44 protein-coding genes (2 of these 44 cut by a window edge) are annotated in these 57,671 nt (G+C 36.9%); 19 read left to right on the forward strand and 25 right to left on the reverse strand.

Annotated features, from left to right (window positions below; genetic code table 11):
- Positions 1-694 carry the 5' portion of an amidohydrolase gene (locus OLM61_RS06280; RefSeq protein ID WP_264525550.1) on the reverse strand. Its footprint begins 74 nt before the window's first position, so the window shows 694 of its 768 coding nt (coding positions 1-694); its start codon is at positions 692-694; the stop codon falls past the left edge of the window.
- A 527-nt stretch (positions 695-1,221) separates the two neighbouring features.
- Here OLM61_RS06280 and OLM61_RS06285 point away from each other — a divergent pair.
- The 10 genes from OLM61_RS06285 (at position 1,222) to OLM61_RS06330 (ending at position 17,193) form a co-directional block, all read left to right on the forward strand.
- Positions 1,222-4,458 (forward strand): SusC/RagA family TonB-linked outer membrane protein, encoded by a 3,237-nt coding sequence (locus OLM61_RS06285; RefSeq protein WP_264525551.1) that lies wholly within the window; start codon positions 1,222-1,224, stop codon positions 4,456-4,458.
- Between the two features lie 18 nt (positions 4,459-4,476).
- Positions 4,477-5,976, forward strand: a complete 1,500-nt coding sequence (locus OLM61_RS06290) for a SusD/RagB family nutrient-binding outer membrane lipoprotein (protein WP_264525552.1) — start codon at positions 4,477-4,479, stop codon at positions 5,974-5,976.
- A gap of 363 nt (positions 5,977-6,339) precedes the next feature.
- Entirely contained in the window at positions 6,340-9,498 is a 3,159-nt protein-coding gene (locus tag OLM61_RS06295; RefSeq protein WP_264525553.1) for a SusC/RagA family TonB-linked outer membrane protein, read from the forward strand.
- Positions 9,499-9,509: 11 nt separating this feature from the next.
- Positions 9,510-11,039, forward strand: coding sequence for a SusD/RagB family nutrient-binding outer membrane lipoprotein (locus tag OLM61_RS06300; RefSeq protein ID WP_264525554.1), 1,530 nt, complete (start codon positions 9,510-9,512; stop codon positions 11,037-11,039).
- 155 nt (positions 11,040-11,194) lie between these two features.
- Positions 11,195-12,514 (forward strand): GntP family permease, encoded by a 1,320-nt coding sequence (locus tag OLM61_RS06305; protein WP_264525555.1) that lies wholly within the window; start codon positions 11,195-11,197, stop codon positions 12,512-12,514.
- A 4-nt stretch (positions 12,515-12,518) separates the two neighbouring features.
- Positions 12,519-12,986: a RidA family protein gene (locus OLM61_RS06310; RefSeq protein WP_173966313.1), complete on the forward strand. Its 468-nt coding sequence runs from the start codon at positions 12,519-12,521 to the stop codon at positions 12,984-12,986.
- Between the two features lie 182 nt (positions 12,987-13,168).
- Positions 13,169-14,200: a sugar kinase gene (locus OLM61_RS06315; RefSeq protein ID WP_264525556.1), complete on the forward strand. Its 1,032-nt coding sequence runs from the start codon at positions 13,169-13,171 to the stop codon at positions 14,198-14,200.
- Between the two features lie 9 nt (positions 14,201-14,209).
- Complete coding sequence (locus OLM61_RS06320) at positions 14,210-14,857, forward strand: bifunctional 4-hydroxy-2-oxoglutarate aldolase/2-dehydro-3-deoxy-phosphogluconate aldolase (RefSeq protein WP_264525557.1); 648 nt, start codon at positions 14,210-14,212, stop codon at positions 14,855-14,857.
- Between the two features lie 3 nt (positions 14,858-14,860).
- Entirely contained in the window at positions 14,861-15,976 is a 1,116-nt protein-coding gene (locus OLM61_RS06325) for a D-TA family PLP-dependent enzyme (protein WP_264525558.1), read from the forward strand.
- A gap of 146 nt (positions 15,977-16,122) precedes the next feature.
- Entirely contained in the window at positions 16,123-17,193 is a 1,071-nt protein-coding gene (locus OLM61_RS06330) for a dipeptidase (protein ID WP_264525559.1), read from the forward strand.
- Here OLM61_RS06330 and OLM61_RS06335 read toward each other — a convergent pair.
- The gene (locus OLM61_RS06335; RefSeq protein WP_264525560.1) at positions 17,190-17,966 is read right to left on the reverse strand and encodes a DeoR/GlpR family DNA-binding transcription regulator; all 777 of its coding nucleotides are present in this window, start codon (positions 17,964-17,966) and stop codon (positions 17,190-17,192) included. The two genes, OLM61_RS06330 and OLM61_RS06335, sit on opposite strands and share 4 nt — an antisense overlap.
- A gap of 189 nt (positions 17,967-18,155) precedes the next feature.
- Between OLM61_RS06335 and OLM61_RS06340 the strand changes: the two genes are divergently transcribed.
- A complete protein-coding gene (locus OLM61_RS06340) occupies positions 18,156-20,459 on the forward strand; it encodes a family 20 glycosylhydrolase (protein ID WP_264525561.1) in 2,304 nt (767 codons plus the stop codon).
- A 287-nt stretch (positions 20,460-20,746) separates the two neighbouring features.
- On the opposite strand, the gene OLM61_RS06345 is transcribed toward OLM61_RS06340, so the two are convergent.
- The 3 genes from OLM61_RS06345 to OLM61_RS06355 all read right to left on the reverse strand — a co-directional run bounded on the left by OLM61_RS06345 (position 20,747) and on the right by OLM61_RS06355 (position 24,263).
- Positions 20,747-21,493 (reverse strand): succinate dehydrogenase/fumarate reductase iron-sulfur subunit, encoded by a 747-nt coding sequence (locus OLM61_RS06345; protein WP_173966306.1) that lies wholly within the window; start codon positions 21,491-21,493, stop codon positions 20,747-20,749.
- A gap of 92 nt (positions 21,494-21,585) precedes the next feature.
- Entirely contained in the window at positions 21,586-23,586 is a 2,001-nt protein-coding gene (locus OLM61_RS06350) for a fumarate reductase/succinate dehydrogenase flavoprotein subunit (RefSeq protein ID WP_264525562.1), read from the reverse strand.
- A gap of 11 nt (positions 23,587-23,597) precedes the next feature.
- Complete coding sequence (locus tag OLM61_RS06355) at positions 23,598-24,263, reverse strand: succinate dehydrogenase cytochrome b subunit (RefSeq protein ID WP_264525563.1); 666 nt, start codon at positions 24,261-24,263, stop codon at positions 23,598-23,600.
- A 321-nt stretch (positions 24,264-24,584) separates the two neighbouring features.
- Here OLM61_RS06355 and OLM61_RS06360 point away from each other — a divergent pair, with 321 nt between their 5' ends.
- Entirely contained in the window at positions 24,585-25,946 is a 1,362-nt protein-coding gene (locus OLM61_RS06360) for a hydroxymethylglutaryl-CoA synthase family protein (protein WP_264525564.1), read from the forward strand.
- Between the two features lie 524 nt (positions 25,947-26,470).
- Here the strand turns inward: OLM61_RS06360 and OLM61_RS06370 are convergent.
- From OLM61_RS06370 to OLM61_RS06385, 4 genes are all read right to left on the reverse strand, one after another.
- Entirely contained in the window at positions 26,471-26,842 is a 372-nt protein-coding gene (locus OLM61_RS06370; RefSeq protein WP_264525566.1) for a hypothetical protein, read from the reverse strand.
- Between the two features lie 11 nt (positions 26,843-26,853).
- Positions 26,854-27,306: a GNAT family N-acetyltransferase gene (locus OLM61_RS06375; protein ID WP_264525567.1), complete on the reverse strand. Its 453-nt coding sequence runs from the start codon at positions 27,304-27,306 to the stop codon at positions 26,854-26,856.
- A gap of 66 nt (positions 27,307-27,372) precedes the next feature.
- The gene (locus OLM61_RS06380; protein ID WP_264525568.1) at positions 27,373-27,942 is read right to left on the reverse strand and encodes a hypothetical protein; all 570 of its coding nucleotides are present in this window, start codon (positions 27,940-27,942) and stop codon (positions 27,373-27,375) included.
- A 101-nt stretch (positions 27,943-28,043) separates the two neighbouring features.
- Entirely contained in the window at positions 28,044-28,784 is a 741-nt protein-coding gene (locus OLM61_RS06385) for a LytTR family DNA-binding domain-containing protein (RefSeq protein WP_264525569.1), read from the reverse strand.
- Positions 28,785-29,080: 296 nt separating this feature from the next.
- Here OLM61_RS06385 and OLM61_RS20955 point away from each other — a divergent pair, with 296 nt between their 5' ends.
- Positions 29,081-29,263 carry a bacteriocin-like protein gene (locus OLM61_RS20955; protein WP_413614372.1) on the forward strand — a complete coding sequence of 61 codons (183 nt, stop codon included), beginning with the start codon at positions 29,081-29,083 and terminating at the stop codon, positions 29,261-29,263.
- A gap of 81 nt (positions 29,264-29,344) precedes the next feature.
- On the opposite strand, the gene OLM61_RS06390 is transcribed toward OLM61_RS20955, so the two are convergent.
- From OLM61_RS06390 to OLM61_RS06400, 3 genes are read right to left on the reverse strand one after another with little or no spacing between them, the layout of a single operon-like run.
- Positions 29,345-29,782 carry a GNAT family N-acetyltransferase gene (locus OLM61_RS06390; RefSeq protein WP_264525570.1) on the reverse strand — a complete coding sequence of 146 codons (438 nt, stop codon included), beginning with the start codon at positions 29,780-29,782 and terminating at the stop codon, positions 29,345-29,347.
- 15 nt (positions 29,783-29,797) lie between these two features.
- Positions 29,798-30,373 (reverse strand): hypothetical protein, encoded by a 576-nt coding sequence (locus OLM61_RS06395; protein ID WP_264525571.1) that lies wholly within the window; start codon positions 30,371-30,373, stop codon positions 29,798-29,800.
- Positions 30,374-30,377: 4 nt separating this feature from the next.
- Positions 30,378-31,733 carry a polymer-forming cytoskeletal protein gene (locus OLM61_RS06400; protein ID WP_264525572.1) on the reverse strand — a complete coding sequence of 452 codons (1,356 nt, stop codon included), beginning with the start codon at positions 31,731-31,733 and terminating at the stop codon, positions 30,378-30,380.
- A gap of 453 nt (positions 31,734-32,186) precedes the next feature.
- Between OLM61_RS06400 and OLM61_RS06405 the strand changes: the two genes are divergently transcribed.
- Both OLM61_RS06405 and OLM61_RS06410 read left to right on the forward strand, forming a co-directional pair.
- On the forward strand, positions 32,187-33,479 hold the full coding sequence (locus OLM61_RS06405; RefSeq protein WP_264525573.1) for an aminopeptidase P family protein: 1,293 nt from the start codon (positions 32,187-32,189) through the stop codon (positions 33,477-33,479).
- 179 nt (positions 33,480-33,658) lie between these two features.
- Positions 33,659-34,435 carry an alpha/beta fold hydrolase gene (locus OLM61_RS06410; RefSeq protein ID WP_264525574.1) on the forward strand — a complete coding sequence of 259 codons (777 nt, stop codon included), beginning with the start codon at positions 33,659-33,661 and terminating at the stop codon, positions 34,433-34,435.
- A 73-nt stretch (positions 34,436-34,508) separates the two neighbouring features.
- On the opposite strand, the gene OLM61_RS06415 is transcribed toward OLM61_RS06410, so the two are convergent.
- The 6 genes from OLM61_RS06415 to OLM61_RS06440 all read right to left on the reverse strand — a co-directional run bounded on the left by OLM61_RS06415 (position 34,509) and on the right by OLM61_RS06440 (position 44,431).
- The gene (locus OLM61_RS06415) at positions 34,509-37,274 is read right to left on the reverse strand and encodes a PD-(D/E)XK nuclease family protein (RefSeq protein ID WP_264525575.1); all 2,766 of its coding nucleotides are present in this window, start codon (positions 37,272-37,274) and stop codon (positions 34,509-34,511) included.
- A 63-nt stretch (positions 37,275-37,337) separates the two neighbouring features.
- Complete coding sequence (locus tag OLM61_RS06420; RefSeq protein WP_264525576.1) at positions 37,338-38,801, reverse strand: OmpA family protein; 1,464 nt, start codon at positions 38,799-38,801, stop codon at positions 37,338-37,340.
- Between the two features lie 113 nt (positions 38,802-38,914).
- Positions 38,915-40,108 carry a glycine C-acetyltransferase gene (kbl, locus tag OLM61_RS06425; protein ID WP_264525577.1) on the reverse strand — a complete coding sequence of 398 codons (1,194 nt, stop codon included), beginning with the start codon at positions 40,106-40,108 and terminating at the stop codon, positions 38,915-38,917.
- Positions 40,109-40,188: 80 nt separating this feature from the next.
- Positions 40,189-43,347: a UvrD-helicase domain-containing protein gene (locus OLM61_RS06430; RefSeq protein ID WP_264525578.1), complete on the reverse strand. Its 3,159-nt coding sequence runs from the start codon at positions 43,345-43,347 to the stop codon at positions 40,189-40,191.
- A gap of 144 nt (positions 43,348-43,491) precedes the next feature.
- Positions 43,492-44,091, reverse strand: a complete 600-nt coding sequence (locus tag OLM61_RS06435; RefSeq protein WP_264525579.1) for a lipoprotein signal peptidase — start codon at positions 44,089-44,091, stop codon at positions 43,492-43,494.
- Between the two features lie 124 nt (positions 44,092-44,215).
- Positions 44,216-44,431, reverse strand: a complete 216-nt coding sequence (locus OLM61_RS06440; RefSeq protein WP_264525580.1) for a hypothetical protein — start codon at positions 44,429-44,431, stop codon at positions 44,216-44,218.
- Between the two features lie 179 nt (positions 44,432-44,610).
- On the opposite strand from OLM61_RS06440, the gene OLM61_RS06445 reads away from it, so the two are divergent.
- Both OLM61_RS06445 and OLM61_RS06450 read left to right on the forward strand, forming a co-directional pair.
- Positions 44,611-44,967 carry a roadblock/LC7 domain-containing protein gene (locus OLM61_RS06445; protein WP_264525581.1) on the forward strand — a complete coding sequence of 119 codons (357 nt, stop codon included), beginning with the start codon at positions 44,611-44,613 and terminating at the stop codon, positions 44,965-44,967.
- 32 nt (positions 44,968-44,999) lie between these two features.
- Positions 45,000-45,380, forward strand: a complete 381-nt coding sequence (locus tag OLM61_RS06450) for a hypothetical protein (protein WP_017497678.1) — start codon at positions 45,000-45,002, stop codon at positions 45,378-45,380.
- Between the two features lie 265 nt (positions 45,381-45,645).
- Here OLM61_RS06450 and OLM61_RS06455 read toward each other — a convergent pair whose 3' ends face one another.
- Positions 45,646-46,026 carry a TraR/DksA family transcriptional regulator gene (locus tag OLM61_RS06455; RefSeq protein WP_026983623.1) on the reverse strand — a complete coding sequence of 127 codons (381 nt, stop codon included), beginning with the start codon at positions 46,024-46,026 and terminating at the stop codon, positions 45,646-45,648.
- 7 nt (positions 46,027-46,033) lie between these two features.
- Complete coding sequence (gene ileS, locus OLM61_RS06460; protein ID WP_264525582.1) at positions 46,034-49,435, reverse strand: isoleucine--tRNA ligase; 3,402 nt, start codon at positions 49,433-49,435, stop codon at positions 46,034-46,036.
- Positions 49,436-49,730: 295 nt separating this feature from the next.
- Here ileS and OLM61_RS06465 point away from each other — a divergent pair, with 295 nt between their 5' ends.
- Positions 49,731-50,528, forward strand: a complete 798-nt coding sequence (locus OLM61_RS06465) for a glycan-binding surface protein (protein WP_264525583.1) — start codon at positions 49,731-49,733, stop codon at positions 50,526-50,528.
- Positions 50,529-50,606: 78 nt separating this feature from the next.
- Here the strand turns inward: OLM61_RS06465 and recO are convergent, their stop codons facing one another.
- The 4 genes from recO to gdhA all read right to left on the reverse strand — a co-directional run bounded on the left by recO (position 50,607) and on the right by gdhA (position 56,116).
- The gene (gene recO, locus OLM61_RS06470; RefSeq protein ID WP_264525584.1) at positions 50,607-51,320 is read right to left on the reverse strand and encodes a DNA repair protein RecO; all 714 of its coding nucleotides are present in this window, start codon (positions 51,318-51,320) and stop codon (positions 50,607-50,609) included.
- Positions 51,314-52,348 (reverse strand): acyltransferase family protein, encoded by a 1,035-nt coding sequence (locus tag OLM61_RS06475; protein ID WP_264525585.1) that lies wholly within the window; start codon positions 52,346-52,348, stop codon positions 51,314-51,316. Before OLM61_RS06475 ends, recO begins: the two co-directional genes overlap by 7 nt.
- An 18-nt stretch (positions 52,349-52,366) precedes the next feature.
- On the reverse strand, positions 52,367-54,637 hold the full coding sequence (locus OLM61_RS06480) for a T9SS type A sorting domain-containing protein (RefSeq protein WP_264525586.1): 2,271 nt from the start codon (positions 54,635-54,637) through the stop codon (positions 52,367-52,369).
- A 135-nt stretch (positions 54,638-54,772) separates the two neighbouring features.
- Positions 54,773-56,116, reverse strand: coding sequence for an NADP-specific glutamate dehydrogenase (gdhA, locus tag OLM61_RS06485; RefSeq protein WP_173965045.1), 1,344 nt, complete (start codon positions 56,114-56,116; stop codon positions 54,773-54,775).
- A gap of 282 nt (positions 56,117-56,398) precedes the next feature.
- Here gdhA and OLM61_RS06490 point away from each other — a divergent pair, with 282 nt between their 5' ends.
- Positions 56,399-57,181 (forward strand): THC0290_0291 family protein, encoded by a 783-nt coding sequence (locus OLM61_RS06490; RefSeq protein ID WP_264525587.1) that lies wholly within the window; start codon positions 56,399-56,401, stop codon positions 57,179-57,181.
- Positions 57,182-57,425: 244 nt separating this feature from the next.
- Here OLM61_RS06490 and OLM61_RS06495 read toward each other — a convergent pair whose 3' ends face one another.
- A protein-coding gene (locus tag OLM61_RS06495; protein WP_264525588.1) for a cystathionine gamma-synthase crosses the window boundary here: on the reverse strand, positions 57,426-57,671 show its final stretch. The gene runs 897 nt beyond the window's last position; only the last 246 of its 1,143 coding nucleotides appear in the window; its start codon lies beyond the right edge, outside the window — the gene reads right to left on this strand; it ends in the stop codon at positions 57,426-57,428.

Raw genomic sequence — 57,671 nt, forward strand, 5'->3', positions numbered from 1 at the left:
TATCCAGTTCGACCACAAAAACAGCTTCGGTTTCCTGTGGCTCGAGAATGTAATTTCCTAAAAAGTCAATCGCTTGTGAGTGTCCGATATGCTCGTAATTATTGGCATCCAAACCTACGCGGTTAACTCCAACCACATAACTTAGATTTTCGATCGCACGCGCTTTAAGCAAAGCATCCCAGGCATTGGTTCTTACTTTTGGCCAGTTGGCCACATACAGCAGCAAATCATAATTCTCCACATTTCTGGCAAATACCGGAAATCTCAAGTCATAACAAACCTGCAAACAAATCTTCCAACCGAGATATTCCACAACTACTTTTTCGTTTCCGCTGGTATAGAATTGATCTTCTCCTGCAAGCGAAAACAAATGGCGCTTGTTGTAATACTGAATTTCACCTGACGGAAAAACAAATACCATCCGATTGTAATACTTCTCATTTTCAACAACAACCAGACTTCCCGCGATAGCAACATTTTTCGTTCTCGCCAGAGACTGGATCCACGAAATAGTCTCCCCCTGCATCGTTTCGGCAACTGCAGCGGCGTTCATCGTAAATCCCGTTGAAAACATTTCCGGCAACACGATCAAATGGACTTCGGAATCGATTTGATTGATTTTGGATTCAAACTGCTTTTTATTTTCTAAAGCATTTTCCCAATAAAGATCTGATTGTATAAGTGCGATTTTCATACCGTAAAAATACTTTTTTTTAAACAAAATGCCCAATTAAGATTTAGGTTTCACAAAATTTAGATTAAAGAGCCGCAAACCCAGTAAATATCGGATTTTTCAGAATAAAAAAACATTATCTAAAAAAATTATGCGAAAATATTGCATAAATTATGCAAAAATATTGCTATCAATGAATATAATTTATATATATTTGACCGCTGATTCAAAAACACAACATCCTAAAAAACACTTAATTATGAAAAAACTCCCAATTTCAAAGGGCGCACCGCCAACACTATTTCTGACAAAAGCCAACAACTTCATTGCAATAAAAAAGCAAAAAACTAAAATACCATAAACCTATCCGCCATTTTTTTAAGTGTAGTACTAAAATTACAATCAAAACTAAACCACTAGTAAAAGTACCACATTTCCGTTTGCAATAATTCGTCGTCAGGAAACGAATTAAAGCTCCTTCACTTTTCAGTGAAAGCAATAAAAAACAACCGATCATTAACCCTCAACTAACTAAAAACCACAAAAGAATGAAACAAACTATTTTATTATTTATGTTCTTTTTTACGCTGCAGGTCACACTGGCACAAGTAAAAACAATCAAAGGAACAGTTACCGACACTAACGGCATATCGATACCGGGAGCATCTGTAACCATAAAAGACGAAAGAAAAGGCACCACTACCGATTTTGACGGCAAATTCTCTATTGATGTAGAAAAAGGAAAAACCTTAGCCATTTCGTTCTTAGGGCTAGAAACACAAAATATTCTTATAGGCGACTCCAACACTGTTACTGTAAAATTAAAAGAAGCTGCTGCCACAGCCCTTTCGGGAGTTGTCGTTACCGCATTAGGCATAAAAAGAGAAAGAAAAGAACTGGGTTATTCCTTTCAGGACGTAAAAGGAAAAGATTTGGCAGACAATCCTACCCTAAGTGTCGCTCAATCTCTATACGGAAAAGTAGCAGGGGTTAACATTTCTCAAACCACAGGAGGTTTTGGGGGTAGTTCCCGTATTGTAATCAGAGGAAACCGATCGATTAGCGGTGACAACCAGCCTTTATTTGTGGTTGACGGGGTTACTTTAGGAAATACCGGACTGGCCGCAATAACCGATTCTAAATCGGGACGATATTCAGAAGGGGCCGACAATGGAGACGGACTATCGAGTTTAAACATGGATGATATCGAAAACATTTCGGTACTAAAAGGAGGAGCGGCCAGTGCGCTTTACGGCGAACGTGGTGCCAATGGAGTTATCGTTATTACCACTAAAAAGGGAAAAAGAAGCTCTTTAAAAGCCGAATATAACGGCACAACTACCTTTGACCAAATCAATACAACGTATAAAGATTTCCAAAGAGAATATGGCACAGGATCCAACGGAGTACTTCCAAATCCAAATGACATTGCAAATGGAAAAAATGCTACTACCAGCGCCTGGGGACCAAAATTCGGGTCGGCCGGCAACACTACAACACGAATCTTTGATGGCTCTTACAAACCTTATGAAAATGTAAAAGACAATATTAAAGATTTTTTCAGAACCGGAGTAAGCGTAAACAACAGCTTTAGTTTATCAGGAGGAGGGGACAACACCAGCTTTAGATTAAACTACTCCAATCTTGATGCTACTGACATCGTTCCTAAAAGCGGCCTGAAAAGAAACACTTTCACGTTAGGGGTTAACTCTCAGATACAAAAGCTAACACTGGATGCCAAATTTAGCTATGTTACAGAAAACACAGACAACAGGCCTTCCTTATCAGACGATGCCGGAAATCTCGGACTATCTGTTGCTGCAATAGCACCAAACATTGATCAGGCCTGGTTAAAAAATTATGAAGACCCAAATGGCGTATATTACCCATGGAACGCAGACGCCAACAGGTTAAATCCTTATTTTGTTATAAACGAAAATAAAAATGAAACCAAAAAGAACAGAATACTGGGTAATTTCAGTGCCACCTATGCCCTTACTAGCTGGTTAAGCGCTACCGCAAGAGCCGGAATTGACCGCTTTACATTTGAAAGCTCCGATTTTGTCAACGCCGGAAGCACCTGGCTATCCAGACAAAACGGATCTTTAATAAACAGCAACACAACCTTTCAGGAATACAATACAGAAGCGTTATTAAATGCTCAGAAATCATTTGGCGATTTTAACGTAACCTTTGGTGTTGGAGCTAATCAAAGAAATTCTCAAAGAATCGTTTCCGGAGTTGCGCTTACCGACATGATTACCAACGGAATCAACAAACAAGCCAACTTCCAGTCCAGCATTCTAAGTCCGAAAACAAACGACGAAATTTTGGTACGTTCCGTATACTCGTACTTAAGAACCAATTATAAAAATTATTTGTTTTTAGATTTCACCGGACGTAACGACTGGAATTCAACCTTAGCCTCGGCCGTGAGCTCCTCTAACAACAATAATTATTCTTACTTTTATCCTTCGGTATCTTCCAGCTTTATCTTTACGGATGGTTTCGACATTAAAAGTGATGTTTTAACTTTTGGAAAAATCAGAGCTTCCTGGGCAGGAACCGCAAAAGCACTGGAAACACCATACAGCACAGCACTTAATTACAACATACAAACGAAACCGCTTTTAGGAAACCCCATTGGTTCAGTAGCCAACAGTATCATTCCAAACAACACCTTAAAGCCAGAATTCACTACAAGCTACGAAGCAGGAGTTGACTTAGGTTTTTTTAAAAACCGTTTACAACTTGATTTTTCTTATTATTATACCAAAACAAAAAACCAGTTAATTGTATTAAATACTTCACAAACTTCAGGTTTTGTTGGCGCCAATGCCAATGCGGGTACCGTTGAAAACCAAGGTTTCGAAGCCTTAATAACCGCCGGAATTTTCAGAAACCCGGAAGGATTCAATTGGGACATTACCTTAAACTTTGCAAAAAACGAAAACAAACTACTGGAATTAACCGACAAAACCGACCTTCAAGTGATCTCGAATGCACGATGGGCCGGAGCACAAATTGTGGCCAAAGTAGGAGAAAGTTCTACGGAAATCTACGGAAGAAAATTCCAAAGATCACCTGATGGCCAAGTAATCATAGGAGCAAACGGGCTTCCACTGTTAACCGATGGCTATGAAAGTTTAGGAAAAACCGCCCCAGACTGGATTGGAGGCGTTACCAATGAGTTTTCTTATAAAGGAATTAGTCTTAGAGCCAATTTCGACATGAAATTTGGAGGCAAAGTATACTCTATGACCAATGCTTATGCAGCTTACAATGGACTATCAGACGAAACTATTGAAGGCAGAGATGGATATAATGCCTGGGTTGCCGCACAACTTGCAGCCGGAAAAACACTAAATGAAATAGGGCAATTAACTCCAACCGCCGGACTTATTGTAGAAGGTGTAACTGAAATCAAAGACGGTAGCGGTAATGTAACCGGATACCAGAACAACACACGTTATGTTAACCCTCAAACGTATTGGAGAAGTCTGTATGGAGATAATACTACACCGGAACCTTTTGTTTACGATGCTTCTTACGTTAAACTTAGAGAAGCCTCTATAGGTTACGATTTTCCTAAAAAGTGGTTAAAAGGAACCGGACTTGACCGATTTAAATTTTCGGTAATTGGTAGAAACCTGTGGAATATCTATTCTAAAGTTCCAAACATCGATCCGGAATCTACTTACACTAACGGAAATGGACAAGGCTTTGAATACGGTTCTTTGCCTTATCGAAGATCTTATGGTTTTAATCTACAATTATCCTTCTAACCCTCAAATTTGATTCAAATGAAAAAATATATAGTACAATTAACAAAATATACGCTCGGTGCCATAGTACTCCTTAGCACAACTAATTGTGCCGACGACGAACTTTTCAGGGAAACCAATACCAATCCTGAATCATTCGTAACCATAGCTCCTTCAGCACAATTAACCGGTGTTGAAGCTTCCTTCTCAGGTGCAATCTTCGAACAATGGAGAGCCAATCTTATTTACGGAGAAGGATTCATTCAGCATCTTGGAGCTGCCTGGGCAACAGCAACTTTTGGTTCTTTTTACGCAAGCAGCACCGAATACCAGGGAGCGCTTTGGAATGCAAATTATGGCGGTGGACTGATACGCAACGTTATAGACCTCAATGAAAGAACCAATGGGAAAGCAGAGTTCACCAACCTAAATGCAGTCGCAAAAACATTGAAAGTTATGGCTTTTCAACGTCTGACAGATTTATACGGAGACGTTCCTTACTCAGAAGCCGGTTTGGGGTACTACCAAAATATCTTCTATCCGAAATACGACAGTCAAAAAGATATTTACACTGACTTTTTTAAAGTTTTGGATGAAGCTTATAGTCAAATACAATCTGGAACTGATCCCATAAAAGGAGATATATTTTATGCAGGGGATGTCTCTAAATGGAAAAAAATGATCAGCTCCTTAAGACTGCGCTGCGCGATGCGAATTTCAAAAGTAGATCCTGCCCTCGCCAAAGAGCAAATTCAAAAAGCAGTTGCAAATGGTATCTTCACAAGCAACGATGACAATTGTTATATGAAACACGACGCCACTCTTCCGGAAACAGTCGGAGCGGTGAACAACGGTAACGGACTGTCTCATGCCTTAAAAGGCAACGAACTAACAGACCGTCCTACTACCACCCTATTTGATGCATTGGGAGACGATCCGAGAAAAAAAATATGGTTCTTACCTGCTCCTAACGGTAATTATGTGGCTATTAATCCGAACATGTACGGCTACAATTTCCCGGGTGGAGGCGGTAATATTTCAAGATTGCAGCCCTATTTATACGAGAACAGTGCTCCATACCTACATCTTACTTATTCAGAAACACAACTGCTTTTGGCAGAAGCTTCTTTTAGAAATCTCTATACAGGCGACACCAAAAATCTTTACAAAAAAGGAATTGAAGCCGGAATCAGACAATGGGTTATTTTTAAAGATGCCAGCATTATCGACAACAATGCCATTACCGCCTTCTTAGCGACAAAAAACCTGACTTCCGGAAAAGAGCTGGAGGAAATTGCAACCCAACAATGGCTCACTTTATTTTTAAACGGAATGGAAGCTTACAGCAATCACAGGCGAACAAACTTTCCGGTTTTGGTCAAAATAACAAATGTAGGATCAACCACAAACGGAGTTATGCCTACCAGAATGCCTTACCCTCCTGAAGAATCCACAAGTAACAAAGAGAATTATTTAGCGGCAGGTGCCAAATACAACAATAACAGCTGGCTTGCTAAAGTTTGGTGGGATGTAGATTAAACTGCTATATTGCATCAAACACAAATCCTTTCATGTTGACCATAATACCATTCGTAATTCATATTGAATTATGGATGGTATTTTTTTAGGCTTTCGCGATCCAAAACGAACTGAATTCCCCAAGCTACTTATTCTAAAAATACGAATTTTAAGATTAAAACCTGTTCCTTCCGGAAAAGCTTATTCTGCAAAAATTTCTCAAAACACCTTTAGAAACCTCATTTCTTTTGGATTATAAAAATACTTTAGAAAAAAATATTGCAAAAAAAATGCACTTTGTGCAAAAAAAATGCAAACGAATAAAAATAATATATATATTTGATCGCCAATAAAACCAAAATAAAACATGAAAACCAAAGTATTATGAAAACAAAGCTAATTTCATTAGTATTTATTGGGGGAGTAATCTTCTCAGCAAATGCAAAAGAAGCTGCAATTAAAACGCACCTTTTTGAACAAAAAAGCAGTCAGATTGAAATTTCAGGCCAGATCATTGGTCAGGATGATGGAATGCCAATTGCCGGAGCAACAATTTATGCTAAAGGCAATAACAAAATAGCAACGATAACAGATGAAACCGGAAAATTCAAACTAAATGTTCCGGAAAACGAAACTCACATTGTTGTTTCTTATATGGGTTACGCTACATTAGAATACAAACTGGATCAGGTTAAAGATTTAATCATAAGCATGAAACCTGCTGAAAATGTATTGGATCAGGTTTTAGTAACTGCACTGGGAGTTAAAAAAAGTACAAAAGCAATTTCCTATGCAGTAACCGAACTTAAAGGAACTGAATTTACAAAAGCCAAAGAAACGAATATCACCAATGCCCTGGCAGGAAAAATTGCCGGTGTAAACGTGAGCGGTACTGCAACGGGGCCAACCGGATCGACCAGAGTCGTAATTCGTGGAAATGGTTCCCTAAACGGAAACAATCAGCCTATGTATGTGGTAAACGACCTGCCAATCGACAATACACAACTGAATTTACCGGGTACCGGAAATGCACCGGGATCACCAAGAATTAACGTAGACCGAGGTGATGGAACTTCTGTTATCAATCCCGACGATATTAAAAGCATCACGGTATTAAAAGGTGGAACCGCTGCCGCACTATACGGTGCAAATGCGGCAAACGGTGTGATCTTAATTCAGACTAAAAGAGGATCTGCTCAAAAAGGAATTGGTGCAGAATACAACACTTCTTTTACTTTTGAAACTCCGGCTATTAAACCAGACTGGCAATATGAGTATGGCGCAGGAGCTTTGGGTAAAAAACCTGCCACACAAGCGGAAGCAATAGAATTTGGACGCTGGTCATGGGGAGCCAAAATGGACGGAACAGACGTGGTTCAATTTGACGGAGTAAAAAGACCTTACTCTCCTCAAAAAGACAACATTAAAAACCTCTACCAAACCGGAACTACTTTTATCAACTCTCTTGCTTTATCAGGAGGAAACGACAAAGCAGCCGGACGCCTATCGTTTATGAATATGGACAATCAGGGTATTGTACCTAATTCTTCTTTCAACCGAAAAAGTGTCAACATCGCTAGTAATGTTAACCTAACTGACTGGTTAAAATTTGACGTTGTCGCGCAATACAATATCGACAAAACAGAGAACAGAACAACCGTTTCTGATGCTGAAGCCAATCCAAACTGGGCAACTTATATGATCTCCAATACGGTCGACATCCGCAATCTTGCTCCGGGTTATAATGCAAATGGCATTGAAATTCCATGGAATCCTGTTGCAGTAGCCACCAATCCATATTTTGCCGTTAACAAGATTAAAAACAACGACACCAAAAACCGTTTTATCGGAATGCTGAATGTAAAAGTAAATTTTACTCCTGAATTATTCCTTCAGGGAAGAATCGGACAAGATTATACCAATTATGACTTTTACGGATACATTCCTAAAACGACTTTAAACAATCCGGTTGGAAACGGACAGGGTTCTAAAGTAAAATTATCGAACCTAAACTCTGAAGCCATTCTGAACTACACCAAGAAAAACATTTACAAAGATTTCTCTTTAAACGCTTTACTTGGAGTCAATTCCCGTACCAACATAAGAGACGAAGTTAGAATAGACGGATCTAATTTTATATTAGACGACTTCTACTCTTTAACCAACTTAGCCACTATAACCTACAGCTATCCTTACGGAAAAACAAAAACAAACTCGGTATACGCTGCTGCAGATTTAGACTATAAAAATATTGTTTTCTTAAACTTCACAGGGCGTCAGGATTGGTTCTCGACCCTTTCAAAAGAAAACAACACGATCTTTTATCCGTCAGTAGGTACAAGTGTTATCCTATCTGATATTGTTACAATGCCGCAATGGATTTCATTCAGCAAAGTAAGAGCTTCCTGGGCACAAGTTGGAGGAGCTACTCCCGATCCATACGCCTTAAACCAATCTTATTCTATGATTCAGGGCGGACATCTAGGTCAGCAATTACAAAGTACAACAGGTTCAAGAGTCCCAAATTCTACTTTAAGTCCGTTAACTTCAACAACTGTAGAGATCGGAACAGACATGGGCTTTTTTAACAATCGCTTAAATCTTGATTTTGCATGGTACAACCGTGAAACGACAAATGACATTGTAGAAACGACTATCTCTAATGCATCGGGAGCAAGAACCGCTTTATTGAACCTTGGAAAAATGAAAAATACCGGAGTGGAACTTTTAGTGAGCGGAAAAATCATTAACAACGATAAATTCTCATGGGAAGCCAGCATCAACGGATCTTATAACAAAAACACAGTTGAATCGCTTACAGGCCAATTGAACTCACTTACTATGGCAACTTCTGTAAACGGATATGTAACTATCAATAGCGATGTAAACCGTCCGTACAGTATCATCAAAGGTTACAAACCGCTTAAAGATGCCAATGGAAATACAGTATACAATGTAAGTAGCAGTAACGCTGCAACTGTAGCACAGGGTCCGCTTGAAGAATTGGGTCAGGGTGTTCATCCGTGGTCAGCAGGTATTAGTAATGAATTCAAATACAAATCAGTATCCTTCAGCTTTTTAATTGACGGAAAATTCGGTGGAGATTTATACTCCGGAACAGACTTATACGGAACCCGTATGGGACTAACCAAGCTTACGCTGGAAGGTCGTGAAAACGGATTGCCAATCTCAGGTGTTGATACTAAAGGAAATCCTGTAAATATGACAATCGCACCTGAAAACTTAAGAACGTACTACGATGGTTTAAGAAACATCTCTTCTTATTTCGTTTACGACGCCAGTTTTGTAAAATTAAGACAGGTAATTATTGGTTATCAGCTACCAATTGAAAAATTTGGATTTTTATCCAAACTTCAGGGAGCCTCTGTTTCTTTTATCGCAAGAAACCTGTTTATCCTTTACAAGAAAACACCTAACGTAGATCCTGAATCTGTATTTAGTGCCGGAAACGCACAAGGTATAGAACAATTTGGAGTACCTAGAACAAGAAGTTTCGGACTAAGTTTAAACGTTAAATTTTAAAGAACAAAATCATGAAAAAGAGAAGCATTTTATATATGGCAGGGATACTTTTAGGAAGTATGACCGCCTGCACCAAAGATTTTGAAGAAATCAACACCAACCCCAATTCAGTTGAAGTACCCAACGCTAACTTTATTTTTAGTCAGTCACAGCTTGATGGTGTAAACAACAACTACTTTTTTACAAATGTGCTGCAATGCGGAGGGATGATGCAACATTATGCGACCTATAAAGAAGCATCGGGTGTAGGAGACAAATACTTAAACAACGAGTCTTACTATTCGGCTTACTTCAACAGAGGTTATCCAACTGCGGTCAATGAAATCCAAACGGTAATTAACACTTTAAAAGACAATCCGGTGGAGAGCAACAAACTCAACATCGCAAGAATCTGGAAAGCCTACATCTACCACCGTATGACCGATTTATATGGAGATGTTCCGTATACCGAGGCAGCAAAAGCCTATACTAACGAACATTTTCTTCCAAAATACGACAGCCAGGAATTGATATACAAAGATTTATTAAAAGAACTGGATGAAGCAGCAGCAGCATTAGACCCTGCTAAGGTAAGTTTTGGCAAAGCCGATTTTATCTATGAAGGTAACATTGCCAAATGGAAGAAATTCTCTTACTCTTTAATGCTTCGTCTGGGTTTACGACTTTCAAAAATTGATCCTGCATTATCTAAAACCTGGGTAACTAAAGCCATTACTGGTGGAGTAATCGTAAACGGAACTGACAATGCGCTTATCAAATACACGGATGGTCCGAATGATTTCAACAGAAATCCTGCTGGTATTGACTCCAGAAGCCTTGACTTTGCGAAAGATTCTTTCGGGCAAAAAAACACAGAAGGTGGAAAACTAGCCAAAACTTTTATCGATGTTCTAAAAACTACAGCCGATCCGAGACTTAGTGTTTATTCAGGAGTTTGGCAGGGAACCGTACAAAATTCTGATCCTGCTGTACAAAAAGGTTTTCCTAACGGAACCAAAACCGCCCCGTCTCCGGCAGAACAAGGTACTTATTCTGAGCCTAACCAAAGTACTGTATTCCGATATGACGCTCCGATGATGATCCTGAGTAATGCCGAGACCAACCTTTACCTGGCCGAAGCAGCCATAAGAGGATGGTACACTGGTGAAACCGATAAAGATTTATACGAGAAAGCGGTAAAAGCCTCTTTCCTGAACATGGGAATTTACGGTGCCGCCTATGCCATTACCGACGCAACTCCTTACCTAACGTTGAACCCTTATAATGTGGCGGGAACTTTTGATCAAAAAATGAGTCAAATACACAGCCAGATCTGGATAGCGCTGTTTGTAGACGAGCAGGAAATTTATGCCAACTGGAGAAGAACCGGATACCCTGCATTAGTACCGATAAACTTCCCTGGAAATGTTACAAACGGAACCATTCCAAGACGTATCAAATACCCGGTAAGCGAATATTCAGTGAATTCAAGTAACTTAGCTGAAGCGATAAAACGTCAGGGTGCTGATGCTTTTACAACAAGAATCTGGTGGGATAAATAAAAACAATAACCGTTGATACAATTCATTTAAACACATAGAGACATCGCTCCTGCAATCCTGAAAAGGAGTTCCACTTGCAGTAACACCTAGTCACTATGTGTTTGATAAAATGTATACGAATTACTCGCAACGGAGTTAATAATACAAATAGATAAATGAGCATTTTAATTCTTACGGCATGCATTGCGTTTTTAATCATCCAGATCGCCTGGCTTAAAATCAATCCGTTTATTGCCTTTATCATTACAGCTTTATTAGCGGGCCTTTTTTTAGGCCTGCCAATAAACACTTTGTCACAAACGGTGCAAAAAGGACTTGGCGAAATGTTAGGATCTATTACGCTGATTATTGTTTTCGGAACCTGTATTGGTAAACTTACCGTTTCATCAGGCGCCGCCAATGTCATTGCCAAAACTGTTATGGGATGGACGGGTAAAAAATACGTTCGCCTTGGCTTAATGATTACCGGATTTATTGTTGGGATACCTCTATTTTATAGTGTTGGTTTTGTTTTGTTAGTACCCTTAATCTTCTCAGTAGCCCACCAATTTAAACTGTCAAAAGTATATCTCGGTATTCCAATGCTGGCGTCGCTTTCAGTAGCACACGGTTTCTTACCCCCACATCCGTCTCCAATGGCTTTGAGCAGCATTTTTAATGCCGATATCGGACTCGTTTTAGTCTACGGAATTATCATTGCGATTCCAACCATTTTTATAGCAGGTTTGTTGTTTTCGAATTTACTCAAAAACATCAAAACCGAATCAGATCATGAGATTTTAAATGTCGAAGAAATCGCAAACGAAGGCAAACTTCCCAGTTTTTCCCTTAGCCTGTTCTCCGCTTTATTTCCGGTTTTTGCTTTAACACTGACTTCGATATTGCCTATGATTTCTAAAAATGAAACCTTAGCGGATATCTGCAAAACAATTGGAGAACCCAGTATAATCATGCTGATTTCTTTACTAATCTGCACCTATACTTTAGGGATCCGAATGAACCGAAGCATCAGTTCGGTAATGGACGACTACGCCATTGCCATAAAAGATGTTGCCTTAATTGTTCTGATCGTTGGAGGAGCCGGCGGCCTGAAAGAAGTCATGATTGTAAGCGGTGTAAACGAAACTATCGTTGCTGCGCTAACACAAATAAACATTCATCCTTATTTATTGGCCTGGATGATGGCAGCGATTATTCGCGTTTGTGTAGGTTCGGCGACAGCGGCAGGACTAATGACCGCCAGTGTTTTACTCCCGTTATTACAATCAACCGGACTTGACCCTAACTTATTGGTCCTGTCTGTTGGAGCAGGAAGTTTAATGTGCTCGCATGTAAACGACCCAAGCTTCTGGATGTTCAAAGAATATTTTAACATCAGCCTGAAAGATACTTTTAAATCATGGACCGTTATGGAATCCCTAGTATCTGTTTTAGGAATCATTTTCGTTTTTATTTTAAACTCTATAATACATTAATATCATGAATTTATTACCACAAGAAAAATTTGAAACACTTGGTTTGTCTCTTCCTCCGGCGCCTCAGCCTTTGGGTATATACAAACCCTATTTGGTTGATGGTAAATATTTATACCTTTCAGGTCACGGGCCTGTTAGAGACGACAAATCCCTGATCATTGGCCGAATTGGCGATGATATGGACATCGAAGAAGGAAAATTAGCAGCAAGACAAGTCGGATTAACAATGCTTTCTACAATTGTAACCAATTTTGGAAGTCTGAACAAAGTAAAAAAAGTGATAAAAGTACTCGGAATGGTGAATTGCAATGGCGATTTCCTGAGACATCCCTATGTAATAAACGGCTGCAGTGAATTATTTGCCGAAGTCTGGGGACAGGAAAACGGAATCGGAGTAAGAAGTGCCGTAGGTATGGGATCTTTACCGGATAATATTCCGGTCGAAGTAGAAGCCGTTTTCGAATTATATTAAAAAAGTTATGCCACAGATTTAGCCGATTAAAATGATTTTTTTTCGCCACGAATTCACTAATTCACTAATTTCATCTCTACAGGAATAAATTAAAAATTCGTGAATTCCCGGCTGAAAAAATTTAACCGTAACTTTAATGAATCCTTGAAATCCATATAAGCTGTGGCAAAAAAACATTAAAAATGAATACAAATACCTCACAAACCAGAATTGCAACCTTTGGAGAATTATTACTCCGAATGAATGTTGCAGACGGAAACCGATTTACGCAGGCCAATGAAATAAAAATTTACGTTGGCGGTGCCGAAGCAAATGTTTGTGTTTTACTTTCCCAACTCGGCATACCTACCGACTACATTACCCGATTACCTCAAAACGACTTAGCCCAACTGGCCCTGAACGAGCTTCACAAATACAAAGTAAACACCTCAAAATGTGTTTACGGCGGAGAACGTTTGGGATTGTATTTTGTCGAAGCCGGCAATCAAATCAGGCAATCACAGGTAATTTACGACCGAAGCAATTCGTCTTTTTCCACCATCCAAAAAGATCAGATTAACTGGGAATTGGCTTTGGCCGATGTAAACCATTTTCACTGGTCCGGAATAAGTCCGGGAGTTTCGGAGGAAGCAGCTCAGGTTTGTAAAGAAGCTATTTTGGCTGCACATCAAAAAGGACTTCCGATTTCTTCCGATTTTAACTACCGCTCTAAATTATGGCAATACGGCAAACATCCGTCTGAGATTATGCCCGATTTGCTTCAATACAGTACCATTACCGTTGCTGATTTAGATGCGATTGAAATTTATTTCGGAATCAAAACAGACCCAAAAGAAGCTGATGCCGATCGTTTTCAAAAAACATTCGAATTGTTAAAAGCAAAAATGCCCTTTCTAAAAACACTGGCAATGAGTTTCAGAAAGTCAGACGGACCGGCGCATTTATACAAAGGATTACTGATTCACGAAGGCAACTTTTATCAGACACCTGAACACAAAATACACGTCGTAACAGACCAAATTGGTTCCGGAGATGCCTTCAACGCAGGGTTATTATACGGACTGACGCATAAATTATCCGGTCAGGAATGCATCGAATGGGCAACTGCCTGCGGTGTAATCAAACAAAGTATTCACGGAGATTTTGCCATAAGTACTCTTGATGAAGTAAGTCATTTTATTAAAAACGGCTCAAGTAATAGAATTAACAGATAAAATAAGAACATGTACAGCATATTAAAAACGCAAGGTGTACTTCCGTTAGTAACACAAATCAATATTGAAACAGCCCAAATAGTCTTGCAATCGGCGGCTGATGCTGGCATAAAAATTATCGAGTTTGCTGCTCGTGCAACGGATGCTAAAGAAGTTTTTAGCCAAATGATCGCCTTTAAAAAAGCAAATAATCTGGATGTTAAAATAGCCGTTGGATCTATTTTAAGTGTTCAAGATGCCGAAACGTTTCATCAGCTCGGAGCAGATTGTATTGTTTGCCCGCATACCGATTTAGAAATTGGAAATTATTGTTTTAAAAACAATATTTACTGGATTCCCGGAGCTGCAACCTTAAACGAAATCTTGCATGCCAATAAATTAGGAGCCGAAATTGTAAAACTTTTTCCTGCCGATAAAATTGGTGGTCCCGGATATGTAAAAGCCATTAGGGCACCTTTTCCAAATTTAAAAATAATGCCAACCGGAGGAGTAACCTTAGAAGAAAGCAATTTAAAATCATGGTTCAAATCCGGAGTCGTTTGTGTTGGAATTGGCTCTAACTTATTCACCAAAGAAATGATGCTGGATTTAAGTTATGAGCAATCGCTAAAGGCTTTTCAGAATTTAATTGAAGTTGTCAAAAAAACAAAAAACTAAGTCATGCTAAACAATTGGTGGAAAATTAATTCCGAAGTCCGTATTGACACTCCTTTTTTGGCTGTTTATGAAGATCGTATCCAGTCTAATATCGAGCGTTTGATTGAATCTGTGAATGGTGATACTCAAAAATTAAGGCCACACATCAAGACACATAAAAACGGGGACATTCTGGATTTATTCAAAACCTACAATATCAACAAAGTAAAATGCGCAACAATTGCCGAAGCGGAGCTTGCTGCCATGCACGAAATTCCGGATGTACTGCTCGCCTATCAGCCCATTGGAATCAAAAAAGAAAGATGGATTTCGTTACTTAAAAAATACCCCGCTATCGCTTTTTCCACTATCGTTGACGATTTTGAATCGGCGAAAGCACTAGATAGCATTGCGCATAAAAACAACTTAACCCTTACCGTTTATCTCGACCTGAATACGGGAATGAACAGAACCGGAATTTCTATTTCTAAAGATTGGGGAGCCCTAATTGATGAAATTGTCAAACTAAAAAACCTTCATTTTGCCGGCATCCACATTTACGACGGTCATTTAAAAGGTGATGTGGAACACCGAAATTCGATAGCCTCCAATATTTTTTTCAGCATCAATGAAGAAATTGAAACCATTCAGGAAAAACTGGGCTATGAACTAAAAATTGTTGCGGGCGGATCCAATACCTTTCCGTTTTATGCCAGTCAGAAAAAGGTAGAATGCAGCCCCGGAACCTTTGTCTTCTGGGATGCCAATTATCAAATTCATTTACCGGAGCAAAATTTTGAATCGGCCTTAGTAATTGTTGGAACTATAATCTCAAAACCAACCGATACTACTTTTTGTATTGATATTGGATACAAAGCGGTTGCTTCTGAAAATCCCATCGATAAAAGACTCGTGATTTTAAACGATGAAAACCTAATCCCCGTTTCGCATTCCGAAGAACATTTGATCATCGAAAACCAGGGAAAAAACAAATATGCCATTGGCGATACGATTTATGCGCAGCCTTACCATGTTTGTCCTACCTGCGCACTGTACGATTCTGTTCAGGTGGTCAATAGCGAACAGCAGATTTGCGATCAATGGTTCATTACAGCCCGCAGCAGAAAAATTACGATCTAGCAGCAGAAAAAAAGAATAGAAAATAGAGCGAAGAAGAAAGGAAATAGAGCAAAGAAGAAAGATTATAGACCCTTATAGAAAACCTCTGAACCTTTGTCCCTTTGCACCTCTGAACCTTTAAACCTTTGCCCCTTAAAAATAATACTATGTTTATAATAGACGCCCATTTAGACCTTAGCATGAATGCGATGGAATGGAACAGAGATCTAAGAAATAACGTTGCCACCTTACGCCATTTAGAAAAAGGAATGACAGACAAACCGGATCGCGAACGTGCAACGGTTTCTTTCCCTGATTTGCGAAAAGGAAATATCGGAATTGTGGTTGCCACTCAAATTGCACGATTTGTAAAACCCGACAGCATTATTCCGGGATGGAACTCTCCCGAGCAGGCCTGGGCACAAACACAGGGGCAGCTTGCCTGGTACAAAGCCATGGAAGAAGCCGGAGAAATAACTCCAATTACAGACAAAAAATCATTGCTGCAACAGATTGAGTTATGGAATGACGGAACACCCAATGATAAAAAACCTATTGGTTATATTTTAAGCTTAGAAGGTGCTGATTCTATCATCGATATCTCGTATTTAGAAAAAGCGCATCAATACGGATTAAGAGCGATTGGTCCGGCACATTACGGCCCGGGACGATATTCAAACGGAACAGATGCCACCGGAAAAATGCAACAAAACGGAATTGATTTGCTAAAAGAAATGGAGCGTCTGAACATTATTTTAGATGCAACACATTTATGCGATGATGCATTCTGGCAGGCATTGAATCACTATAACGGACCTGTTTGGGCAAGTCATAACAATTGCCGAAGTCTTGTAAATCACAACCGTCAGTACAGCGACGAAATGATCAAAGCCCTGATTTCACGAGGAGCGGTTATCGGAGGAGCTTTAGATGCATGGATGCTGGTTCCGGATTGGGAAAGAGGTGTTTCGACCCCACAGGGAACAAACTGCAATCTTGAAACTGTTTTCAGACACATGGATCATATTTGCCAATTGGCCGGAAATGCCAATCACATTGGTGTAGGTTCTGATCTTGATGGGGCTTTTGGTACAGAGCAATCGCCATACGATTTAAACACCATTGCCGATTTGCAAAAATTAGTTCCGATTTTTAAAAGTCATGGCTATTCGGATGAAGATTTAAACAAAATTTTTCATCAGAACTGGATTAACTTTTTAGTAAAGAATTGGGATTAAATAAAAACTAAACTGGGAACTGCCTTCTTATACGCCTGTAGTTTTTCGTGATCGGGATCGACTTCCGTCACCACATAATCAACCTCGGATAAGTTGGCAATTTTCATTTTTAGAACCGTATCCAGTTTTTCAGAAATGGTAAGAATCGCTGTTTTTTCAGAAGCCTGAATCATTGCTTTTTTGACCTGAACCGTTTCCCAGTCCGAATCTGAAAAACCGCCTTCGATATCTAAGGCATTGGTTCCTAATATTAATAAATCAACTTTAATATTAGCCAATTGATTGTAGACATCGCCGCTCACACACATTTGGCTGTACGATGAAATGCTGCCGCCAATCATGATAATTTTAACATTGGGTTTGTCCAGAAGTTCCACCGCTGATAAAACAGTAACGGTAAAAATGGTCAGATTTAAAGTATCGGGAATCAGTCGGATAAATTCTCTGATGGTTGTTCCGCCACCAATTAACAAAACCATTCCGTCATGAAGTAAACCTAAGGTTTTTTGTGCAATGGTTTGTTTTGCTTCACCTGCATAAGTTTGATTGGAGGAAGAATGGTGATAGGCTTTTGTCATCGCACCACCTTTTACTTTTATCAATAAAGATTCTGATTCAAGTTCATTAATATCTCGTCTGACAGTATCTTCTGAAACAAATAATTTAGCCGAAAGGGTTTCAAAACTTACACGGGTGTGCAGGTTAATCTCTTTTAAAATAAGATTTTTACGTTCTTCCTTGGTGTAATTAACCACTTCATTATCATTATTCATGCAAGTTCATTTTTAGTAAAGCAAATGTAAACAATTAATGCAATATTATTGCGAAACAAATTATAATACAATGTAATAAAAAAGTTAATTCATCTATTATAAAGACTTTTAAAAGCAAATCGCTTCTGCAAAAAAAATGCAACTCAACCAACAAACCTTATATTTGTTTAACAAATTCAAAAAGTAACCATGCAAAAAAGTGTTTTTCTTCTTTTACTATTTTGTTATTCTTTTGGAAGTGCTCAAACTTCCACAACTAACAATTCGATCATTCCGGCACCCAACTCTTATAAAACAACCGGAGACAGCATTCGTTTCAACGGACAGATTAAAGTGCTGTTTGAAAAGAATAAATTTAGTGCTAAAGAACAAAAAACGGCTCAGCTGTTCGAGTCTGCTATAAACGCAAACACACCGAACAAAAAAAGCAATATCAATGTTGTATTTATTGCCCAAAACCCTTCTGAATCTTTAAAAAAGGAGGCTTACAAAATTGAAATTACGCCCAAAAAAATAACCGTTACCGGAAGTGAAGAAGGATTGTTTTATGCAGTTCAGAGTTTATTGCAGCTGCTCCCGAACAAACCCAAAAATCAGGAACTAAAACTCCCTTGTGTAACCATCGAAGACGAACCTAGATACGATTATCGAGGTTTACATTTAGACGTTTGCCGTCACTTTTTCTCTGTTGATGTCATAAAAGATTTTATCGCTCAGATGTCCAGCTATAAATTAAATAATTTCCACTGGCATTTAACTGACGATCAGGGCTGGAGAATCGAAATCAAAAAATACCCGAAACTAACCGAAGTAGGTTCAAAAAGAGCACAGACTCTCGTAGGAAACAAGTTCGAGAGATTCCCTTATTTTTTTGACGGAAATCCGTACGGTGGTTTTTATACTCAGGACGAAATCAAAGACGTTGTAAAATTTGCCGAGGAGCATTATGTAAACATTATTCCGGAAATCGAAATGCCGGGACATGCCACAGCAGCAGTTACCGCTTATCCAAATTTATCCTGTTTTCCGGATCGTCCTTATAAAGTTATTGAATATTGGGGCGTATTTGAAGATATATTCTGTGCCGGAAAAGAAGAAACTTTTACTTTTCTTGAAGACGTCCTAACCGAAGTTATGGCCTTATTCCCGAGCAAATACATCCACATTGGCGGAGACGAATGTCCAAAAGCAAGATGGAAAGAATGTCCGCATTGTCAAAAAAAGATCAAAGATTTAGGTTTAAAAAACGAGCATGAATTACAAACGTATCTCACCACCCGAATCGAAAAATTTCTGAATGCCAACGGAAGACAAATTCTGGGCTGGGACGAAATGCTGGAAGGCGGACTGACTCCAAACGCAGCGGTAATGTCGTGGCGTGGAGAATCGGGCGGGATTGCTGCCGCTAAACAAAAACACTTCGTCATCATGAATCCGGAGCAGGTGTTGTATCTCGATTACAATCAGGCCTATTCTCCAAATGAGCCTTTAACCGTTGGAAGATTAGTCACCGTCGAAAAAATGTACCAGTACAACCCTACTCCGGTAGACAGTTTGACGATTGATGAACAAAAATACATTATGGGCGTACAGTCTAATTTGTGGTCGGAGTATTTAACGAGTCCGGCCAAATTAAACTACCAGCTTTATCCCCGAATGTTTGCTTTGGCAGAGATTGCCTGGACGGAACCACAAAATAAAAATTACGATAATTTTGTGCTGAATCGCATGCCGCATCATTTAGAAAAATTAGAAGCACAAAAAAGGCTCTACAAAGTCCCAACCCCTTTTGGCGCAAACGAAACAGCTTTGATTAGCTCAAAATATACACTGGATCTGAAACCGACCATCAAAAACGGACAGATTTTTTATACCATCGACGGCTATAACCCGGATGAAACAGCAGAACTTTATACCAAACCTGTAGCGATCAACATTCCAAAAGGAGAATTCAGAACCATCAAAACCGTTCAGATTAGCTCGGGGGGAAGAAGAAGTTCTATCAACAAAATAATAATCCGAAATCCGGATTTAAAACCGGCTTTGGCACTAAAGCCTACCAAGCAGGGGTTAAAATATGATTATTTTACAGGAACATTATTCCAGCAGGTTCAGGATCTAGACTTAGCAAAACCTGTGAATTCGGGAATCTTTGAAGGCATCGTAAGCAGTGAAAAATGGAAAACGAAAAAAGAGCGTTATATTGGCTTAAAATTCGATGGCTACCTCTATATCCCGGAAACCGGAAATTATACGTTTTCAACGCTTTCAGACGACGGATCGAAGCTTTTTATCGACAATGAGCTAATCGTTAACAACGATGGGATTCATTGGCTCAACGAAGCCTACGGAACTACAAAGCTTGAAAAAGGTTTTCATAAGATCAACATCAGTTATTTTGACCAGATTGGCGGAACTACTTTAAATTGTTTTATCCAGCCCGAAGGAAAAGAAAAACAGGAAATAAGTGCCTCGCAGTTGTATTACGAATAAAAGCACAAAAGAGATACTCCAAAATAACAACTCCTTTGATTGAACAAAAAAATCTAAAAAAACAACAGCAAGACCCCAGCGGGGTAATGTATTTAGAGAATCTCAACAAGACCAATAAAAAAAGCTCCAGAGGAGCGATATATTAGATTGTAAATATATATCGCTCCTCTGGAGCTTATGCAAACAGCTGTTCTTTCTGTAAATATTTCGCTTCTCTGAAGCTCACAAAAAAAAGCATCCGCCATATAGGGGATGCTTTTTATATAACTAAAAAGATATGTTTTAGATTATCCTTTCAAACTTGCTGATAAATACTCACGGTTCATACGTGCGATATTTTCAAGAGAAATTCCTTTTGGACATTCGATTTCACAAGCTCCTGTATTGGTACAGTTACCGAAACCTTCTAAATCCATTTGGTGTACCATGTTTAAAACACGATCAACTGCTTCTACTTTACCTTGAGGCAATAAAGCATATTGAGATACTTTTGCTCCAACAAACAACATTGCTGATGAGTTTTTACAAGTTGCCACACAAGCTCCACAACCGATACAAGCTGCAGCATCAAATGATTTATCTGCATCGTGTTTGTTGATTGGAATTGTATTCGCATCAATTGTATTTCCTGAAGTATTTACCGAGATAAATCCTCCTGCATGCTGAATTCTGTCAAAAGAACTTCTGTCAACTACTAAATCTTTAATTACCGGGAAAGCTTTTGCTCTAAATGGCTCGATAAAAATCGTGTCACCATCTTTAAACATACGCATGTGTAACTGACAAGTAGTTACTCCTCTATCTGGTCCGTGTGCTTCACCGTTGATGAATAATGAACACATTCCGCAAATTCCTTCACGACAATCGTGGTCAAAAGCAACAGGCTCTTCACCTTTATTGATTAATTGTTCGTTAAGAACGTCAAGCATTTCAAGGAAAGACATATCTGGTTCGATTCCGTCAATTGGGTAATCAACTATTCCTCCTTTATCTTGGGCGTTTTTCTGACGCCATATTTTTAATGTAAGTTTCATACTGTTTTAGTTTGAAGGTCATAAAGTCGAAAGTCGAAAGTCAGTTAACATGAAGCCATTTGACTTTAAGACTTTTGTCTTTTGACTAATTGCTATTTGTAACTACGCTGTACTAATTTAATGTTTTCGTAAATTAGAGGTTCTTTGTGTAATACGGCATCACTTGGTTTTCCTTTGTATTCCCAGGCTGCAACGTATGCAAAGTTTTCGTCATCACGAAGTGCTTCTCCCTCTTCTGTTTGATACTCCTCACGGAAGTGACCTCCACAAGATTCGTTACGGTGTAAAGCATCTTTCGCGAACAATTCTCCTAATTCTAAGAAATCGGCAACACGTGTCGCTTTCTCTAATTCCTGATTAAATTCGTTAGCGCTTCCCGGCACTTTTACATCTTTATAAAACTCTTCACGTAAAGCAGCAATTTCTTCGATAGCCTCAGCTAAACCTTTAGCATTACGAGCCATACCAACTTTATCCCACATGATTTTTCCTAATTTCTTATGGAAATAATCTACAGAATGAGTTCCTTTATTATTGATAAATCTGTCGATTTGATCTTTTACTGCTTTTTCTGCTTCTAAGAATTCTGGTAACTCTGTAGAAATTTCACCCATTTTAATATCCGGAGCTAAATAATCTCCAATAGTATAAGGTAATACGAAATATCCATCAGCTAAACCTTGCATCAAAGCCGAAGCTCCAAGTCTGTTTGCTCCGTGATCAGAGAAGTTAGATTCTCCAATTGAGAAACATCCCGGAATTGTAGTCATTAAGTTATAATCAACCCATGTTCCACCCATAGTGTAGTGAACCGCAGGATAAATCATCATTGGCGTTGTATAAGGATCCTCATCAACGATTTTATAGTACATCTGGAATAAGTTTCCGTATTTACTTTTCACGATCGCAGCTCCTAATTTAGTTACCAAAGCAGCGTCTTTATCATCTAAACCTTTTACATAAGCATCTTCTGTTCCGTAACGTTGAATTGCTGCTGCGAAATCCAGGTAAACTGCTTCTCCGGTTTTATTAACTCCAAAACCAGCATCACATCTTTCTTTTGCAGCACGAGATGCCACGTCACGAGGTACTAAGTTACCAAAAGCAGGATATCTTCTTTCTAAGAAATAATCTCTTTCTGCTTCCGTTAAATCAGTTGCTTTTTTCTTTCCTTCACGAATTGCTTTCGCATCTTCTAGTTTTGCAGGAACCCAAATACGACCGTCATTACGTAACGATTCCGACATCAAAGTCAATTTAGACTGGTGATCTCCTGAAACCGGAATACAAGTTGGGTGAATTTGTGTGTAACAAGGATTCGCGAAAAACGCTCCTTTTTTATGTATTTTCCAAGCTGCCGTTGCGTTACTTCCCATAGCATTTGTAGATAAGAAAAATACGTTTCCGTATCCTCCTGAACCTACTACTACCGCGTGAGCAGAGTGTCTTTCAATTTCTCCTGTAATTAAGTTACGAGCGATAATACCTCTCGCTTTTCCGTTCACGATAACAATATCAAGCATTTCGTGACGGTTGTACATTTTTACTTTTCCACGACCAATCTGACGGTTCATTGCAGAATAAGCTCCTAACAATAATTGTTGTCCGGTTTGTCCTTGTGCGTAAAAAGTACGGGAAACCAATGTTCCTCCAAAAGAACGGTTGTCCAATAATCCACCATATTCACGAGCCAATGGCACCCCTTGAGCCACACACTGGTCAATAATATTAGCAGAAACTTCAGCCAAACGGTGAACGTTTGCCTCACGTGCACGGTAGTCACCTCCTTTTACAGTATCATAAAACAATCTGTAAACCGAGTCACCGTCACCTTTATAATTTTTTGCTGCATTGATTCCCCCTTGTGCTGCAATAGAGTGCGCACGACGTGGTGAATCCTGAAAGCAGAAAGCTTTTACGTTATATCCTAACTCAGCCAAAGTAGCCGCAGCAGAACCTCCAGCCAAACCTGTACCAACGATAATAATATCTAAATTACGTTTGTTAGCAGGGTTTACTAAATTAATATGATCTTTATAATTTGTCCATTTGTCCGATATTGGACCATTTGGAATTTTTGAATCTAATGCCATTATAATTGATATTAATTATTGAAATGATGAAATAATGCGATGATAACGAAAAGTGCCGGTACTACAACCGCAAATCCGTAACCAACTTTACTTAAGAATCGGGAATACTTATTGTGCATCCCTACAGATTGAAGAGATGAACTGAATCCGTGCCAAAGGTGAAACCCTAACAACACAAATGATACACAATAAATACCTGTACGAATTGGGTCATGAAACTTATGCACTAACTCTCCATAATATCTTGTTGCGTCTGGTGCTGTACCTACAATATATTTGTAAGTAACTTCAGGAAACCAAAAATCATAGAAATGCAATCCTAAGAAAGCCAAAATAACCAACCCAGAAATAATCATATTTCTAGAAGTCCATGAAGCATTAGCCGCTCCGTTGTATTTTGCATAAGCAATTGGTCTTGCCGCGCTATTTTGAGCAGTCAATACAAATCCCATTACGAAATGGAAAATTACTCCGATTGCCAAAACAGGTTGCATTACATATTGAATCAGCGGATTGTATCCCATAAAGTGAGAAGCTTCGTTAAAAACGTCTTCACTAATAATAGAAATAAAATTTAAGGAAACATGCAGCGCTAAAAACGTGATTAAGAATATTCCCGAAAGAGCCATAGCCACTTTCTTTAAGATGGAAGCATTCAATAGTGCAGATTGTGCCATAAGTGTTAAAGTAGTTTGTTTTAAAAAATTAGACAAAAATAAAGCAATTAGACATCAACTACAACCATTTCGCTCTTATTTATAATGATTTTAAAGAGCTTTCTCCGATATTATTGCAAATTATTTAAAAACAAGAAAATAGAAATTTTTCGCAAGCCATTTTAACGAATTCTTAATTTTTATGTAATTACCAAATTGCTATTTTTTGCCCCTTTTTGAGTTATTTTCCTCAAAAATAAAGCGATCCCGAATTTTATTGAATCAAAACAAGCGAATTTTAAGAGCATAATTTTACCTTTATCCGCTTCAAAAAAAATGATAATGAAAACAGGAATCGACGCTATTTCTTTTGATGTAGCCAACATACATTTGCCCATAAAAACTTTGGCTGTTGCCAGAAATATAGAACCTGAAAAATTAGAAAAAGGCCTCGGACTAATTAAAATGACTTTACCCGACGTTCATCAGGATGCGGTCGTTTTTGGAGCCAATGCTTTAACCAAACTTATTCTTGACCACAAAATCAATCTAAACGAAATTAGCCGGATCTATGTGGGTACCGAAAGTGCCATCGACAGTTCGAAACCCATTAGTTCTTTCTTAATTAGTTTGATAGAGCAAAAATTTGGCGAAGATACTTTGGCCGAATGTGATGTAGTCGATTTTACTTTTGCCTGTATTGGTGGTGTTGACGCTTTGCAGAACTGTATCGATTTTGTAAAACTGAATCCAGCCAAAAAAGCAATTGTCGTAACAACCGATTTTGCCAAATACGATTTAAACTCTACCGGAGAATATACACAAGGCGCCGGAGCATTAGCAATGTTAGTGACTTCAAACCCAAGAATCATTGCTTTTGACAACAATTGGGCGACAAGTACCAAAGGTGTTTTCGACTTTTTCAAACCCTACCGAAGCATTTCAAAAGAAGCGATCACACAAAATACAAACAACGATTCCTGGTTTGATAATTTAGAAACTGAAATCGAAATCCATAAAGACCAACCTGTTTTTGACGGTCAGTATTCGAATCAGTGTTATATGGATCGTACCCGATCGGCTTATTTTTCGTTCAAAAAACTAAAAAACACCTCCAAAACTTTATACAATTCCTGGAAAAGTATCATCATGCACCTTCCGTACTCTTTTCAGGGACGACGAATGCTGTCTGAAATTTATGCTTTAGATCATGCCGATAAAATTATTCCAGAGCATATGGAGCCAGCCGATTATCAAACTAAAATTAAAGAAGTTGCAAAATCGGAAGAATACAGAAATTTTGTAAGCGGGAAATTACAACCTGCTGAATTGGCTTCGTCTTTAATTGGAAACCTTTATACCGGCTCTATTTTTATGGGACTGCTATCAACTTTGGCGCATTATTATGACACCAAACAAGAAGTTGCCGGAACTACATTCGGATTCTTAGCTTACGGAAGCGGATCGAAATCAAAAGTTTTTGAAGGAACCATTCAACCGGAATGGCGATCGGCATTAGCCCTAGTCAAACTTTTTGAAAATCTGGAAGAAAGTCTTGAGATTGGCTTTGAAACTTACGAAAGCCTTCATAAAAAAGAACAAAAAGAAAGCATCAGAACCCCTAAAAACGAATGGATTTTGGATCGAATTGAAAAAGAGATTCCAAATTTGATTGGGGCTCGTTACTATAAATGGGTTGATTGAAATTCCAAATTCTGAAATTCCAAATTCCAATAAAAAACCGAAGCAAATTGCTTCGGTTTTCTTTTTTACTCCCTGTTTGTCATTTCGAGGTAAAGAGACTCGAGCGATAGCGAATAGGCGAAGCAAATCACACCAGAAACTCCACACAGATTGTCACCAATCTTTGTCGATTAACGCATGTGATTTCTCGTTCCTCGAAATGACAAGATTGCGCTAAAAAAATTGACCAAGTATTTCCTAATGATCTCATTGATAAATTCTCTAATTAAAACGATCAATCCTTCTTATGCTGTTCTGTATAGTTTTGATTTCCTTTAAGAGCCTCGTCATGTACATTCATTCCGTGTGACATTCCCAGCATGAAAGCAGTTATTATTACTATGAATTTTCTTTTTATCCAATGAAGTGGTCGCTTAGATTGCTCTAAACGTTTTTGATTATTTTGTTTATACATTTTGAAAATGATAAATGATTAGACATTATTTTATCATCGTATGCGTTGAAGCGCATAAAAGCCTAGAAAATTAAGCGATGTATAAACTTGTTTTAAAATTTGCGGAATTGATCGTTTCATTTACAAAGGCCGACTGCTTTATAAACGAACTTAGTTTTTGAAAAAGAAATAGTTGCAGATTATGAACGCTCCTAATTTGAAGACTGAAGACATCTTTTAAATCGAGATACTTCAGAACAACCGAAAACAGAGCCTTTACCCTGGAAACAGATTGAACAAATTGGTAAGAACGAGAATTGGAAAATTCTAATTCTTCTCTTAAAATTACAAACGAAGATTGATAATACGCTGCCGATTTTGATGGAGAAACTAAAAGTCCATCATTCGCAATCACGACAAAAGCCAGAAAGAGCGAAAGCAGGTATTTCGTGTAATTTTTCAATTTGGTTTGATTTAGTATAATTTCATTTCCATAATAGGCATAAACCTGTTTTTTATTGAAGTTTCGAATGCTCCAATTTTCACAAACCCCATTTTTGAATAGAAACCTTCAGCATTTGGTTCTGAATCGAGCTGGATGATTCGAACTCCAGCCTCTTTCATTCGGTTTAAGAAATCAAGAAACAGGTATTTCCCAAAACCTTTTCCTATATATTCAGGCAAGATAAATAAATTATCCATTTTAACAGTCTTATCCTCCTTAAAAAGATAAGAATAATAACCTACTATCACCTCATTCTTTACCAATTTGAATACATCATGCTCTCTTATGTAATCTGGAGAAATAGTAAGATTCACCTCCCATTTTTGAATTTGCTCTGCCGAATATCCCCAATAAGCTTTTGACTTTTTGGTTATTTGCGTTAGAATTTCACTATCGGTTGTATTTGCTTTTTCTATCGTCATTTGTATGAAAGATGAAAGCGAAGATAAGAATTAAAACAGAAGTTCTCATCCGGTAATAACTACCCCTCAATTGTTTAATACTACCTCTGCTTTTAAATTTTCTTTTCTATAAAGAAGCAAACCTAATCCCAGCAGAAAAACAATACAGCTCACTAACATATAAACACCATTTTTTAAGGCAAAAAACGAAAAACCAATTGCAGGTGCAGCAAGAACAACCATTAAAACAAGGATCAAATGAGTTTTTATAAAGTTTAAAGCATGGATCGCCAAACCTATAAAAAGCAAAGAGGGCCCAACAATAATAAACGGATATAAAATTGAAGGTGTATTGCTAATTTGAATACTTAATGCTTCCCTGGCGGCATCATTTTCCCCAAAACTCGACATTATAAAATCGATTGTACAAAGACCAATGTGCGCAATAATACCCAGAGTTGTTACAAAAGAGGCAACAGCATTCAACTTGTTTTTAGGAAACACATGATTGAATGATCCTAAAAAACAAGCTCCGATAAGATTGAACCAATGTGCATAATCGATGGGACTATGAATGTCCGGCAAAACTTTAGAAAATAGTACATAACTGATTCCGAAAAATAGCAGTCCGATAAGGCAAAAGTGTTTTGTTTTCATAATTTATTTTAAAAGTTGAGGAAACAAAACTAAAGCGAAAAATCAGCGTAAATGCCTATTTTACTGATTTTGGTACAAAACAGATGGTTTTAGGTACGAAATTACAAAGTCGATAAATTTTCTTTAAAACTCTTAGAAACCGGAAGTTCAATTTGGGTTAACATGATCGTATTTTGATTTCTCCAGGACTTAAAATGCAATGGATTTATCAAATGCGAACGGTGTATCTGGACTAAAAAAGCAAAATCGTCCTGAAGTTTTTTGAGCGAAGTACGAATCAATTTTGAACGCAGCTGGTCATTTTCGGTATAAAAAATCTCCACGTAGTTTTGCGCATTAGAGATGCAAACCAAATCGCTTGCTTTGATTTTTAAAATATCCCGTTTATTATCCCCTTTAAAAATCAGCACGTCTTCTTTTACCGGGATCAGTTTAAGCAAATATCGTCTGGCCAGAATAATTACAGGGGTTAGAACCAGTGTCACTTTGATAAAGATTAAAACAAAGAACTCCGTAAAACGATACCCTCCGTTTAGAATCGGGCTTTTGTAATATCCATAAACCGCAAAAAAATAGATCAGGTAAAAAAAGAGAAAACTTACTGCTTCGAGACCAATGTTCCAGTTTGCTACTTTTTCATAAACGCTTCTTTGAACAATAGCTAGAAAAGCATAACATACAAATGCTGTTGCACTAAAGCCGGCACTCATTAAAAGCCATGTCCGGAAATTCAAGGTTCCGTCATCAAAAGGTTTTATGATAAACGCAAAAACAAAAATCCATAAGGCAAAAAGCAAACCTACGATCAGATTGTGTTTTAAGGATGGATTCAGTTGTTTCATCTTTTGTCAAAGCAATTATTACTATACAATATTAGACTTTAATACAACTTGCGTCAAGTAGGCCCAACATTTTTTCACTTATTCTCCAAACTAACTATTAACATAAAAACACAAAAAGAAGGAAATTACCCCAAACTTGCTTTAAAAGGAGAAAAAGGTTGCCGATTCCTAAAAAATCAATTCGAATCGAAAGTCTTTTGTTTTTGTAAGTATTTATCTAAAAATAATTTATATTTTTATCAAAGTGGTATCCGAAAAACTTATAGAGTAGGAAAATCAAAAAACAAAAAACACTTATGAAAAATTTCCAAAAATTAACCAAAGAAGAATTAAAATCAATTAATGCGGGTACTGGAAACTGCGTACCATATCCTTTATGTAACGGTGAACAAGTTACTCCCATTGGGCAAAACTCATGTGGTTGGTATTTATACAAAACGGCATCAAATAGTACTTGTATGGAATACGGACTATCATAACAATATACTCCTCAATTTACTAAAACTGCTATTCACAAAAATAGCAGTTTTTTTATACTCTGTTTTTCATTACCCAAAAACTTACTTGTAAATCGTAAACTTGTTGTGCGTTAAACCAAAACCAAGATTCTCGTAAATCAAGACGTTTTCAACCCGTCTTTTATTGGTGGTCACCTCAATGCTTTTCAAATTATTCTGATCGGCATATTGCATAATTTCATTTATTAATTGCCTGCCAATGCCTTTCCCACGATAATTCTGATGAATAAAAAATTCCTGAATTTCTCCCACTAACCCGCAATGATGAAGGAGATTTTGCGTGTGAAAACTAATAAAACCAACACCTTCTTTCCCAATTTCTGCAACCAGATAAAAATTCTTTGGGTTCGAAATATTCTCATCAAATATCTGACTAAATACTTCAAAATCTAAAATTTCATTTTCAAGTTCATTTATGGCTTGGTAAACAAAATTTAAATCCTGTTTTTCTACTTTTCTGATTTTAATATTTGATTTCATGATTTCTAAATCCATTTAAACTGACAACCATTCTAAAGCTATAAATTTATCACAATCATCTTTCCAGTCAGGAGTCCAGTCTAGAAGTATCGCACCACCTCCTTTTTTAATCTCATTCCTAACTATATTGCAAACTTCTTTTGCATCATCAGATCCTTGTCCTGCTAATTCAAAAACTATATATTTTGTTTTAGAAAATGTCGCATATAACGAAAGTAATCTTTTAGTATTCCAATAAAGCTCATTAATTTTCGTCTTTTTATTAATCCATGGTATTTCATAGATTTTCTGAATAAATTTACTTTCCAAATTTGCTTTTTTCCTTAAATACTCGTCAACTCTAACCGGGAAAAACAAACTCCTGAATTTTGATTCTCTAAAATAATCTACATAAGTTAAAGACTTTGTCACAATTACATTTTCATTTTTTATTCTTCCTGCAAAAATAACCACCAACTGCTCCTTTAAATCATAAAAATGAGTTCCTCCTCCTAAATAAATAATAACCAATTCTCCTTCTCTTAATTCAAAAGGCGGTATAAAATAATGATCTGCCTTGATCCCTTTACTTTCAATTATAAGTTCGTTCATTTTATCAGAATAAATATTCATTCAACCCAAGACGCTCAAATTTAACCTTATATTTTTGAACATAACTACTCCACTCCCTCTGGTTTTTACTTTCATAAACAAAAGCAGCATAATCAGCAACTTCTTTACTAAAATGATTGCCAAAAACAGGGTCGAGGTGCTCAATTCCGGAATCAATTACTCTTTTTAGAATTGATATTTTGTCCCTGCCATTTTCTTTGCAAACCTTATCAAGCCATAATCCTTTGCCTATTTTTACATATGCTTCGAGCAGACTATCTGTGATAAATTCAGAAGGGACATCATTAATATTCGGTTCATTTCTACCTTTTTTAAAAGTCGTTATAATGAGTTCTTCAGTATAAAAACGCCCCGGAATCAATGAAACTAATGTTCCGCTCTCGGCTGCTTTCCAACAAAGTTCTTCGGTTATAAAGGGTTCAGGAATCACTTGAAGTGCAAAACCATCCTTACTGACTAATTTCTCGCAAAGTTCGGATGTAATAAAATCTTCCTCCACAAACGCTAATGCATGATAGGTCTTATTCAGCGCCATCTCACACAATGCTGTAGTTTTAAACTGAAGCGGAACTACTTTTAAATCTCTGTAATTTGACGACACTCTCTTTTGCCAATACTCCTGATTTTTCGGCGGTGGATTGCTTTCTTTTAAAACCAACTCGCCTTCCTCCAACTCTCTTTTGAGTTCTTCAAAAGTTGTTATGAAAGGATTATCAAGGTGCTTGCGCAATTCAGTCGAAATAACTTCTTCATCACTGTCCTCGTCATATTCACATTCATCTTTAGGGTTCATTTCGTCTGTTTTATCATTATAGTAAAACAAGTCATTTTTGCGATCTGCCACCGTTGTATAATGATCTTCAACTATAAAAACCGGAGCTTCAATACAGCCTGCACATTTAAAATTACCGTGATTATAGGAGGTCATTACTACCTCTTTGGCTGTAACGTTGCCTTCAATTTCGACGTAGGATCCTCCCAACAACATACTTTGACAACTCACATCTCCTTTAATAAAAACATAAGGTCCGTAATCGCCTTCGGCATTTATAATCGTTCCGCTTACAGAGAGATTCCCATTTATTAAAACTCCTTCTATTCTAAGGTCTTCCATTTCTTTTAAGGGAAGATTCAGTACATTGGCAAGCCATTTTTTCTCTTTATCTTCATAAAGATCCGAGTAAAAGTTCCCTTCAAAATTCACACTTTCATGTGCAACCAAAAAGAGGTCTCCTTCTTCCCATTCATCAAAATAATCGAAACCTTCATGATCGATTAAAAATGGGTACTGCGATTTAACTTCTTTGATTGTAATTAATTTGAAACCTGAATGATGCATTTTATATTTTATTGGCTGTTATTTTCATACTAGATTATACAATATTACGCAATATTGTCATTTCGCCGAAGGAGAAATCACACGCGCTGATCGACAAAGATTGGCGACCTTGATTGCGGAATTTCTAATGTGATTTCTCCTTCGTCAAGATTACAAACTATACGGTTACCAATTTTTGTCTAGTTTCGGGTGTGATTCTTCGTTCCTCAGAATGACAAAACTGTGCGCCTACTAATATTTGTTAAAATTACAAGATTGCATCAAAACTTTGCATCTTTGCAACCTTGCGAGAAAAAAACTAGCGTACTTTGCGTAAATCTTAGCGCACTTCGCGGTTGAATTAAAATCTAAGAAACAAACCCTAACAAAAAAATAAAACTTTAAGAAATCAATTTCATGCTGTTTGCTTAAAAAACGTAATTTTGAAATTCGAAGTTCAAAAAAGAAATTATTATGAAATATCATCAAATAAACAGCGCTCTTTTTGTAAAAAACCGCAAAAAATTCACGGCAGAAATGAAACCAAATAGTGTTGCCGTTTTCAACTCCAATGACATTTACCCTGTTAGTGCCGACAGTACTTTACCGTTTGCACAACACAGAGATATTTTTTATCTGAGCGGTGTAGATCAGGAAGAAAGTATTTTGCTTTTGTTTCCGGATGCGCCTTATGAGAGCCAAAAAGAAATTCTTTTCCTAAAAGAAACCAGCGAACACATTGCCATCTGGGAAGGTGAAAAACTAACTAAAGAACGTGCTTTTCAGGTTTCAGGAATCAGAACCGTTTATTGGTTACAGGATTTTCATAAAATTTTGAACGAAATGATGACCTATGCCGATACAATGTACATTAACACTAACGAACATTACCGCGCGACCGTTGAAACAGAAACCCGTGAAGCTCGTTTTGTAAAATGGTGGAAAGAACGTTATCCGGCACACAACGTAGCCAAAAGTAACCCAATTTTACAGCGTCTTCGTTCTGTAAAAGAAAGTGAAGAAATCGATTTAATTCAGCAGGCTTGCGACATTACCGAAAAAGGTTTCCGCAGACTATTATCATTTGTAAAACCAAATGTAACCGAATACGAAATCGAAGCCGAATTAATTCACGAATTCGTTCGCAACCGTTCTAAAGGTTTTGCTTACACCCCAATTATCGCTTCTGGAAACAATGCCAATGTTTTGCATTACATCGAAAACAATCAGCAATGTAAAGACGGAGATTTAATCTTACTGGATGTTGCTGCCGAATACGCGAACTACTCCAGCGATTTATCACGTACAATTCCGGTTTCAGGAAGATATACCGAAAGGCAAAAAGCAGTTTACAATGCTGTTTTGAGAGTAAAAAACGAAGCTACAAAAATGTTGACTCCGGGAACTCTTTGGAAGCAATATCATGTTGAAGTAGGTAAAATCATGACCTCAGAATTGCTTGGTTTAGGCTTAATAGACAAAGCTGATGTTCAGAACGAAAATCCGGAATGGCCAGCATACAAAAAATATTTCATGCACGGAACCTCTCACCATATGGGACTGGACACTCACGACTATGGATTACTTCACGAACCAATGAAAGCCAATATGGTTTTTACAGTTGAGCCAGGAATCTACATTCCAGCCGAAGGATTTGGAATCCGCTTAGAAGACAATGTTGTGGTACAGGAAAAAGGAGAACCTTTTAACCTGATGCGTAATATTCCGATTGAAGCAGATGAAATCGAGAGTTTGATGAATTCTTAAAGAGAAAAGAATATAGATCATAGAAAATAAACGGCTGGCAGAAATGTCGGCCGTTTTTTTATGCACGAAATAAACCCTTAAAAACTAGATTGACTATTTTTCTTTACCTTGAATGAACTTATACTTTTTATATGCTTTTAGCTTTTCCTATCTTTGCCAACCACAATTAAAATGTCATTTTGAAAAATATTCTATATAAAAACACCCAAATTTCTTATACTGATTCAGGTCAGGGAACTGCAATTATATTTCTTCACGGCTTTTTGGAAAACAAAAAAATGTGGAAGGATTATATTGCTCCTTTCTCTGAAAAATACCGCGTGATTACAATCGATTTGCTGGGTCATGGCGAATCGGATTCTTTGGGATATGTGCATGCGATGGAAGATAATGCCAATGCTGTTCATGAAGTATTGAATCACTTAAAAATTGAGAAAGCTACAATCGTCGGACATTCGATGGGAGGTTACGTAGCTTTGGCTTTCGCCGAATTATTCCCAAAAAGTATCCGAAAACTGGTGTTACTGAATTCTACTTCAAGAGCAGACAGTGCCGAAAAAAAAATCAACCGAACACGCGCTATCAAAGCGGTCAAACAAAACTACATAACCTTTGTAAGCCTTGCCATTGCTAATTTGTTCAGTGAAAACAATCGAACTCTGCTAAAAGACGAAATTGAGAAAGTAAAAATTCAGGCCTTAAAAACTCCTTTACAAGGAATTGTTGCTTCTTTGGAAGGAATGAAAATCAGAAAAGACAGAGAAGCGCTACTGCATCAGAATTTGTTTCCGGTTTTATTGATTTTAGGTAAAAAAGATCCTGTTTTAAATTACGAAGACAGCATCACCCAAATCAATGACACTACTGCCGAATTGGTTTCTTTTGAAGACGGACACATGAGCCACATTGAGAACAAAGAAGCATTGAAAAATGTACTGTTTGGTTTTTTCGAATAAATCGGAAAAACCAATATTTCAGTATAAAAACCAGCCGAAACAGCAAGCTTTAAAAGTTCAGCTATCTGATTCTCTAATTTATTTTTTCCTCAAAAGGAATATCCATATTGAAGATTTCTTTTAACAATACAACAATCTCCTCCAGATAATTCTTTAAAATCTCATTCGTTATAGTAACATTCAACTCTTTATCCTCTTTAAACCCAAAAGGCAAAAATCCTGATTTTAGATTTTTAAAAGAGATAATTCCAACTTCAATCGGAATCTCACCTGCTTCTTTTTCAAACATGAACGCATAAGCCAAAACCTGAATGATTTTATCATTTTTAAGCTCCTGAGTCAATCCATTCCACGATTTAAGTACTACGTTCGTCTTTTCAACTTTTCCGGTCTTATAATCAATAATTCGAATTTTACCGTTGCGCAATTCTATTCGGTCCACATTTCCTTTAATCAAAACCGGAAATGGCAGATCTGGATGGTTTAATTCTCGTCCGTACGTTTCTTCCAGGGCCATGATCTTAACAGCATCCCCATTCTTAAGAGACTCCAATTCCATTTTTAAAAAATTAGATACATTCCGTTTCGCTACTTCAAAAGCCAAAAGATTACGTCCTTTTTTAATTTCTCCTTCTTTATAAACCAGTTTAAACTGTTTTAAAACTTCATCATCCAGTAATTTGAAACAATTTTCAAGATCCGCTTCCGAAATAAACTTACCAATAAAAGGTTCGTACAACGTTTTTAATGTTTCATGAATTATAGTACCAAGCGTATTCAAAGCGATGTTCTCCTCTACTTCTTCAACCTCCCGAATTCGAAGGATTTTCTGAAAATAAAAGTCAATCGGATTTCGGATATAACTCGTCAAAGCTGACGGCGAAAAACCCGCAATCGCAATTTCTTTTAAACGTTCCAGTACAGCCTCTGATTTTGGAACCACCATTGGCTGATAAGCTGTTGTTGGCAAAACCGGGTTATAGATATCAAAAGTCAAATTGTGTTTAGACTGTTTTTCCACTTCCAGCTGTGTGATAAAACGGCTGCGCTCTCCAGCATCCAATCCGTCATTTTCGGTATTATAAATCAAAAAGATGTTTTTAGCCCTTTGCAATAAATGATAAAAGTGGTAGGTATAAATAGCATCTTTCTCTTTAAAAGTCGGCAGACCTAGTTCGTTTTTAACATCATAAGGAATAAATGAATTCTGAGATTTTCCAGCCGGAAATTTCCCTTCATTCATCGACGTTACAATTACGGTATCAAAATCGAGCACACGACTTTCAAGAACCCCCATAATCTGTAATCCGCGCAAAGGCTCTCCCTCAAACGAAACTTCAGCAACATCAATAATCTGCTTGTAGATCGCATGCAAAGTATCTATGTTGTCAATATGATTGTGTTTTGTATAATAATTAATCAGCTTATTGATTACTTTAAAAACAGCATAAACAAAAGCTTTGGCTATTTTTTCTTCCTCATTGTCATTGCTGAAATTTTCTTTTATCAAAAGTAAAAGCGCTGAAACATTTTCAAGAACAGCAATCGATCCGTTCTCCCACTTTTGGAAAAGCAATTTAAACAATGGCGACGGATTCAGATTAAGTTCCAAAACCCGATTATGTGTAATAAAAGTATAATTATTCTCCTTTATAATCCGCACTAAATTACCGGCATTTGCATACGGTTCAACCAACGGATGAGTCAGAATATCCAGTATATCTTTATAGTAAAAAACATAACTTTCCCCTTTGCGCGAAAGCGCATTGGTATGCATTCTAAACAATTTTGCAATTAATATCTGCGAAGGGTTGTTCTTTCCGGAATACCCCATGGTAATATTCAAACTTCCAACCGAAGACGGCAGGGAATATAAAACCGGCATCAGTAAATTTTCCTCACCCAGCACAATAGCAACTTTATCAAGAGCAGTCGTTGGATTTTCGGCAATAATATTTTCAATAATACTACCCGCCAGTTTTGCCTGACCGATTGTTTTAGGGGTTCCAATTATCTGAATGTTTTTTGACTGCGAAAAATCGTCTACAATCCACTCAAACGGATTGGCTTTATAGTGTTTCCAGTTTTCTTTAAAACGCCTTACAAAGAGTCCGGCATCATGATAAGGGTCGTTCAGAAAAGTCTGATCGACATCCCAATAAATTTTAGCCTGATCTAAAGCCAAAAGATGCTGAACAATTTTTTCTTCAGCCGCATTTAAAGCGTTAAATCCTGCAAAAATAAAACTTCGATTTGCAACTGTGTTCGAAAAGTGATTCAGATTATTTACAGCCTCACGATAAATCAATCCCTGATAACCAATTGCTTTATGAAGCAAATGATTGTACAACGAATCGTAATACAAAGGAAGTAGTTTCCAGAAATCAATATAATTTTCTAAAAGTTTGGTTTTATTCTCGACTTCGATTCCCCATTTTTTGATGTCTTCAATATCACTCAAATACGACAAAACATGAGAAGGATCCAAAAGGTAACGATCGATTTCATTAAAATCCTGTAGTAAGGTCTTCGCCCAATTGGCAAATAATTCAAAAGACTGCTGTTGTTGTTTTTCGGTTACAGAAAGATAAACTTCATAAAACTCAAACAAAAGTTCAATTGAATCAACCGACCTAATCGAAGCCACATCCTGTACAAAATCTTCAATGCTAATAATTTCAGGAGAGAGTATTGTGGTCTTAGTCTCATTTTTCAACGCTTCAATTAAAAAAACTTTCGCTCTTTTATTAGGCAGAATAATAGTTGTTTCGGCAAGTTTAGCCGAATAATCCTGAATTATAACAGTCGCTATTTTTCCGAGAAAGGAAGTATTTATCATTTGATAAAAATAAAAAAAGCCATTCAATTAAGAATGGCTTTTAGTATTTATTTAGACAGTAAATTAGATTTTACCTTGGTATTTAGAACCAATGTGTTTAATTTCTGTTCTTCTGTTTTGTGCTTTACCTGCAGCAGTTTTGTTACTTGCAACTGGTTGAGAAGATCCAAATCCTTTAGACTCTAAGTTTTCTGGATTAACACCTCTTTCGATTAATGCATTTTTCACAGCGTCAGCTCTTTCTTGAGAAAGTTTGTCGTTGATTTTTGCAGAACCTGTACTATCTGTGTGTCCTTCAATAGAGAATTTCGCGTTTGGATAGTTTTTAAGGATTTCTTTAATTGCATCTAATCTAGCTGGAGTTTCTTTGTCTCCTGTTTTGAAAGTCGCTTTACCTGAGTTAAAGTAAACCGCTCTAGCTTGAACTTTAAGATCTTCTAAAGCTTCAGTAGTTACTTCAGGACAACCTCTGTTAGAAGCAGGACCAGCAACTGTAGGACAATCATCATCTTTATCAGCAACACCGTCTTTGTCAGCGTCTAAGAAAGGACAACCACCATTTTCTCTTGGACCAGCAACTGTAGGACATTTGTCATCTTTGTCAGCGATACCATCACCGTCAGTATCAGGACAACCTTTTAAAGCAGCTAAACCAGCAACATCTGGACAAGCATCATCTTTATCAGCAATTCCGTCTCCGTCAGTATCAGGACATCCGTTTAATGCAGCTAAACCAAATACATCTGGACAAGCGTCAGAAGCGTCAACGATTCCGTCTCCGTCAGTATCAGGACATCCGTTGAATTGTTTCAAACCAGCAACATCTGGACAAGCGTCATCTTTATCGTAGATTCCGTCTCCGTCAGTATCTTTACCTCCGAATTTGAAAACTAGACCAGCAGTGTGTTGAAAGTGAGATGGAGCATCTGGTACACCAGCTTTGTCTTGTCTATCACCACTAACTGACCATTTGTATCTTGTAGCAAGCTCAAGACCAATAGCATCAGTAAACCAGAAAGTAACACCAGCACCTGGGTTAACAGTTCCGTAGCTGCTATCTCCGAAGAAAGTATAACCTCCACCAACAGATAACGAAGGATCAATCACTTTAGATTTGATTAATTCCTGGAAGCTGTACTTAATAGTAGCATCAATTCCGTAATACATCAAATCACCAGGATTAGTAACTACATTACCTCTACTATCGTGCCCTGCAGCAGATGGATTGAAAGTAACATATTTATCAATCTTGTTTACAGATCCTTGTAAACCAACAGAGAAACCACTACCTACATATCTGCTCACACCAATGTAAGATAAAGAAGGAAGGATGTTCCAGTTGTCTTTTACAGCGAATGGCTGAGAGAAGTGTTGATCAAAGAAACCACTTCCAGCACCAGAACTTGTTCTAGTGTCAACGGCATTAACTCCAAAAGAGATAGCCCATGGATTGTTACTGTCTTGTGCGTGAGAACTTAAACCCATCACCATCATCACAGCAACTAAAAGTTTGTTAAGATGTTTCATACTTAATTTTTTTAATTACAATTTAGTTAATTACAAGCAAAAGTAACACCAAAATTTTTAAATACAAAATGAAATGTTAAAAAAAACCTACAAAAATTTGACCAAAGTGGGAATTATATAACTTTTAACATTTGTCCGACAACTATAAATGCGTCTATAGCCCTGTCTAAGTGCTCTTTTGTATGCGCAGCCGATAATTGCACTCTAATCCTTGCTTTTTCTTTCGGAACTACAGGGAAGAAGAATCCGATTACATAAATACCTTGTTTCAATAGCTCGTTTGCCATTGTTTGCGACAATTTTGCATCGTATAACATCACCGGAACTATCGCTGAATCGCCGTCGATGATATCAAAACCGGCTTTTTTCATTCCTTCTTTAAAATAATTAGTATTCCATTCTAATTTATCTCTTAAAGTAGTATCTTTTTCCAACAGCTCAAACACCTTTATGGAAGCCCCAACAATAGCCGGTGCCAGTGAATTTGAAAACAAATATGGACGTGAACGCTGACGCAATAACTCGATGATCTCTTTTTTCGCAGTTGTATAACCTCCCATTGCTCCACCTAAAGCTTTACCAAGGGTTCCGGTTATAATATCAACTCTTCCCATAACCCCTTTTGCTTCAAGAGTTCCTTTTCCTGTTGCTCCAATAAATCCGGCAGCGTGACATTCGTCCACCATTACCATAGCATCATATTTATCGGCAAGATCACAAATCTTATCCAAAGGCGCTACAAGACCGTCCATTGAGAAAACTCCATCGGTAACAATTAATTTGAAACGCGCACCAGCCTCATTGGCTTTAATTAATTGCTGCTCCAAATCCTCCATGTTACTATTTTCATAACGGTAACGCGCTGCTTTACACAAACGAACCCCATCAATAATAGAAGCATGGTTCAAACTGTCTGAAATAATAGCATCGTTTTCTCCTAACAATGGCTCAAAAACACCACCATTTGCATCGAAAGCAGCAGCATAAAGAATGGTATCTTCTGTACCATAAAAATCTGCAATCTTTTTCTCCAGAGTTTTATGAATATCCTGTGTTCCGCAAATAAAACGCACCGACGACATTCCGAAACCATGTGTATCCATAGCATCTTTTGCTGCCTGAACCACTTCCGGGTGTGATGAAAGTCCTAAATAATTGTTGGCACAAAAATTCAAAACTTTTTCTCCTGTCGAGATCGTTATTTCCGCATCCTGTGCTGAAGTTATAATACGTTCTTTCTTGAAAATTCCATTTTCTTCAATTGTTTGCAACTCGTTTTGCAAATGTTCTTTTATTTTACCGTACATTTTAATTTATTTAAAACGTTAAAAATTAACAACTTAAGCCAAAAATACCCAGTCAAATCTTTAACACCTGATTAATTTTTTCACAAATTTACTACATCGATTTCTGATCCTATGTATACCAGCGCTTTTTTTAACACTTTATACCCTAAATCCTCAATAGCCTCCTGATACTCCTGTATTTGCCTGGTATATTTTGGATTTATCACCCCCGTTTTATAATCCAACAAATACGCTTCTTTGTTTGTTGTTAGAACAATTCGGTCGGGTTTTAAAATTCTTCCTTCTTTCTGAACAATGGTCTGCTCGTTCAAGACGGTATCCTTTCCATCAAAACAAATACTCAACTCAGGGTGATTGACAATTTCCTGAAGTGTCTTCAAGACCATATCTATCTGGTCATTCGTAATCAATCCGTTTTCGATACCTTTAGTAACCGCCAGATCAACATCCGTTTTGTCTTTAACAAAAGCCAAAATCTCATGAACAATATTCCCATAAGCAATTGCCCCTTGCTGATGTGTTCCCCACATCAAAGCCTCTCGCTGTGCAATTTTAATATTTTTCGGATTTAAAACTTCTGAGACCACAGGAATCACTTTGACCAGATCAACTGACTTTACGGAACTTGAAAGCCTAACCTTATTTCCAAACTCATATTCCAGTCTCTCCGCATCATAAACTCCCTTATGCATCAAATATCGAATAAAAAAAGAAGCCATATTATTTGGCAATTCTCCATCTTTCCTCTCTTTTATAGCCTGTGACACGATATACAATTGTTCTTCTGCACGCGTTAACGCCACATACAAAACATTGATATTATCCAAAAGCTCTTCTTGTTTTTTCAAATTAAAAACCGCCGAAGCACTTTCTCCAAAACCTTCAACCGCACTACTATTATCAATTAAAGCTTTCGGAACATCCAAATTTACATCTTCGGTATCCAGCCATAATTTATCTTTTGGCTTTCGATTGTAATCTTCTTCGGCAAACGGCATAATCACAACCGGAAATTCCAATCCTTTTGATTTATGAATGGTCATGATTCGAACCGCATTGTTTCCTTCGGGAGACGGAATACTAAATTTCTCTGCATTTTTATCCCAATAACTTAAAAAATCGGCTATTCCTGCCTGATTTCTCATGTCCCGCTCTAAAACAATATCCAGAAAAAACTGAACATATGCATTTCCCTCATCAGGAAGAACAAATTTCGAAATTATAATTTCTACCGCTTCATACAATGATTTTTTACGAACATCTTCAAAAGAAAACGCAACATCAAAAGTCAATAGCCACTTTTCAAAATCACCTTCCCATTTTTGAGCCATTCCCAGAGCAATGAAATCATGAATAGGCATTTGAACCTCTTTATTTGATCCTAAAAAATGAAGAAAATTAGCTTTCGACTCTAAATCGGCACTATTGTTTAGGTATTTCAGCAAATGGACAATCAAACGCACTTCTGTCGCATTCTGAATCATTAAAGTTTCAGAGGACAAAAGCGGGATATTTTGTTCTGTTAAGTAATTCGCAATTGCAATCCCCTGATCTCTTTTTCGGGTCAAAATCACAATATCTTTGTACTCAAAACCTTCCCTGACTACTTTTTGAATTGTATTTAATGTCGCCAAAACATACAAATCTGACTTCTCCACCACCTCTTCTTCGTCTGCAAAATCTGATTTCTCTATTATAGGCAGAAAAGAAATATTGACATAGCCTCCTTTTTTCGAATTTGTATTCTGAAAACTATGATTCTCATAAAGATCTTTATAATCCTCATTTGTAAATTCGGTCGAAATTAATTTAAAAAAATCATTATTAAACTCAATTACCTCACTATAACTGCGGTAATTTGTATCCAAATGTTTGACTACTTTTTCGTGATTAAAAAAAGAGACTTCTTCTTTTCCTAATTCAATAAATTGTTCGGCTTTTCCACCTCTCCATCGGTAAATAGATTGTTTTGGATCTCCCACAATCATCAGAGTTCCTTTGTTTCCAAAATCATCCTGACCCGAAAGGGAGTTATGTATCAGTGGAATAAGATTCTGCCATTGCATTTCAGAAGTATCCTGAAATTCATCAATAAAAAAGTGACGATACTTTTCTCCTAAACGCTCGTAAATAAAAGGCGCAGGCTGGTTTTGAATTTCACGATGAATGATCGCATTAAATTCAGAAATCGACAGCACATTTTGCTCCGATTGAATTTTCGCCAATTCGTTACTAACCGTATTTAAAAGCGAGAGTGGTGTAATATTCTTCAGGAACGCTTTGTAAAAATCTCTTTTTTCAAAGTTCTTATAGATTTTTTCCAGAATCTGAAGCAGTTCCGGAATTATATTTTCGATTAACGCCCTGTCTTTCGCCGTTTTATTGATCGCAATATCCTCGAATTCATGAAAAGTTTTATTCCGGGGATTAAATTTCCCATCGCGAATACTCTCTAAATGATTGGGAAAGGTTCCGCGTGAAAATGACTTTAAATCAATTCCGTTTTTATCGATTAAAGCAAGTGCTTCTGTAGCAAAGTTTTCGTTTTCAGCTTCCAGCTCTTTACACAAAGTCTGCATTTTCTTTTTGATGACAACAAACTCTTCAATAGATTTATCCTGAAAATGAGAGATCTCATTTCGGTTGTTTTCATTCAAAACTAATCTTCCGGTTTCTAATATCTCACGGGAAACGTCCCAACTTTTATCATCGTCGGTTTTTTCCATAGTAAAATCGACCAGCAATTTAGTCAGTGTTTCATCCTGACCTGCTTGTGCAATAATAGCATCAACTGCTTCAACCAGTAAATTTTCGGTATCCAAAGTGACTTCAAAAGTCATTGGCAGATTAAGATCGTGCGCAAAGGCACGAATTACCTTATGGGTAAATTTATCGATGGTAGAAATATCAAAAGCAGCATAATTATGAATCAGATGCTTGATAATATTTTGAGATTTTACTTTGATCTTAACAATAGAAAGTCCTGTATCGCGAGACAAGTCCTCCATCAAATCGACTGCTTTCGCCGAAGGCTCTTCTTTTGCAAACTCTGACAAACTCCCCACAATACGGCTTTTCATTTCATGAACCGCCTTATTGGTAAAGGTAATGGCCAGAATATTTCGATAGGCGTCATTTCTTGGAGAAGAAAGAATAATTTTGAGATACTCTTTTACCAAAGTATAGGTCTTTCCAGAGCCTGCAGATGCATCATAGATAGAGAAAGACGGACTTTGCATGAGTTTAGTTTTTCGTACGGTAAAAATAACACATTAAAATATGAAATCCCAATAAAGCAAAAATTCCAAATTCCAATAACTAACTCTTTTATTAGGCAGCTATTGGAATTTGGAATTTTAAATATTTCAGTTTTTCTACAACAACTAGGCAGTTTTAGGAAAGGCTCTTTTATTAAAAACCAACAATATACCTACTCCTGTAGAAATTGCTACATCGGCAACATTAAAGATCGCATTAAAAAAAGAAACATCTTCACCACCCCAGTAAGGGAACCAAGCCGGCAAAGTACCTCTCCAGATTGGAAAGTAAAACATGTCTACCACTAAACCGTGAAACCATGTTCCATAAGGTTCTGGTGAGAAAAGGGTTGCCAGATTACCATGACTGTCGTCAAAGATAATCCCATAAAATACCGAATCAATTATATTTCCGGCTGCTCCGGCAAAAATCAAAGCTATCGCTACAATTAAGTAATTTGAATAACGTTTCTTAACCGAATCTGCCAACCAGTAACCAATTCCTACTACAGCAAAAATTCTAAAAACAGTTAAGAACAGCTTACCGTATTCACCAGGTATCTTTGTCCCCCAGGCCATTCCTTCATTTTCAATAAAGTGAATTCTAAACCAGTCAAAAATTACGACTTCATCACCTAAAACAAAGTTTGTTTTTACATAGATTTTCGAAAGCTGATCGACAATTAAAACTAAAAATATAAGGAAATACGCTTTTCGTAATGACATTTTATTAAATTTTGATGGGGCAAAAGTAACAATTTAATCAAAAAAAACGCCCCTAATAGAGCGTTAATTGTTTTTGAAGATAAACCGGCAACTGCCAGAGCATTTTGGCCCTTTAACCGAGGCTCTATTTTTTAACATTTGGCTGAACGGTTTTTTTAGGCGGATCCGCAAAAAATTCGGAAATCGATTTAAGCAATCCTTTACCCTCTTTTCCAGCTGCCGCATTCTTGGCCTCAGCCTTCTTTACCTGAGTTTTAAACTGTATACGAATCTTTTCAAATTCTTTCATTCGATGCTCAACATCAGAGTTCACTTCTTTGAATTTCAACACTTTAGCCATTTTATAAGATTTTTATGTTAAATAAATAAAATTATAATGATTTGATATTACAATGATACATAATTTAATTTATATTTGTTAATAAAAATTAACACTTGTTTAGACTAAAAAATCATATTTATCTCTCACACGGTATTAAAACGAAAAGAATTTAACAACTTTCCTAAATCTTACAAAATATGAATGAAATCACAACTACTCTAAACGATTTTCTGCTTTCTACCAAATCTTCCGCAGCATTAATCATTAATGGGAAAGGGAAATTAATCACATCACTTCATTTAGACTATGCGGATAGTATTGCCGCAATGAGCTCGGCCATCGTATCGATGAGCGACAAACTTTTATTAGATCTCGAAAAAGGCTCTCTGAAACAACTCTTTTTAAAAACCACAGAAGGAGTTGTTGTTGGGAACAAAATAAGCGGCACAAATTTTATCATTACCTTTTCAAGAGACGGCAGCAACCTTGGTTTATTACTACGATCGACCGAAGAAACTGCTACAGAACTGAGCAAAAATTCTTTGTTAAAATAACATATTTCTATTAACACCAAACCCCGAAAACTATGAGTAATGACTTTTTAAACGTTTTTTTAAATGAAATGAAAACTAACGTAAACGGCTTTATTGCAGTAGCTGTAACAGAAATCGAATCAGGATTAAGCTTTGGAAACCTGACAACAGATCCGGCATTTGACCCTGAACTTGCAGCGGCTTACAATCTCGAAGTTGTGAAAGCAAAATTAAGTGCAGTAAAAGCTTTAAATTTAAACCAGGAGATCGAAGACATTTTGATTACTCTTTCCAATCAAATTCACATTATCGACATTTCTCCCAACAAAAAGTTCATGATCTATCTTGCGGCAGATTCGACTAAAGCAAATTTAGGAATGACAAGAGCCGTTTTAAGAAAACACAAATTAGAATTAGAAAAAAACTTAGCTTAAACTCAAGCTTATTTTATTAATTAGAACTGTCTTCTTTACAGACAGTTCTAATTGATATTATTTCTTTCCTACGTAAAAACTCCTGTTTTTAAAATTCTTACAAAAATAAACAAACCAATTTTACTACATTTATATTTTATTGTAGTAAAATTCTATATGTTTAAATCCGTCATTGCTTCAACAAAACTGCTCAAACATTAAACAAAAAAAACGCCCCTAAAAGGAGCGTCTGTTTTTTTTTATGGAGTAGTATAAAAACCCGGAATTATCTCTGCAAGTTTTTAGCTTCGATACTCATTGTAGCATGAGGAACGATTTTAAGCCTTTCTTTGCTGATTAATTTACCTGTTACTTTACAAATACCATAGGTTTTATTTTCAACACGGAATAATGCGTTTTTTAGATCGCGAATAAACTTTTCCTGTCTGATAGCCAACTGTGAGTTTGCTTCTTTAGACATCGTTTCGCTTCCTTCTTCAAATGCTTTAAAAGTTGGAGAAGTATCATCTGTTCCGTTATTCAAATCATTCATGTAAGCACTTTTAATTAAATCCAGATCGGCTTGTGCTTTTTGTATTTTATTTTGAATTATTTCTTTGAACTCTGCTAAATCAGCATCAGAGTATCTTGTAATTTCATCTATCATCTTATACTTATTTTGAAATTAATATCACTGTTTTAATATCATCAAATTCAATTTCTGTGCCGTTTTCCAACGCATCTACAAAAACCAAATCGTCAGTTAATGTCTCAGACTTAATATAGTCTTCATTTTTTAGAATTGCCTCTTCTAAAAGGCCGCTTCTTTTTATTTGAACTTTAATCTTATCGGTAACTTCAAATCCTGAATCTTTACGGATGTTTTGGATTCTGTTTACCAATTCTCTTGCGATTCCTTCGTTTTTCAATTCGTCAGAGATTGTAATATCAAGCGCAACTGTAATTCCGTTTGAATTTGCAACCAGCCAACCTTCAATATCCTGCGAGGTTATTTCTACATCTTCTAATGATAAAGTTACAGTATTTCCTGCAATTACAATATCCAATGCACCCTGCTTGTCTAATTGATTGATCTGCTCTGCCGAAAAAGATTGTATCTCTTTGGAAATCAGGCCCATATCTTTTCCAAAACGTGGCCCTAAGGCTTTAAAATTAGGCTTGATCTGCTTCACCAAAATACCCGAATCATCGTCTAAGAGCACAATTTCTTTCACGTTAACTTCCGCTTTTACAAGCTCAGAAATAGCCTCAATTTCAGCTCTCTGATTCTCGTCAAGTACCGGAATCATTACCTTTTGCAAAGGTTGACGCACTTTAATCATTTCCTTTTTACGAAGGGATAAAACCAAAGACGAGATGGTCTGCGCCTTCTGCATTTTGCTTTCTAACGTTTTATTAACAAAGTTTTCGACAAATTTTGGAAACTCTGCCAAGTGAACACTGCTATATTGCTCGGTTTGCGTAGAACCTGTTAAGTCGCGGTATAATTTATCCATGAAAAAAGGAGCGATCGGTGCACTTAATTTACTTATCGTTAATAAACAAGTATAAAGCGTTTGATACGCTGCTATTTTATCATGAGCGTACTCCCCCTTCCAGAAACGACGACGACACAAACGAACATACCAGTTACTCAGATTTTCCTGAACGAAGTCAGAAATAGCTCTTGCCGCTTTTGTAGGCTCATAATCTTCATAACATTCATCAACAAATTTTACTAATGTATGCAATTCCGACATGATCCATTGGTCAATTTCCGGTCTTTCGTTTAATGGAATTTCTGCCTCAGCATATTTAAATCCATCGATATTGGCATATAACGAAAAGAAGGAATAGGTATTATACAGGGTTCCGAAGAATTTACGACGAACCTCAGCAATTCCTTCAATATCAAACTTTAAGTTATCCCAAGGATTTGCATTAGAGATCATGTACCAACGTGTGGCATCCGGACCGTATTCCTTAATTGTTTCAAAAGGATCTGTCGCATTTCCTAAACGCTTCGACATTTTTTGTCCATTTTTATCCAGAACCAAACCATTCGAAACTACATTCTTGTACGCAATTTTATCAAAAACCAAAGTTCCGATTGCGTGCAACGTATAAAACCATCCACGAGTCTGATCGACACCTTCTGCGATGAAATTTGCAGGGAAATCTTTATTCTCGTCAATTTTATCTTTATTTTCAAAAGGATAATGCCATTGTGCATAAGGCATTGCTCCTGAATCAAACCAAACATCAATTAAATCACTTTCGCGTTTCATTGGCTGGCCTGAAGCTGAAACCAAAGTGATCCCGTCTACTACATTTTTATGTAAGTCGACTAAATCATAGTTTGATTCAGACATATTTCCGATTTCAAAACCTTTGAATGGGTTTTCTTTTTGAAAACCTGCTTCGATAGATTTTTCGATCGCATTGTACAATTCTTCAACAGAACCAATAAGAACTTCTTCTTTTTTGTCTTCAGTTCTCCAAATTGGCAACGGAATCCCCCAATATCTAGAACGAGATAAGTTCCAGTCGTTGGCATTTTTCAGCCAGTTTCCAAAACGTCCTTCACCAGTAGACTTAGGCTTCCAATTGATAGTTTCGTTCAGGTCGAACATTCTATCTTTTACATCGGTTACTTTAATGAACCATGAATCTAGTGGATAATATAATAACGGCTCATCAGTTCTCCAACTATGTGGATAACTATGTACGTATTTTTCAACCTTAAAGGCTTTATTTTCTTCTTTTAATCGAATAGCAATTTCAACATCTACAGAACGCTCTGGCGCCTGACCTGCATCATAGTACTCATTCTTTACATATTTCCCTGCCAAATCGCCTACATGTGAAGTAAATCTTCCCTGTAAATCAACCAAAGGAACTGCGGTACCATTTTCGTCTAAAACCAACATTGGCGGCACTTCCGGTTTTGCTTCTTTGGCTACTTTGGCATCATCAGCACCAAAAGTAGGAGCGGTATGTACAACCCCTGTTCCATCTTCTGTAGTAACAAAATCTCCTGTGATTACTCTAAATGCATTTTCAGGATTCTGATAAGGCAATACATACGGCAATAGTTGCTCGTAACGGATCTCGGCCAAATCAGCACCTTTTGCTTCTGCTAAAATTTTATACGGAAGCTGTTTGTCTCCATTTTTTACTTTTTCAAAATCAGCATCATCCTCGCTGGCAAAAAATCCTTTTCCGAATTGTTTTCCCACTAAGTTTTTGGCCAAAACGACATTGATTGGCTCAAAAGTATACTGATTGAAGGTTTTTACTAAAACATAGTCAATCTTTGGTCCAACTGTCAAAGCTGTATTCGATGGTAATGTCCATGGAGTTGTCGTCCATGCTAAAATGTGAACATCTCCAAACCCCAGTAAAAAGGCTGGCAGTGTTTCGGGTAATGTTTTAAACTGCGCTACGATCGTCGTATCAGTAACATCACGATAGGCACCGGGCTGATTTACTTCGTGAGAAGATAATCCGGTTCCGGCTTTAGGTGAATAAGGCTGAATCGTGTATCCTTTGTACAACAAACCTTTATCATAAATTTGTTTCAAAAGCCACCAAACAGACTCCATATATTTAGGCTTGTAGGTTACATATGGATCTTCCATATCTACCCAATATCCCATTTTTTCGGTCAAATCATTCCATACGTCGGTATAACGCATTACGGTTTTTTTACACGCTTCGTTATATTCTTCGATAGAAATTGTTTTACCAATATCTTCTTTTGTAATTCCAAGTTCTTTTTCGGTTCCTAATTCTACAGGTAATCCGTGAGTATCCCAACCCGCTTTTCTTTTTACCTGAAAACCTTTTTGAGTTTTATAACGACAAAAAATATCTTTAATCGCACGCGCCATCACGTGGTGAATACCCGGCAATCCGTTTGCTGAAGGCGGACCTTCAAAAAACACATAAGGCTCAGCACCTTCACGGGTACTTACGCTCTTTTCAAATATATTTTCTTTCTTCCAAAAATCAAGTACTTCTGATGCTACTGTTGGCAAGTCAAGTCCTTTGTATTCAGTAAATTTTGTGCTCATTTTATCCTTTTCTTAAACGAGGTGCGAAAGTAAGAAATTTTAAGGAAACATGAAAGGGAATAAAAAAAAGACGAAAACACAAAAATTTCAATACAATTTAAATCCAAAAAACAACTGTAAAACCAACACATTAGCACTAGCAAAATACTGAATACAAAATAATTACCCTTTTAATCAGCTCCAAAACCAACCAATATAAGCCCAAATTATCTTATTAAAAAAGCTCAAAAAGCCATTATTATCTAAAAAATGCGAAGTTATTATTGTAGTTTTATCCCAACTTTAAAAAACATTTATGAAAACAAAATTACTTATTCTAGCCCTCCTGGTAACAGGTATGGCGCAAAGTCAAAACCTTCTTCAAAACGGTAGTTTCGAAAATTTCACAGGTACAACTCCAAATTCGTGGTTTTTCTTAACTGGAGCGACATCACAGCAAAGTACGGTATTTAGCAACGGAATCTCAAGTCTTGATGTTTCGCCGGTAGGGGTTTTTCCTGTTCAATTACCTAATGCTATTTTCTCTCAGGATTTCACAATAAGTGACTTAGAAACTTACACTTTAAAATTTGATTATTTCATCCCTGGCACCAGTTTAACTAATTACATTAGCAGTCTTACATTTGAAATTACCAAAAATGGCAACGAAGCCATTTTTGCTCCACCACTTGCTCCTACAAATGCTATTACTTATGGCACATGGAAGACGGTAACTTATGATTTTAAGATTGCGATGTTCAACTCTGGACACACTTCAGCAAGCCTTAAACTAAACTATGTTGTAAGTATCGACCAACATATGTCAGATCATCACATATACTTTGACAATGTAAGCATCGTTAAAAAAGCTACTTTAGGAACAGCAGATTTTGACAAAAAAAGCAATCCTATTGCTTACATTTCAAAAAACGAAATAAAACTAAACAGCGACTACAAAGATTCTTCTTATGTAATCTATTCTGTTGAAGGTAAAGCCGTAAAAAGATCTAAAAACAACTCTTCTGAAAGCATTGATACTTCTGAATTGACTACCGGAGTTTATTTCTTAAAATTAAACGATGCCAGTACTTCTGTTAAATTCATCAAACAATAAGTAATTGTTGTAATGAAAAAAGGGATGAATTTGATATCAAATTCATCCCTTTTTTTATGCCCGCACTTTTTCAAAAACTTAAGAAAAGATCTCTTTTAAAACCTCTAAAGATTTCGGTTTTTTGAATCCGTCCAAATGAAAGCTATAGTAATCGATCAGGATTTTGAGCAGAATTTGCCTTTCCGTCACATGAAAAACTTTTTGATCGTTTTCAAATTTCAGATCAATTAATTTTTTTAAAAGACTGGTTTCATGTTCCGTCAAAGCAGTCGCTCCATGAAACACCGTAAAAACACCCTCAATCATTTCAAAATAAAGAAGTTCCATTTCTGAAATATCCGGATAAAAGCCCAGGTATTTTGTCGCTTCCAGAAGTAATATCAAATGAAAATTTGAGATTTCATCATGATGATCCAGCCAGCTCAGTGCCGTCTCTAAGAACACAAAAAACGATTCGTTTTTCTCTTCTTCCTGAATAGAATAATGGAGCATTTCAGACAAAAACATGACCATGGTACTTTTTACAAGATCGGTATGAATACTTTGAAAAGGCACTGCTGTTTTTATTTCTTTGAAAGTCTCCAAAGTTCCTTTATTCTTGTGCATCGCCTCAATTTCAAGAATAGACAAAGGCTGAAAATAAGCAATTTTCTGGCTTGCTTTCCGACTTGAAAAAGCATCCCGCACAAAATAAGATTTCAGGCCGTTTGAAAGCGTAAAACACTTTACAATCAAACTTTTCTCCTGAAACTTTAACGATGAAATTACTATTGCTTTGGTTTTGATTAACATGTAGTCGAAATTTGCTTTTGGACATTCGTTTTAAATCTGTCCAGAAACCCTCGTTCTACGTAGAACCACGAAAGGACAGCAAAACAGAAAGTAATCAAAATTACAGTAATTGCCATTACAAACGGATCGTATTTTTCGAATAAGTTGTATTGTCGGAATAACTGGATTATTGGAAAATGATAAATGTAAAGCCCATATGTAAAATCACCATATTTACCGAAATTGTTTAAAAAAGGAATATTATATGCCGCAATAATAACCACAATTCCAAACGCTGCAGGATACAAAAGGTCTACTGACAGATCTGACAAATGATAAACTGCTAAAACCAAAACAGCGAACAGTAAAAATCCTGCTTTGTTTTTCATTATCCATTCAAAATTCAAAAACAGAAAAATACCTGTTATAAAATAACACAAATAACCGGGCAGCTGCTTGGCTAATAAGGGCTGATTCCAATAAGAATTCATCACAAACCAATATCCTAATGACAAGAGATAAAGGTTTCCTAACAACAAAAAGGACTTTTTTATTTTTTGTATTCCGTAAAAAATTAAAGGCAAAACAACATAGAAGCCTTCTTCAATTTTCAGTGTCCATAAGGCTCCGTTTACAGCACAATGCAAATTAGCATCAAAAAGTCCGGGCAAACAGGGATGCATAAAATTCAGGAAAAGCAAATTCCAGCCTATGTATTTATAAGTATCGATACTTGAAAAATAGGCCCCAAAAGTATAACTGCTGAATAAGCTGAAAATAAGGCCCGAAAATAAAATCACCACCACATAAGCCGGTAAGATTCTTTTGATACGTTTGACAAAATAGTCTTTTAGAGAAGGTGTATTTACATAACTTTTACTCACTAAAAAACCACTTATCACAAAGAATCCTTTTACTCCGATAATGGCATTGGAGAAATACGACAAGACAAAAAGATCTTCATTCTGAGAAAGTTCTGCCAGATGTGCCAATAAGATATTTGCAGCAAAGAAAAACCGTAAGAAGTCAAAACAATTTTTATTATCCATAGTTGATCTGCGCTAAACTTATCGAACGATCATTACTTTTTTGACTTTTGTTTCGCTCCCATCCTGAGCGGAGATAAAAATCATATAAACTCCTGATGCTACTTTATATCTACCAAAAGCCGTAGTATCCCATTCTATTGTCCCACCTTCTGAAGTAGTTTCATAAACCAGATTACCCTCTATGTCGGTAATTTTGATATTGGCTTTGTTTATTAATCCGGCAACTTTTACTGTTCCTGCATAGGTTGGACGAACAGGATTTGGGTAAACATAAACATTATTTAAGTCTTCATTAGCTCCCGTTGCCATTCCCTTAAAAGAAACCAAACCTTTATCTGTTGCAATAAAAACTTCTCCAGTCACACTATTTATATCAATATCATTTATAATATTACTCGGCAATGGCGAATTATTTATTGTAAAATGATATTTGGTCTCCTGACCATTTGGTGACACCATAAAAACGCCTGAATCTGCTGTTGCAATCCATTTATTGTTTGCCCCGTCGACCACAATATCTGTGATAAATTGTTCGTACAATAATTCCTGCGCCAAGCCTTCTTCAAGAATAATAATTGGTTTTGTAGTCAATTGATTCTCTGTTTGAAAACTACTGACATTAGCCAACACGCGCAATCCTTTTGTGGTTCCTATCCAAAGCTGGTTATTATTATCTGGAGTAGCAACACGAACATCTACAATAGGTAGATTTCCGACATCGACACCTTGTGTTATTTTCTTTAAAACATTTCCCTTTTCATTAAAACCTATAAGTCCGCTATTAAAGGTTGCCATCCATTTCGTTCCGTTTTTATCAATAGACATTCTTCCAAATGGACAGCTCGGAATATCTATAATTACAGATTCTGTGGAAAAAACCTGCCAGTCTCCATTTGGCTTTAGTACCTTAATTCCTTTGTCAACCAAACTATTGTTCATCCATAAGTTTCCGACTTTATCAAAAACCATCCCATTCACCCAGACATCTTGTGTATTAGGGACTGCCTGCAGTGAACTATTTGCTGTTCCGTACAAATAACTTGGAATATCATTTTCTACTTTTAGCAAACCTGCATCAAATGAACCGATGTAAACTTTCTTCTCATTTGCAGGATCTACTACAACTCTGATTAGCGATTTAGCACCCAAAACTTTTTCATACGGAATATTCAGCCATTTGTCCAAACTAAATTTACTAATGCCATAGCTATCTTTTGGATATGGGTTGTAAACTCCCGAATAATCACCATAAACAGTCCACATCGAATTTGCTGTAACCTGAAGTGCAAAAATACTGTTTCGTAACGGCCCGTTTGGTGTATCATTTACAAATACTGAAGCACCGGAAAGTGAAGAAGAAAAAACTCCGCTCTCTTTTGTCCCTACATATAATACATCACCAACTGTGGTTGCACAACTAAAAGTTATAGTATTATCTAAAACCTGAGTATTTGCAATCTGGCGCAGCAATACCATTTGATTGTTATAAACATAAACCACATTGGGTGTTGTGACTATTAAGTTATGATTTGCAGCACGCAGATCGGTTGAAGGTCGCGGGAGCTGAAAAAATCCAACAAATGAATTTGAATTGTACCGATGAATGTATCCTACTGAATTTATCGCAATAAGCTCTGTATCCAATGGCTCAACACTGGCCCAGTCACCCGCAGTAACCAAGCTCCATTGGTTAAAATCGATCAGATTACCATTGGTGCTATTGGCTCTTTTGATTCCGTTTGAAGTCGCAGCATAGAAAAACCCATTAAAATAAGCCGTTTGCCTTACTTTAACTTCGGCACCATTATCTCCGATAAAATAAGTATCTCCAAATTGCAGGGTGGTTAAATTGAACTGAACAATTCCGAAATCACAAGAAACATAAACCATTCCGTTGTGCTCCATCAAGTGGTTAATTCTCTTCAGATTGGCCGGCAATTGTTTGTTAATGATGTCGATCACCTTTAAAATGCTACCATCGGTATCATTTACCACGATCATTAATCCGTTTTCATATCCGATTACCGTTTTCTTAAATCCTTCGCTATGGTATAAAGAAGAGATCGTCTGTCCCGAAAGGCCATCTACCGTTGTGGTGGTTTTGACTGTATTCAGGGCTACATTTTTAGAAAAAAGAGCATTCTCTGAGGCCGCAAAAACGGTAGTTGAAGATTGCGAGAGATCTTTTACTTCGTTGAATGAAAAATACCCCTGCCAGGACAATTTATTCTGAGAAAAACAAAATTGCACTGCCACCAAAAACAAAACGTAGAAAAACCTTCTTTTCATTATTTACTAAATTCAGATAGACAAATATACTACAAACGAAAGTATTTGATTTTTGTTCTCTTGCAAATAAAAAAATGCCTCCGATTTATCTTTATAAAAGACAAATGGAGGCACTAAAAAACTATAACTAAAAAATTATACTACACCTTGTGCAAGCATAGCATCGGCAACTTTAACAAATCCTGCAATGTTAGCTCCTTTTACGTAGTCAACATAACCTGATTTATCCGAACCGTATTTTACACATGAAGCATGGATTGCTAACATGATTCCTTTTAATCTTTCGTCAACTTCTTCAGATGACCAGCTTAAACGCAATGAGTTTTGCGACATTTCAAGACCTGAAGTTGCAACACCACCAGCATTAGAAGCTTTTCCAGGAGCAAATAAAATTTTTGCATCAAGAAAAACAGTAACAGCTTCCGGAGTAGAAGGCATGTTTGCTCCTTCTGCAACGGCAATACATCCGTTAGCCACTAAAGCTTTAGCCTCATCACCATTTAATTCGTTTTGAGTCGCACATGGTAATGCAACATCACATTTAACTTCCCATGGACGTTTTCCTTCTACGTATTTCGCATTTGGATATTTTGCCACGTACTCGCTGATTCTTCCTCTAAGCTCATTTTTTAACTCCATTACGAAAGCTAATTTTTCAGCATCGATTCCATCTGCATCATAAATATATCCTGCAGAATCTGATAATGTAACTACTTTTGCTCCTAATTGAGTTGCTTTTTCAGTTGCATATTGTGCTACGTTTCCAGAACCTGAAACAGCAACAATTTTTCCTTTAAAACTATCTCCTTTAGTTGCTAACATACTTTGAGCAAAGTAAACTGCTCCGTAACCTGTAGCTTCAGGACGAATTAATGATCCTCCGAAAGAGATTCCTTTTCCGGTTAAAACTCCGGTAAATTCATTTCTTAATCTTTTGTACTGACCAAACATATATCCAACTTCTCTACCTCCTACACCGATATCTCCGGCAGGAACGTCAGTATCAGCTCCAATATGTTTTGAAAGTTCTGTCATAAAACTTTGACAGAATTTCATAATTTCATTATCTGATTTTCCTTTTGGATCAAAATCAGAACCTCCTTTACCACCACCCATTGGTAATGTTGTTAAGCTGTTTTTGAAAGTTTGCTCAAAAGCCAAAAACTTCAAAATACTCAAGTTAACAGAAGGATGAAAACGCAAACCTCCTTTGTAAGGTCCGATTGCTGAATTCATCTGGATACGATATCCTTTATTAACCTGGATCTCACCTTTGTCGTTCAACCAGTTCACTCTGAACAGGATAACACGCTCTGGCTCTACCATACGCTCCAAAAGCATTTTGTTCTGGTATTTTTTATTTTCTTCAATAAAAGGAATTACCGTTTCGGCAACTTCTAAAACTGCTTGTAAAAACTCTGATTCGTTCGGGTTTTTTGCACTAACCGAATCCATAAAAGCGGTAATACTTTGTGACATGATTATTAGATTATTAACATTTAAGAAAACGTTTTCGTTATTTAAGACAAAGGTAATCGAAAATGGTATTTATTGAATATTTTTTTAAGAATCTCTTAAACTTTTATTTATAATACAGCTAATACAGAAAAAAGATATTTTAGGTTTTGCGTTTTGCAGTAAATTACTACCGAAATATTTAATAATTTAATATTTTTAATAAATATTCATCAATACAGCTGTTTATCCTTTTTAGTTCCTTGTGTTTTTATATATTTGCCGGGATTTGAAAGCCCAACCCCCATGCTTAAACCTATAGTACTCACGTTATTTGCCTTTTTTGGCATCTCAACAATTTCGACTGCACAATCACTGGCACACGAAGTTGGAATAATATTCGGCCCTGTTACTTTTCAATCTGATTTTGGTGAAAGAAATAATCTGGATACAAATCTTGGAAACACCGGATTTGGTGTCGGATTGGTTCATTTTGTCAATTTCTCTACCAACAGCAACCGGGAAAGCTTCTTTTCCGAACATTTCAAAGTAAGATCAGAACTCTCTTTTAATAGCTCAAAACTGAATCATTTTGGTGAATGGACGGAAAAAAAACCTGCTACATTAGGAGTTAAGCAGCTTAAAGCCATGCACGGAAAATCTACCGTAATTAGTTTTGGATCGCAGCTCGAATTTTCTCCGGTAAAGATCCATTATTACGAAACTTCTATAGGCGCTTTCAGCCCTTATGTAAGTTTAGGTTTTTTAGTAAGTTACTATACAACAGAAGTAAGCTCTGAACTTGGCAAACTGGGAACTCCCGACACTACACTTCCAAAATACCTGACTCCTTCAGACGGCCGTCAATTTGGTTTTTCAAGTGAGAATGGTTTGGTTTTATCCGGTACTGCCGGCTTAGGTGTTCATTACAAATTAGGCCGCATGAACGATTTAATGTTCGAAACCCGTTTTCAGGTTTTCAACTCCGACTGGGTTGACGGACTAAATCCAAACAAGAAAATTTACACAGAAAACAAATCAAACGACTGGCAGGTTTGGTTTAATGTAGGATATATTCAATACTTGTAATTTTAGAAATTCCAAATCTCAAATTCCAAGTTTCAAATTTCAAGTTTCAAGTAAAAATTCCCAAATTCCAGAGTATTACAATTGGAATTTGGGATTTTTTATTTGAAATTCATTTATTTTTTTCAACTCCGACTGGGTTGACGGACTAAATCCAAACAAGAAAATTTACAACTAAAACAAATCCCAAATTCCAAAATGATTAAAATTGGAATTTGGGATTTGAGATTTGGAAATTTATATATTTTTATGCCAAAGCCTGCTCTAAATCAGCAATTAAATCTTCGGCATCTTCAATACCAACACTTAATCGAACCAAGTCATCGGTAATACCCACTTCAGCTCTTTTGTCTGCCGGAATTGAAGCATGTGTCATCAAAGCCGGATGATTGGCTAAAGACTCTACTCCTCCTAAAGATTCAGCCAGCGTAAACACTTTAAGTTTTTCTAAAAAGGCAATCGAATCTTCTTTTTTTCCTGATTTAAACGTAAA

The organism is Flavobacterium sp. N502536 (genome assembly GCF_025947345.1).
GTDB lineage: Bacteria > Bacteroidota > Bacteroidia > Flavobacteriales > Flavobacteriaceae > Flavobacterium.

Bases quoted from the DNA above. Each gene is read 5' to 3' on its own strand.
- OLM61_RS06285 (WP_264525551.1), top strand. From the start codon at position 1,222: ATGAAACAAACTATTTTATTATTTATGTTCTTTTTTACGCTGCAGGTC.
- OLM61_RS06335 (WP_264525560.1), bottom strand. From the start codon at position 17,966: ATGAATAATGATAATGAAGTGGTTAATTACACCAAGGAAGAACGTAAA.
- OLM61_RS06465 (WP_264525583.1), top strand. From the start codon at position 49,731: ATGAAAACAAAATTACTTATTCTAGCCCTCCTGGTAACAGGTATGGCG.
- OLM61_RS06440 (WP_264525580.1), bottom strand. From the start codon at position 44,431: ATGGCTAAAGTGTTGAAATTCAAAGAAGTGAACTCTGATGTTGAGCAT.
- OLM61_RS06400 (WP_264525572.1), bottom strand. From the start codon at position 31,733: ATGCATCATTCAGGTTTCAAATTAATTACAATCAAAGAAGTTAAATCG.
- OLM61_RS06295 (WP_264525553.1), top strand. From the start codon at position 6,340: ATGAAAACAAAGCTAATTTCATTAGTATTTATTGGGGGAGTAATCTTC.
- OLM61_RS06290 (WP_264525552.1), top strand. From the start codon at position 4,477: ATGAAAAAATATATAGTACAATTAACAAAATATACGCTCGGTGCCATA.
- OLM61_RS06320 (WP_264525557.1), top strand. From the start codon at position 14,210: ATGTACAGCATATTAAAAACGCAAGGTGTACTTCCGTTAGTAACACAA.
- OLM61_RS06430 (WP_264525578.1), bottom strand. From the start codon at position 43,347: ATGCAAAGTCCGTCTTTCTCTATCTATGATGCATCTGCAGGCTCTGGA.
- OLM61_RS06395 (WP_264525571.1), bottom strand. From the start codon at position 30,373: ATGAACGAACTTATAATTGAAAGTAAAGGGATCAAGGCAGATCATTAT.
- OLM61_RS06415 (WP_264525575.1), bottom strand. From the start codon at position 37,274: ATGATAAATACTTCCTTTCTCGGAAAAATAGCGACTGTTATAATTCAG.
- OLM61_RS06325 (WP_264525558.1), top strand. From the start codon at position 14,861: ATGCTAAACAATTGGTGGAAAATTAATTCCGAAGTCCGTATTGACACT.
- OLM61_RS06345 (WP_173966306.1), bottom strand. From the start codon at position 21,493: ATGAAACTTACATTAAAAATATGGCGTCAGAAAAACGCCCAAGATAAA.
- OLM61_RS06315 (WP_264525556.1), top strand. From the start codon at position 13,169: ATGAATACAAATACCTCACAAACCAGAATTGCAACCTTTGGAGAATTA.
- OLM61_RS06340 (WP_264525561.1), top strand. From the start codon at position 18,156: ATGCAAAAAAGTGTTTTTCTTCTTTTACTATTTTGTTATTCTTTTGGA.
- OLM61_RS06385 (WP_264525569.1), bottom strand. From the start codon at position 28,784: ATGAAACAACTGAATCCATCCTTAAAACACAATCTGATCGTAGGTTTG.
- OLM61_RS06390 (WP_264525570.1), bottom strand. From the start codon at position 29,782: ATGAAATCAAATATTAAAATCAGAAAAGTAGAAAAACAGGATTTAAAT.
- OLM61_RS06375 (WP_264525567.1), bottom strand. From the start codon at position 27,306: ATGACGATAGAAAAAGCAAATACAACCGATAGTGAAATTCTAACGCAA.
- OLM61_RS06350 (WP_264525562.1), bottom strand. From the start codon at position 23,586: ATGGCATTAGATTCAAAAATTCCAAATGGTCCAATATCGGACAAATGG.
- OLM61_RS06305 (WP_264525555.1), top strand. From the start codon at position 11,195: ATGAGCATTTTAATTCTTACGGCATGCATTGCGTTTTTAATCATCCAG.
- OLM61_RS06420 (WP_264525576.1), bottom strand. From the start codon at position 38,801: ATGAAACATCTTAACAAACTTTTAGTTGCTGTGATGATGGTGATGGGT.
- recO (WP_264525584.1), bottom strand. From the start codon at position 51,320: ATGTTAATCAAAACCAAAGCAATAGTAATTTCATCGTTAAAGTTTCAG.
- OLM61_RS06300 (WP_264525554.1), top strand. From the start codon at position 9,510: ATGAAAAAGAGAAGCATTTTATATATGGCAGGGATACTTTTAGGAAGT.
- OLM61_RS06450 (WP_017497678.1), top strand. From the start codon at position 45,000: ATGAGTAATGACTTTTTAAACGTTTTTTTAAATGAAATGAAAACTAAC.
- ileS (WP_264525582.1), bottom strand. From the start codon at position 49,435: ATGAGCACAAAATTTACTGAATACAAAGGACTTGACTTGCCAACAGTA.
- OLM61_RS06445 (WP_264525581.1), top strand. From the start codon at position 44,611: ATGAATGAAATCACAACTACTCTAAACGATTTTCTGCTTTCTACCAAA.
- OLM61_RS20955 (WP_413614372.1), top strand. From the start codon at position 29,081: ATGAAAAATTTCCAAAAATTAACCAAAGAAGAATTAAAATCAATTAAT.
- OLM61_RS06435 (WP_264525579.1), bottom strand. From the start codon at position 44,091: ATGTCATTACGAAAAGCGTATTTCCTTATATTTTTAGTTTTAATTGTC.
- OLM61_RS06355 (WP_264525563.1), bottom strand. From the start codon at position 24,263: ATGGCACAATCTGCACTATTGAATGCTTCCATCTTAAAGAAAGTGGCT.
- OLM61_RS06475 (WP_264525585.1), bottom strand. From the start codon at position 52,348: ATGGATAATAAAAATTGTTTTGACTTCTTACGGTTTTTCTTTGCTGCA.
- kbl (WP_264525577.1), bottom strand. From the start codon at position 40,108: ATGTACGGTAAAATAAAAGAACATTTGCAAAACGAGTTGCAAACAATT.
- gdhA (WP_173965045.1), bottom strand. From the start codon at position 56,116: ATGTCACAAAGTATTACCGCTTTTATGGATTCGGTTAGTGCAAAAAAC.
- OLM61_RS06480 (WP_264525586.1), bottom strand. From the start codon at position 54,637: ATGAAAAGAAGGTTTTTCTACGTTTTGTTTTTGGTGGCAGTGCAATTT.
- OLM61_RS06380 (WP_264525568.1), bottom strand. From the start codon at position 27,942: ATGAAAACAAAACACTTTTGCCTTATCGGACTGCTATTTTTCGGAATC.
- OLM61_RS06405 (WP_264525573.1), top strand. From the start codon at position 32,187: ATGAAATATCATCAAATAAACAGCGCTCTTTTTGTAAAAAACCGCAAA.
- OLM61_RS06360 (WP_264525564.1), top strand. From the start codon at position 24,585: ATGAAAACAGGAATCGACGCTATTTCTTTTGATGTAGCCAACATACAT.
- OLM61_RS06310 (WP_173966313.1), top strand. From the start codon at position 12,519: ATGAATTTATTACCACAAGAAAAATTTGAAACACTTGGTTTGTCTCTT.
- OLM61_RS06490 (WP_264525587.1), top strand. From the start codon at position 56,399: ATGCTTAAACCTATAGTACTCACGTTATTTGCCTTTTTTGGCATCTCA.
- OLM61_RS06455 (WP_026983623.1), bottom strand. From the start codon at position 46,026: ATGATAGATGAAATTACAAGATACTCTGATGCTGATTTAGCAGAGTTC.
- OLM61_RS06330 (WP_264525559.1), top strand. From the start codon at position 16,123: ATGTTTATAATAGACGCCCATTTAGACCTTAGCATGAATGCGATGGAA.